At 63.3% G+C, this 52,236-nt stretch carries 71 protein-coding genes and 1 tRNA gene (1 of these 72 only partly in view); 39 read left to right on the forward strand and 33 right to left on the reverse strand.

Annotated features, from left to right (window positions below; all coding sequences use genetic code 11):
* The 9 genes from QQS14_RS04445 to QQS14_RS04485 all read left to right on the forward strand — a co-directional run.
* On the forward strand, window positions 1-277 hold a 277-nt coding region (locus QQS14_RS04445), incomplete at its 5' end, for a tail fiber assembly protein (RefSeq protein ID WP_285905703.1).
* Between the two features lie 20 nt (window positions 278-297).
* Window positions 298-525 (forward strand): hypothetical protein, encoded by a 228-nt coding sequence (locus tag QQS14_RS04450; protein ID WP_285905704.1) that lies wholly within the window; start codon window positions 298-300, stop codon window positions 523-525.
* Complete coding sequence (locus tag QQS14_RS04455) at window positions 525-740, forward strand: hypothetical protein (RefSeq protein ID WP_285905705.1); 216 nt, start codon at window positions 525-527, stop codon at window positions 738-740. The genes QQS14_RS04450 and QQS14_RS04455 overlap by 1 nt, the downstream gene beginning before the upstream one ends.
* Window positions 670-1,272: a transglycosylase SLT domain-containing protein gene (locus tag QQS14_RS04460; protein WP_285905706.1), complete on the forward strand. Its 603-nt coding sequence runs from the start codon at window positions 670-672 to the stop codon at window positions 1,270-1,272. The genes QQS14_RS04455 and QQS14_RS04460 overlap by 71 nt, the downstream gene beginning before the upstream one ends.
* An 18-nt stretch (window positions 1,273-1,290) precedes the next feature.
* Window positions 1,291-1,704, forward strand: coding sequence for a hypothetical protein (locus tag QQS14_RS04465; RefSeq protein WP_285905707.1), 414 nt, complete (start codon window positions 1,291-1,293; stop codon window positions 1,702-1,704).
* Window positions 1,688-1,912: an Rz1-like lysis system protein LysC gene (lysC, locus tag QQS14_RS04470; RefSeq protein ID WP_285905708.1), complete on the forward strand. Its 225-nt coding sequence runs from the start codon at window positions 1,688-1,690 to the stop codon at window positions 1,910-1,912. Before QQS14_RS04465 ends, lysC begins: the two co-directional genes overlap by 17 nt.
* 238 nt (window positions 1,913-2,150) lie before the next feature.
* On the forward strand, window positions 2,151-2,585 hold the full coding sequence (locus QQS14_RS04475; protein WP_285905709.1) for a hypothetical protein: 435 nt from the start codon (window positions 2,151-2,153) through the stop codon (window positions 2,583-2,585).
* A gap of 8 nt (window positions 2,586-2,593) precedes the next feature.
* On the forward strand, window positions 2,594-3,325 hold the full coding sequence (locus tag QQS14_RS04480; protein WP_285905710.1) for a hypothetical protein: 732 nt from the start codon (window positions 2,594-2,596) through the stop codon (window positions 3,323-3,325).
* Window positions 3,322-3,741, forward strand: a complete 420-nt coding sequence (locus QQS14_RS04485; RefSeq protein ID WP_285905711.1) for a hypothetical protein — start codon at window positions 3,322-3,324, stop codon at window positions 3,739-3,741. Before QQS14_RS04480 ends, QQS14_RS04485 begins: the two co-directional genes overlap by 4 nt.
* A 117-nt stretch (window positions 3,742-3,858) precedes the next feature.
* On the opposite strand, the gene QQS14_RS04490 is transcribed toward QQS14_RS04485, so the two are convergent.
* The 6 genes from QQS14_RS04490 to QQS14_RS04515 form a co-directional block, all read right to left on the reverse strand.
* The gene (locus QQS14_RS04490) at window positions 3,859-4,422 is read right to left on the reverse strand and encodes a YfbU family protein (protein ID WP_285905712.1); all 564 of its coding nucleotides are present in this window, start codon (window positions 4,420-4,422) and stop codon (window positions 3,859-3,861) included.
* A gap of 70 nt (window positions 4,423-4,492) precedes the next feature.
* Complete coding sequence (locus QQS14_RS04495) at window positions 4,493-4,909, reverse strand: hypothetical protein (protein WP_285905713.1); 417 nt, start codon at window positions 4,907-4,909, stop codon at window positions 4,493-4,495.
* 44 nt (window positions 4,910-4,953) lie between these two features.
* Window positions 4,954-5,655 (reverse strand): DUF4875 domain-containing protein, encoded by a 702-nt coding sequence (locus tag QQS14_RS04500; RefSeq protein WP_285905714.1) that lies wholly within the window; start codon window positions 5,653-5,655, stop codon window positions 4,954-4,956.
* Between the two features lie 203 nt (window positions 5,656-5,858).
* Window positions 5,859-6,266: a hypothetical protein gene (locus QQS14_RS04505; protein WP_285905715.1), complete on the reverse strand. Its 408-nt coding sequence runs from the start codon at window positions 6,264-6,266 to the stop codon at window positions 5,859-5,861.
* Window positions 6,247-7,296, reverse strand: coding sequence for a hypothetical protein (locus QQS14_RS04510; protein WP_285905717.1), 1,050 nt, complete (start codon window positions 7,294-7,296; stop codon window positions 6,247-6,249). Before QQS14_RS04510 ends, QQS14_RS04505 begins: the two co-directional genes overlap by 20 nt.
* Before the next feature lie 125 nt (window positions 7,297-7,421).
* Window positions 7,422-7,943, reverse strand: a complete 522-nt coding sequence (locus QQS14_RS04515) for a hypothetical protein (protein ID WP_285905718.1) — start codon at window positions 7,941-7,943, stop codon at window positions 7,422-7,424.
* Between the two features lie 166 nt (window positions 7,944-8,109).
* Here QQS14_RS04515 and QQS14_RS04520 point away from each other — a divergent pair, with 166 nt between their 5' ends.
* From QQS14_RS04520 to QQS14_RS04590, 15 genes are all read left to right on the forward strand, one after another.
* The gene (locus QQS14_RS04520; protein WP_285905719.1) at window positions 8,110-8,379 is read left to right on the forward strand and encodes a hypothetical protein; all 270 of its coding nucleotides are present in this window, start codon (window positions 8,110-8,112) and stop codon (window positions 8,377-8,379) included.
* Between the two features lie 79 nt (window positions 8,380-8,458).
* A complete protein-coding gene (locus QQS14_RS04525) occupies window positions 8,459-8,977 on the forward strand; it encodes a phage regulatory CII family protein (RefSeq protein WP_285905720.1) in 519 nt (172 codons plus the stop codon).
* Entirely contained in the window at window positions 8,974-9,225 is a 252-nt protein-coding gene (locus tag QQS14_RS04530) for a hypothetical protein (protein WP_285905721.1), read from the forward strand. The genes QQS14_RS04525 and QQS14_RS04530 overlap by 4 nt, the downstream gene beginning before the upstream one ends.
* A gap of 172 nt (window positions 9,226-9,397) precedes the next feature.
* Window positions 9,398-9,817: a helix-turn-helix domain-containing protein gene (locus QQS14_RS04535; RefSeq protein ID WP_285905723.1), complete on the forward strand. Its 420-nt coding sequence runs from the start codon at window positions 9,398-9,400 to the stop codon at window positions 9,815-9,817.
* 98 nt (window positions 9,818-9,915) lie between these two features.
* Window positions 9,916-10,407 carry a hypothetical protein gene (locus tag QQS14_RS04540; protein WP_285905724.1) on the forward strand — a complete coding sequence of 164 codons (492 nt, stop codon included), beginning with the start codon at window positions 9,916-9,918 and terminating at the stop codon, window positions 10,405-10,407.
* A complete protein-coding gene (locus QQS14_RS04545; protein WP_285905725.1) occupies window positions 10,404-10,610 on the forward strand; it encodes a hypothetical protein in 207 nt (68 codons plus the stop codon). The genes QQS14_RS04540 and QQS14_RS04545 overlap by 4 nt, the downstream gene beginning before the upstream one ends.
* Window positions 10,607-10,816, forward strand: a complete 210-nt coding sequence (locus QQS14_RS04550) for a hypothetical protein (protein WP_285905726.1) — start codon at window positions 10,607-10,609, stop codon at window positions 10,814-10,816. Before QQS14_RS04545 ends, QQS14_RS04550 begins: the two co-directional genes overlap by 4 nt.
* 2 nt (window positions 10,817-10,818) lie before the next feature.
* A complete protein-coding gene (locus QQS14_RS04555) occupies window positions 10,819-11,007 on the forward strand; it encodes a hypothetical protein (RefSeq protein ID WP_285905728.1) in 189 nt (62 codons plus the stop codon).
* Window positions 11,004-11,255 carry a hypothetical protein gene (locus tag QQS14_RS04560; protein WP_285905729.1) on the forward strand — a complete coding sequence of 84 codons (252 nt, stop codon included), beginning with the start codon at window positions 11,004-11,006 and terminating at the stop codon, window positions 11,253-11,255. The genes QQS14_RS04555 and QQS14_RS04560 overlap by 4 nt, the downstream gene beginning before the upstream one ends.
* Window positions 11,245-12,189 carry a phage Gp37/Gp68 family protein gene (locus QQS14_RS04565; protein ID WP_285905730.1) on the forward strand — a complete coding sequence of 315 codons (945 nt, stop codon included), beginning with the start codon at window positions 11,245-11,247 and terminating at the stop codon, window positions 12,187-12,189. Before QQS14_RS04560 ends, QQS14_RS04565 begins: the two co-directional genes overlap by 11 nt.
* Window positions 12,189-14,096, forward strand: a complete 1,908-nt coding sequence (locus QQS14_RS04570) for a DNA cytosine methyltransferase (protein ID WP_285905731.1) — start codon at window positions 12,189-12,191, stop codon at window positions 14,094-14,096. The genes QQS14_RS04565 and QQS14_RS04570 overlap by 1 nt, the downstream gene beginning before the upstream one ends.
* Window positions 14,093-14,581, forward strand: coding sequence for a hypothetical protein (locus tag QQS14_RS04575; RefSeq protein WP_285905732.1), 489 nt, complete (start codon window positions 14,093-14,095; stop codon window positions 14,579-14,581). The genes QQS14_RS04570 and QQS14_RS04575 overlap by 4 nt, the downstream gene beginning before the upstream one ends.
* On the forward strand, window positions 14,581-14,814 hold the full coding sequence (locus QQS14_RS04580; RefSeq protein WP_285905733.1) for a hypothetical protein: 234 nt from the start codon (window positions 14,581-14,583) through the stop codon (window positions 14,812-14,814). The genes QQS14_RS04575 and QQS14_RS04580 overlap by 1 nt, the downstream gene beginning before the upstream one ends.
* A complete protein-coding gene (locus tag QQS14_RS04585; RefSeq protein ID WP_285905734.1) occupies window positions 14,811-15,047 on the forward strand; it encodes a hypothetical protein in 237 nt (78 codons plus the stop codon). The genes QQS14_RS04580 and QQS14_RS04585 overlap by 4 nt, the downstream gene beginning before the upstream one ends.
* 198 nt (window positions 15,048-15,245) lie before the next feature.
* On the forward strand, window positions 15,246-16,349 hold the full coding sequence (locus tag QQS14_RS04590; protein WP_285905735.1) for a tyrosine-type recombinase/integrase: 1,104 nt from the start codon (window positions 15,246-15,248) through the stop codon (window positions 16,347-16,349).
* An 83-nt stretch (window positions 16,350-16,432) separates the two neighbouring features.
* On the opposite strand, the gene QQS14_RS04595 is transcribed toward QQS14_RS04590, so the two are convergent.
* From QQS14_RS04595 to QQS14_RS04635, 9 genes are all read right to left on the reverse strand, one after another.
* A tRNA-Val gene (locus QQS14_RS04595) sits at window positions 16,433-16,509 on the reverse strand.
* 121 nt (window positions 16,510-16,630) lie between these two features.
* Window positions 16,631-18,733 (reverse strand): FAD-dependent oxidoreductase, encoded by a 2,103-nt coding sequence (locus QQS14_RS04600; protein WP_285905736.1) that lies wholly within the window; start codon window positions 18,731-18,733, stop codon window positions 16,631-16,633.
* A 13-nt stretch (window positions 18,734-18,746) separates the two neighbouring features.
* Complete coding sequence (locus QQS14_RS04605) at window positions 18,747-19,322, reverse strand: electron transport complex protein RnfA (RefSeq protein ID WP_285905737.1); 576 nt, start codon at window positions 19,320-19,322, stop codon at window positions 18,747-18,749.
* Window positions 19,323-19,331: 9 nt separating this feature from the next.
* A complete protein-coding gene (gene rsxE, locus QQS14_RS04610) occupies window positions 19,332-20,009 on the reverse strand; it encodes an electron transport complex subunit RsxE (protein WP_285905738.1) in 678 nt (225 codons plus the stop codon).
* Window positions 20,006-20,596, reverse strand: coding sequence for an RnfABCDGE type electron transport complex subunit G (rnfG, locus tag QQS14_RS04615; RefSeq protein ID WP_285905739.1), 591 nt, complete (start codon window positions 20,594-20,596; stop codon window positions 20,006-20,008). Before rnfG ends, rsxE begins: the two co-directional genes overlap by 4 nt.
* Complete coding sequence (locus QQS14_RS04620; protein ID WP_285905740.1) at window positions 20,575-21,579, reverse strand: RnfABCDGE type electron transport complex subunit D; 1,005 nt, start codon at window positions 21,577-21,579, stop codon at window positions 20,575-20,577. Before QQS14_RS04620 ends, rnfG begins: the two co-directional genes overlap by 22 nt.
* A complete protein-coding gene (locus tag QQS14_RS04625; RefSeq protein ID WP_285905741.1) occupies window positions 21,572-22,792 on the reverse strand; it encodes an electron transporter RnfC in 1,221 nt (406 codons plus the stop codon). The genes QQS14_RS04620 and QQS14_RS04625 overlap by 8 nt, the downstream gene beginning before the upstream one ends.
* A gap of 13 nt (window positions 22,793-22,805) precedes the next feature.
* Complete coding sequence (locus tag QQS14_RS04630) at window positions 22,806-23,567, reverse strand: cytochrome c3 family protein (RefSeq protein ID WP_285905742.1); 762 nt, start codon at window positions 23,565-23,567, stop codon at window positions 22,806-22,808.
* Between the two features lie 155 nt (window positions 23,568-23,722).
* The gene (locus QQS14_RS04635) at window positions 23,723-24,019 is read right to left on the reverse strand and encodes a potassium:proton antiporter (protein ID WP_285905743.1); all 297 of its coding nucleotides are present in this window, start codon (window positions 24,017-24,019) and stop codon (window positions 23,723-23,725) included.
* 86 nt (window positions 24,020-24,105) lie between these two features.
* On the opposite strand from QQS14_RS04635, the gene QQS14_RS04640 reads away from it, so the two are divergent.
* Window positions 24,106-24,732, forward strand: a complete 627-nt coding sequence (locus QQS14_RS04640; protein ID WP_285905744.1) for a PilZ domain-containing protein — start codon at window positions 24,106-24,108, stop codon at window positions 24,730-24,732.
* Between the two features lie 25 nt (window positions 24,733-24,757).
* Here QQS14_RS04640 and QQS14_RS04645 read toward each other — a convergent pair whose 3' ends face one another.
* The 3 genes from QQS14_RS04645 to QQS14_RS04655 all read right to left on the reverse strand — a co-directional run bounded on the left by QQS14_RS04645 (window position 24,758) and on the right by QQS14_RS04655 (window position 26,902).
* Entirely contained in the window at window positions 24,758-25,669 is a 912-nt protein-coding gene (locus tag QQS14_RS04645) for an NAD(P)/FAD-dependent oxidoreductase (protein ID WP_285905745.1), read from the reverse strand.
* 139 nt (window positions 25,670-25,808) lie between these two features.
* Window positions 25,809-26,570, reverse strand: a complete 762-nt coding sequence (locus QQS14_RS04650; protein ID WP_285905746.1) for an HD domain-containing protein — start codon at window positions 26,568-26,570, stop codon at window positions 25,809-25,811.
* A 2-nt stretch (window positions 26,571-26,572) separates the two neighbouring features.
* The gene (locus QQS14_RS04655) at window positions 26,573-26,902 is read right to left on the reverse strand and encodes an SHOCT domain-containing protein (protein WP_285905747.1); all 330 of its coding nucleotides are present in this window, start codon (window positions 26,900-26,902) and stop codon (window positions 26,573-26,575) included.
* A gap of 244 nt (window positions 26,903-27,146) precedes the next feature.
* On the opposite strand from QQS14_RS04655, the gene QQS14_RS04660 reads away from it, so the two are divergent.
* From QQS14_RS04660 to lpxC, 10 genes are all read left to right on the forward strand, one after another.
* Complete coding sequence (locus QQS14_RS04660; RefSeq protein ID WP_285905748.1) at window positions 27,147-27,545, forward strand: response regulator; 399 nt, start codon at window positions 27,147-27,149, stop codon at window positions 27,543-27,545.
* Between the two features lie 97 nt (window positions 27,546-27,642).
* The gene (locus tag QQS14_RS04665; protein WP_285905749.1) at window positions 27,643-28,341 is read left to right on the forward strand and encodes a TIM44-like domain-containing protein; all 699 of its coding nucleotides are present in this window, start codon (window positions 27,643-27,645) and stop codon (window positions 28,339-28,341) included.
* 39 nt (window positions 28,342-28,380) lie between these two features.
* Window positions 28,381-29,100, forward strand: a complete 720-nt coding sequence (locus QQS14_RS04670) for a class I SAM-dependent methyltransferase (protein ID WP_285905750.1) — start codon at window positions 28,381-28,383, stop codon at window positions 29,098-29,100.
* Window positions 29,097-30,824, forward strand: a complete 1,728-nt coding sequence (locus QQS14_RS04675) for a YcaO-like family protein (RefSeq protein ID WP_285905751.1) — start codon at window positions 29,097-29,099, stop codon at window positions 30,822-30,824. Before QQS14_RS04670 ends, QQS14_RS04675 begins: the two co-directional genes overlap by 4 nt.
* Before the next feature lie 208 nt (window positions 30,825-31,032).
* Window positions 31,033-31,350: a TusE/DsrC/DsvC family sulfur relay protein gene (locus tag QQS14_RS04680; protein WP_155932789.1), complete on the forward strand. Its 318-nt coding sequence runs from the start codon at window positions 31,033-31,035 to the stop codon at window positions 31,348-31,350.
* Window positions 31,351-31,528: 178 nt separating this feature from the next.
* A complete protein-coding gene (rpmE, locus tag QQS14_RS04685) occupies window positions 31,529-31,747 on the forward strand; it encodes a 50S ribosomal protein L31 (RefSeq protein WP_285905752.1) in 219 nt (72 codons plus the stop codon).
* A gap of 168 nt (window positions 31,748-31,915) precedes the next feature.
* Complete coding sequence (locus QQS14_RS04690) at window positions 31,916-32,863, forward strand: DUF1385 domain-containing protein (RefSeq protein ID WP_285905753.1); 948 nt, start codon at window positions 31,916-31,918, stop codon at window positions 32,861-32,863.
* A gap of 2 nt (window positions 32,864-32,865) precedes the next feature.
* The gene (prfA, locus tag QQS14_RS04695; protein WP_285905754.1) at window positions 32,866-33,933 is read left to right on the forward strand and encodes a peptide chain release factor 1; all 1,068 of its coding nucleotides are present in this window, start codon (window positions 32,866-32,868) and stop codon (window positions 33,931-33,933) included.
* A gap of 23 nt (window positions 33,934-33,956) precedes the next feature.
* A complete protein-coding gene (gene prmC / locus QQS14_RS04700) occupies window positions 33,957-34,871 on the forward strand; it encodes a peptide chain release factor N(5)-glutamine methyltransferase (protein WP_345782784.1) in 915 nt (304 codons plus the stop codon).
* Between the two features lie 102 nt (window positions 34,872-34,973).
* Window positions 34,974-35,894: a UDP-3-O-acyl-N-acetylglucosamine deacetylase gene (gene lpxC / locus QQS14_RS04705; RefSeq protein ID WP_285905756.1), complete on the forward strand. Its 921-nt coding sequence runs from the start codon at window positions 34,974-34,976 to the stop codon at window positions 35,892-35,894.
* Window positions 35,895-35,977: 83 nt separating this feature from the next.
* On the opposite strand, the gene QQS14_RS04710 is transcribed toward lpxC, so the two are convergent.
* From QQS14_RS04710 to QQS14_RS04770, 13 genes are all read right to left on the reverse strand, one after another.
* The gene (locus tag QQS14_RS04710) at window positions 35,978-36,820 is read right to left on the reverse strand and encodes a hypothetical protein (protein ID WP_285905757.1); all 843 of its coding nucleotides are present in this window, start codon (window positions 36,818-36,820) and stop codon (window positions 35,978-35,980) included.
* Window positions 36,821-36,888: 68 nt separating this feature from the next.
* Window positions 36,889-37,296, reverse strand: a complete 408-nt coding sequence (locus QQS14_RS04715) for a hypothetical protein (RefSeq protein ID WP_285905758.1) — start codon at window positions 37,294-37,296, stop codon at window positions 36,889-36,891.
* A 57-nt stretch (window positions 37,297-37,353) separates the two neighbouring features.
* On the reverse strand, window positions 37,354-37,686 hold the full coding sequence (locus tag QQS14_RS04720) for a hypothetical protein (protein WP_285905759.1): 333 nt from the start codon (window positions 37,684-37,686) through the stop codon (window positions 37,354-37,356).
* 3 nt (window positions 37,687-37,689) lie between these two features.
* Window positions 37,690-38,382: a flagellar basal body-associated FliL family protein gene (locus tag QQS14_RS04725; protein ID WP_285905760.1), complete on the reverse strand. Its 693-nt coding sequence runs from the start codon at window positions 38,380-38,382 to the stop codon at window positions 37,690-37,692.
* 31 nt (window positions 38,383-38,413) lie between these two features.
* Window positions 38,414-38,794 carry a chemotaxis response regulator CheY gene (locus tag QQS14_RS04730; protein WP_285905761.1) on the reverse strand — a complete coding sequence of 127 codons (381 nt, stop codon included), beginning with the start codon at window positions 38,792-38,794 and terminating at the stop codon, window positions 38,414-38,416.
* A 22-nt stretch (window positions 38,795-38,816) separates the two neighbouring features.
* The gene (locus QQS14_RS04735) at window positions 38,817-39,602 is read right to left on the reverse strand and encodes a FliA/WhiG family RNA polymerase sigma factor (protein ID WP_285905762.1); all 786 of its coding nucleotides are present in this window, start codon (window positions 39,600-39,602) and stop codon (window positions 38,817-38,819) included.
* Window positions 39,544-40,371 (reverse strand): MinD/ParA family protein, encoded by an 828-nt coding sequence (locus QQS14_RS04740; RefSeq protein ID WP_285905763.1) that lies wholly within the window; start codon window positions 40,369-40,371, stop codon window positions 39,544-39,546. The genes QQS14_RS04735 and QQS14_RS04740 overlap by 59 nt, the downstream gene beginning before the upstream one ends.
* A 17-nt stretch (window positions 40,372-40,388) precedes the next feature.
* Window positions 40,389-41,498 (reverse strand): flagellar biosynthesis protein FlhF, encoded by a 1,110-nt coding sequence (locus tag QQS14_RS04745; protein WP_285905764.1) that lies wholly within the window; start codon window positions 41,496-41,498, stop codon window positions 40,389-40,391.
* Window positions 41,499-41,507: 9 nt separating this feature from the next.
* Window positions 41,508-43,610 carry a flagellar biosynthesis protein FlhA gene (gene flhA, locus QQS14_RS04750; RefSeq protein ID WP_285905765.1) on the reverse strand — a complete coding sequence of 701 codons (2,103 nt, stop codon included), beginning with the start codon at window positions 43,608-43,610 and terminating at the stop codon, window positions 41,508-41,510.
* A gap of 63 nt (window positions 43,611-43,673) precedes the next feature.
* The gene (flhB, locus tag QQS14_RS04755) at window positions 43,674-44,735 is read right to left on the reverse strand and encodes a flagellar biosynthesis protein FlhB (RefSeq protein ID WP_285905766.1); all 1,062 of its coding nucleotides are present in this window, start codon (window positions 44,733-44,735) and stop codon (window positions 43,674-43,676) included.
* Between the two features lie 12 nt (window positions 44,736-44,747).
* Entirely contained in the window at window positions 44,748-45,533 is a 786-nt protein-coding gene (gene fliR / locus QQS14_RS04760; RefSeq protein WP_285905767.1) for a flagellar biosynthetic protein FliR, read from the reverse strand.
* Between the two features lie 148 nt (window positions 45,534-45,681).
* Complete coding sequence (locus QQS14_RS04765; RefSeq protein WP_285905768.1) at window positions 45,682-46,587, reverse strand: M23 family metallopeptidase; 906 nt, start codon at window positions 46,585-46,587, stop codon at window positions 45,682-45,684.
* Between the two features lie 63 nt (window positions 46,588-46,650).
* On the reverse strand, window positions 46,651-47,400 hold the full coding sequence (locus QQS14_RS04770) for a tRNA lysidine(34) synthetase (protein ID WP_285905769.1): 750 nt from the start codon (window positions 47,398-47,400) through the stop codon (window positions 46,651-46,653).
* A gap of 178 nt (window positions 47,401-47,578) precedes the next feature.
* On the opposite strand from QQS14_RS04770, the gene QQS14_RS04775 reads away from it, so the two are divergent.
* The 4 genes from QQS14_RS04775 to moaC are packed head-to-tail and all read left to right on the forward strand — an operon-like array spanning window position 47,579 to window position 50,792.
* Window positions 47,579-48,919, forward strand: a complete 1,341-nt coding sequence (locus tag QQS14_RS04775) for a DUF4340 domain-containing protein (protein ID WP_285905770.1) — start codon at window positions 47,579-47,581, stop codon at window positions 48,917-48,919.
* 34 nt (window positions 48,920-48,953) lie between these two features.
* Window positions 48,954-49,190, forward strand: coding sequence for a DNA-directed RNA polymerase subunit omega (rpoZ, locus tag QQS14_RS04780; protein WP_285905771.1), 237 nt, complete (start codon window positions 48,954-48,956; stop codon window positions 49,188-49,190).
* A 2-nt stretch (window positions 49,191-49,192) separates the two neighbouring features.
* Window positions 49,193-50,311 (forward strand): molecular chaperone DnaJ, encoded by a 1,119-nt coding sequence (gene dnaJ / locus QQS14_RS04785; RefSeq protein WP_285905772.1) that lies wholly within the window; start codon window positions 49,193-49,195, stop codon window positions 50,309-50,311.
* A 1-nt stretch (window position 50,312) separates the two neighbouring features.
* A complete protein-coding gene (gene moaC, locus QQS14_RS04790) occupies window positions 50,313-50,792 on the forward strand; it encodes a cyclic pyranopterin monophosphate synthase MoaC (RefSeq protein ID WP_285905773.1) in 480 nt (159 codons plus the stop codon).
* Window positions 50,793-50,868: 76 nt separating this feature from the next.
* Here the strand turns inward: moaC and hisF are convergent, their stop codons facing one another.
* Both hisF and hisH read right to left on the reverse strand, forming a co-directional pair.
* Complete coding sequence (gene hisF / locus QQS14_RS04795) at window positions 50,869-51,648, reverse strand: imidazole glycerol phosphate synthase subunit HisF (RefSeq protein WP_285905774.1); 780 nt, start codon at window positions 51,646-51,648, stop codon at window positions 50,869-50,871.
* Window positions 51,638-52,236, reverse strand: partial view of an imidazole glycerol phosphate synthase subunit HisH gene (hisH, locus tag QQS14_RS04800; protein WP_285905775.1) — the 3' portion only. The gene runs 43 nt beyond the window's last position; the window shows 599 of its 642 coding nt (coding positions 44-642); the start codon falls outside the window, past its right edge — the gene reads right to left on this strand; it ends in the stop codon at window positions 51,638-51,640. The genes hisF and hisH overlap by 11 nt, the downstream gene beginning before the upstream one ends.

A 52,236-nucleotide genomic window follows, 5' to 3' on the forward strand; every position in this document is an offset into this window, starting at 1 on the left:
CGCGCTGGCTCGCGGCCTGTATGCCTGGGACGGCGACGCCGGAGCCTGGGTCGAGGACGTGGCAGCCATGGCCACGGCGATCCGCGCCGAGCGGGATGCGCGGCTGACCGCCAGCGACTGGACCGTGTTGCCCGACTCGTCGCTTACTGGCGCGGCCCAGGACGAGTGCATCGCCTATCGTCAGGCGTTGCGCGACGTGCCCTCCCAGCCGGGATTCCCGTGGCAGGGCGACGTGGCGGCAGCGCCGTGGCCGACAGTGCCGGGCGTGCTGGCATAACAACTAACCTCGGAGCGGCCATGGAATTCTCCCCCCTTGAGACGAGCCTGATCACGGTGGTGTTTTCCGTGGCCTGCGGGCTGGTGGTCAAGCATCGCAGCGTGAGCCGGGCCGAGTGCCAGAAACAGCATGTGCGCCAGGACGAGAAGTTCAGCATCCTGTTTCGCATGGTGCGGGCGCTGGTGGTCCACTCGTCCATACCCGAGGAGGAAAAGGTGCGCATACTCAACCAGAGAGGAGACGACTGATGACCCTGTTCGAGTCCGCGACCATCAATCTGGTGATCGAATTTGTCTACAAGCTGCTGGCCCTGCTCATCCTGTGGGTGAGCCTGCGGGCCCTGGAGCGGTACAACGGACGCCCCTGGTCCAACACCATCGCGAGGATCGAGAATGACCCGCTGGCTCTGGCTGTGTATCAGTCTGCTCTGTGGTTGGGCTGCGCTCTGGTGCTCGCCGCCTGAGGCGTGGGCCGGGCCGGTCGGGCGGTATCACGACCGCTATGACCGGGAGATGGAGCGGGCCGTGGACCGCTGGTGGCCGCCCATACCCGAGGGGCACTGGCTGTGGCTCAAGGCGCAGCTCTATCAGGAGTCGCTGCTCGACCCGGCGGCGGTCTCGCCCGTGGGCGCGCGCGGGCTCGGGCAGTTCATGCCCCGGACCTGGGGCGAGGTGGCCGGGCAGCTGGGCTTTGGCCGGGCATCGCCCCACAGCGTGCGCCACTCGATCATGGCCTCGGCCTATTACATGCGCAAGCTGCGCGAGGGGTGGTCATCTCCGCGCCCGGAGATGGACCGCTGGGACCTGGCCCGGGCCAGCTACAATGCGGGGATGGGCAATCTGCTCAAAGCCCAGCGGCTGGCTGACGGGGCCGTGGAATACGCCCGGATCATCGCGGCGCTGCCCCGGGTGACCGGCCGTCACAGCCGGGAGACCATCACCTATGTGCAGCGCATTCATCGCTGGCACACGGAAATGGTTGGCACACGAAAATGACAGGGACAGGGAAATGACATGCTGCACGCACTGATTGGCTGGGCGGCCCGGCTGGGGCTGGGCACGATGATCAAGTATGCCGGATACGCCGTGATAGCCGTGGCCCTGGCCTGGCTGTGGCGCGACTATCAGGCCCTGCGCGGCGAGGTGGCGGTCAAGACCGCCCGGCTCATCGAGCAGGCCGTGGCGCACCGGGCCGAGGCAGCGACCTGGGCGCGGCGCGAGGAGCAGCTGCAAGCCGACCTGTCCACGGCGGCCGAGGCGGCTGCCGAGCGGCTGGCCAGAAGCGAAACCATCGCCGCCCAGGTGGCGAAACTCAAAACCATCCCCCGGAGGCCCGAACATGCGCAATGCCCTGATGTTGGCCCTGCTGTTGCTGCCGCTCTTGACTGGCTGCGCCCGGCCGCAGACCACGGTGCTGACGCGCACTGAGACCGTGATCCTGGCCCCGCCGCCCGGGCTGGCCACATGCGCCGACGCCCCGCCTCTGCCGCCCGATCCGCTGACCGATCAGGCGGTGGCCGAGTATATCCTGCGCCTGCACGGCGCGCACGAAGACTGCGCGGCCACGCTCAGGCGCATGGCCCGGTGGGGCGAGGAGGCCAGGGCGCGGGCGGGGGAAGGGAAGAATACACAATGAAGCCGGACCGGCGCAAAGGTCGGTCCGGCACCGAGAAGATGGAGCAGGCGAGGTGTTGGCGCACCTCGCCTGCTTTGCGCATGGGCTGCTGGGGATGTGCTGACGCCGGTTGTACTGGTCGGTCGTGGAATCGAAATAGCGTACACCACATTATAGACAACCCTCGATAGATGGGGTAGGCGTAACCCTTCGTGAGGTATGTAATGTTCTTTTCAGAGAGGTTGTTATGAGATTGCTGATGGTACTTTTGCTGGGGGCGGCCATGCTGGTCAACGCTGGCTGCATGGGGGCCGGGAAGCACAGGGACGCGGTGCGGGACGACGGGACTGACAGGATTTCCGCAGGCGTCGTGCAGAAGGAGATCAAGGTGGGCATGTCCAGCGCCGAGGTGGTCGAGGTGCTTGGCTCGCCCAACATGGTCACCACCGATGCCCAGCGCCGGGAAGTGTGGGTCTATGACAAGGTCTCCACCGAAAAGGTCTACTCGACCTCGTCGGGCGGGGTGGGCGTGCTCGGGCTGGTCTTTGGCGGCTCCGGCGGCGGGGCCGGTGGGGGCAGCTACAGCGGCAGCAGCGGCGCGGCCAGCAGCACACAGCGCACGCTGACCATAATCATCAAATATGACGAGCAGGGCCTTGTGCGCGACTTTGCCTATCGTCAATCCAGCTTTTAGGACGTGACATGCTGAGAAGATTTTTTATTGTGGCGTGTTGCCTGCTGATGACGGGCTGTGCGGCCAAGGTGCCCAAGGATGCCTTGCTGCTGCCGCCCGAGTCCCTGGCCAACAGGCAGCTGCAGACCCGCTTTTATGACACGGGCAACGAGGGGGGCGTGCTGGTGGCGGCCAACGCCGTATTGCAGGACCTGGGCTTCAACCTCGACGAGTCCTCCAAGGAGCTTGGCGTGATCGTGGCCTCCAAGACGCGCGATGCCACGGACCAGGGCCAGGTCTTTTTGCTGGCTCTGGTGGGGGCGCTGGGCAACAACCCCAACGCGGTCAACGCTGCGGACGCCACCCAGATCGTCAAGGTGTCGCTGGTGGTGCGGCCTCTGGACCAGGAGGGCGATGCGCCGGACACGGACCTGTCCCCGGAGAAGATCAAGGAAGTGCAGGACAGGGTGTATCAGGCCATTCATGACGGCCTGCTGGAGACCTTTCCCAAGGCCATGTGCGAAAAGATCGCGCGGGTCATGGCCGAGGATACCGCCCAGACCCTGACTAACGAGCTGGATACCCTGTTCTCGATCACGGACGTGCCCGGCAAGACAGCGGTGCGTGTCACCTTTCAACGCGTGATCTTCAACAAGCTCGGGCAGATCAACTCCCAGGCGCAGATCAACGAAGAAGCCGTGTATCAGGAATTCTTTGAAAAACTCTCCAAGTCGCTCTTCCTTGAGGCCAACCAGATATGAAAAAGCTCACCTTTGTTTCCCTTGTGCTCCTGATGCTTGTGGCTGGATGCCAGACCGCGCAGAAGAATATCCTGGACAGCGACGGCGAGTCCCAGGTCAAGGCGCGCGCCATGCAGACGCGGTACTTTGATACCGACGACAAGAAGCAGACGCTGCAGACGACCATTGCCACGCTGCAGGATCTCGGATTCGTCATCGACAAGGCCTCGTTTGAGCTTGGCTCCATCTCGGCCACCAAGCTGCACGGCTACAACATCCGAATGACCGTGGTGGTGATCCCGCGCGGCGAGGACCAGATGACCGTGCGGGCCAATGCCCAGTACAACATCGAGCCGATCCGCGACCCGCTGGTCTACCAGCAGTTCTTTGACGCCCTGGCCAAGGGCATGTTCCTCACCGCGCACACGGACGAATGACCCGGCCCGCCGGGCGGGAATGCGCCTGGACGCATGAAGACGCCGTCCCCGGAGAGAGTTCTCCGGGGACGGTTTTTTTTTGTGGTGTGGGTGGGGTGGGGGGGCTGCTCTGTTTGATTAGTCCTTAAATGCGTAGCTGTGTGCATAGGCCTTCAATATTTCAGTAATTTCTTGCGGGGTGAAAGTGGCATCATGCCATTCCTTCGATTGCTTGATTGTGTCGTAGACTCGAAGCATCCGCAGGTGCGAATCAATGCTCGGGCAGTGACAATTCAAATCGCGATCTTTGAATCTCGGAAAGCGGTCGAGGTCTTCAAGGAGGAAGCGAGCTATGCCATAATGTGACTCGTTGTTGCCGTCAAAGCCTCTGAATGACGGACTGTCCCCGAAAGGTGCCGCCTGCTCTTTTATGTAAGCTTTTTCTTCATCGGTGAACTTTTCGTAAATTGCTTCAATCACATCCCACATGAACATGATGTCAACGGTTTCATCAAGCTCGGCAGGGCTGTCGAAGTCATCCTTATCGAACAGCCACTCATACTCCCACTTCAGCGCCCATTGGTATTTTGATGAAAGCGCCGATTTGACGAAATCGGGGTCGATCTGTTGTTCTGCACCAAGTTTCTTTGAAATGTCGCAAAGCAATGCGGTGATGAGCTTTTCGCCAGCGGTCAAGGGCATTGGGTCTCCTTTTGTTTGATGTTTGTAAACCGGAGCGTTGGCCCCGGCAGTGTTTGTCTTTCGGTTGTGGCTACGGCGTGATGGCGATGTAGGCCATAAGGAACCCGGCGGCACCAGTTACGAGGGAGGCCCGGCCGAACGTCCTTGTTGCACGGATCGTGAAGAGTTCTGTGTCGAACCGCGAGAGGTGTTTCTTGAGCGGGTGCGGCGGGTCTGAAGGCATGTTGGCAACCACGATGGCTTTTTCGTTCCACGCCATGAGCATGGCGAAGATCGCCATGAGGGATGCGAGGAAGAAAAATAAAAGGGGCCATGTGAACGACAGGATGTCGCGGCCATCGGTATTGGAGATGAAGCCGAACAGGCCGATGCCGCATGCGCCGTTGAGCAGGAGGATGCTCTTGAGGGCGGTGAGGGATGCCTGGGCGGCCATCTGCTCGCGGGCGATGAGCAGGGCAGTGTGGGTGTCTTCGTTGATGGTGGGCATTGGCGTTGTCCTTTGCGTTTTGCAGCCGCTGTTTTGGTTTGTCTCTATTCCTCCATGTACTTTGTCCGCTCCGTGTAGATGAGCCGGACGTCGTTTGGCGGGATGGCCAGGGTCTGGGCGATGAAGTCTCTGAGGGCTGGCTCGTCGGTCATGGTGGAGCCGGAGCCGTCCGGGGTCTGGAAGCGGTCGCGGTTGGCTTCCCAGAGGCGTTCGATGGTGATGGCCTGGGGGGTGGGGCGGGACTCGGCGGCCTCGACCTGCCAGGACCAGCCCTGGTCGCCGCTGAAGCCGCCGGAGTCCGGGGCGTGGCGGGCGATGGCCAGGGCAGCACCGAGCCCGGCGATGGCCGGGTCTGGCTCAAGGAAGGCCACGGCCACCTGGGTGCCGGACTGCTCGGCCAGGGCCAGGGCGGCCTTGATGGCGGTATGGGCGAACTGGTCGCGGGTGGTGGCCGAGGCGGCGATGATGGTCACCTGACGGCGGTCGCGGCCGGGCACGCTGAAATCCTCGCGGGCGATGACCTGATAGTCAACGGCGTGGTGCGTGTCCGGGTGGGTGTCTGAACCAAGGACCGAGAAGAGGATGACGGCGGCCAGGATGGTCATCAGCCCGATGTTGACCTTGCGGGCGAATCTGGCCGCTGCCGCGCGCTCCTGGGCGGTGACCATGTGGCCGCACCTGGGGCAGGACCCGGCGTCCATGGGCATGCGCTTCTTGCAGGCGGGGCAGGGCATGTGTTTGGCCATGGGGAACCTCCTGGCAGGTTGTTGAAAAACGGCGATCTGCGGGCGTTAAGCGACTGTAGGCGAGTCTTCAAGCCGTACAGAAAGCTTATTCAAAAAGTTCAAACCCTCGCGTACAAGGAGTACGCTTCGGCCTTGAACTTTTTTTGCGCCTAGCATCTCACCATTTTTGAACAACCTGCATGTTTTGACTCTTCAGCGATCAGTTAATTGAACTTGTTGCTCACCGGGCCCTCCATGAGGATGAAGGCCGCAAGCTCCAGGGTGTAGGTGGTCTGTCCGGCCTTAACCTGCTGGCGCGGTATGCGCACATCGGAAAAGGCGACGGTGTATTCCCTGTCCGTGCCAGGGTGGGTCCATCCCCGGATGGGCATGCCCTGGTGGCTGGCGACGAACTGCGTAAGCTCGTCCTTGGTCCGGGGCGTGGCCTGCTCCCAGGTGTAGAGGAAGAGCCTTTGGCCGCGCGTTGTCAGGGGACGGGTGGTCGTGCTCCCGTCCTCAAAGGTGTCGGTAATGGTTTCCGGCGGCATCTCTATGGGGCCGTCCACTGTGGGGCCGGGGATGGTGGCGGGGAAGAAGGCGAGGGTCTTGAGTTCATAGGGGCGTGGCGGCATGGGGTATTTCTCCGGTGATGAGGATGCGTATGAATTCGTCCTGGGTGCACCATGTGGTTTCGACGTGTTCAAGCCGGGTCTTGTCAGCGCTGGTGGTGAGGAGAAGAAAGCGCACCTGACCGGGGTCGCGGGGGATGAACGCCTTGAGTTGGAAGAGCGGGGTCTTTCGATGGAGGTGATCTATGGTGGCTGTCTTGATTCCCTTGGCCGACCATTCCGCTTGGCGGTCGGCAAGATCCGAAGGGCGCTCGTTCCATGACTCGGTTACCACATGGGCGGAGGTTGCGGGCAGGGACTGTTTGACCTGAAGGCATTGCACGAACTCCTGAAGATTGGCGCTCCACGGGGTGTCGGACAGCGGGCTGTCGTAGATCACGACCCCTTCGTCAAAACAGAAATCGCCACCCTGTGTCCAGCGCATGACAGGAGGGTCGTTGGTAAGGGCGATTCTCCCTGTGAGCGCTGTGTCGAGGCAGCGCTTGAACTGCGCTCCAACGTGGAAATGCCATCCCGTGGCCATGCCTTCAAGCGGTCCTTCCTTCCATCCGGTGAAGCCGGGGAAAAGGAAGCGGGAGCGGGGAGGAGTGGACTCCACTGTGGCGGGGGTGATCCGGGCCAGATAATCCAGGGCGGCTTGGCGCGGGTTGGCCGGAGGGACGTGGCCGCCCCGGGGATGGGGGACGCCCTCCCTGAACAACCGCGCCAGTCTGGCCTTGTCGGCAAACGCCTGCGGTCCGGCCTCAAAGTTTCGGACCAGTTGAGACAGGCTGTATTCCCGGATGAGTTCCTTGACTCGGGCGAGTTGGCGCTTGGGGAATCCGCTTTTGTGGCGTTCGGGGTCATGGATGGATTCGTCGCCCTTGATGAGTTCCAGCTTGTGCTTGCAAAGCTGCCCACGGAGCCCGGCCGGGCATCTGCACTCCACGGTCAGGACGTTGCTTGGCGGATTGGTCTCGAAGGTGACCGGATAGCCGCCACTCCCGGAACTGCTAGCGACATAAAGCCGCGCGATTTCGTCTCGTTCCGTCATGCCCAAGCCCATTCGTTCAAGTGGTATCGTGGTCCGCGATACGCCAGGGTGAACCGCACACCAACAACGTGTTTTCTATCATTGCAGCCAAAAAAAATGCCTCTCATCGCCGTCCTCCTGCCCTTCTATTTTTGCGTGGCGGTGTCCTCGGGTCGGTGATTGATGCCACAAGCGTTGCCGGTCGGGTAGTCACTCCGGGGCTCGTGCAGGTGGGGTTCGCGGGCATTGATGCTGTTGCCGTAGCCGCCGCGCTGCACATGGAGCGCTTGGTGCTGGCCCTTGAGACTCGCCAGGATAGCCTCGATCTTGGCGAGGTCATCGGCTCCGACCATGGCCCGCTCAATAGTGGCGACCTGGGCGGCGATGGGGGTGTCGGGCAAGGGCGACGGACGCACCTCGGTCGAGTGTCCACTGATCGGCCCGGGCAAGCCGAGCATCTCTCCCCGTCCGGTGAGCAGCCAGAGGGGATTGATGTCGGGAAAGTTATCGAGAATTCGCTCAAGGTGTGTGGCCTTGAACTTGTCCTGCCTCTCTTCGCTGAAATACCCGTTGAACGTGTTTTGCTTCTCGCCCAGCAGCTTGGCTAGCTTCGCCCGGCTGCCGCATTTTTTTTGGGCAAGCATATCAATGCGTTCGAAGAGTTTCATAACGAAAAAATCACTTGTGTCCGAAAATTTGATTGACTCTTGATCGAAATTTCGATTAATCCTTGCCATAACAGTTGACGCAATCCCGCAGGCGAACATTTAGCACAATGGTTTTCGTAGTATGCCCAATGAATCCCGTCAAGGCCGCATTGCCGGATGGCTGAAGATGAACGGCGCAACCGTGACCATGCTGGCCGGGCATCTGGGGCTTTCTGCCGCCCAGACCAGCCGCCATTGCAACGCGGCCGAGGTGCCCACCGCCGTGCTGGCGGGCATGACCAGCTATGCGACCCCAACCGGCAAGCACATTCCGCGCGAGTTCCTGCCGCTGGGGCGGGACAAGTCGCCCGGACCGGCCAAGGGATGGATCGAGCGGCGGCTGGAAGCGGCCCGGCAGGGCGCGGCGGCTGCGAATGCGGCCACTAACGGGGTGTAGCTGGACTGACCTGACCATGCTCCGCCCCATAGCACGGGGCGGCGCGCCTGACACGCGGTAAGATGCAAGGAGGAATACCGTGCCCAAGAACCTGAAAGACCCGAATTTTTACGACGAGCTGGGCGAGGCCCTGCACGATCTGGTCAAGTTCGCGCCGAGCGGGGCCACGGCCCGGCGCATCGCGGCCCTGACCAGCCTGCCTTACTCCACGCTGCTGAACGGATTGTCGCGCACCGAGTCCAACGCGGGGTGTCGGCTGCATCTGGATTCGCTGGAGGCGATTGTGGCTGCTGCCGGGGGCGAGGCGTTTGTGGCCGGGTATTTTGCGGTCAAGGCCGGGGGTGTGTTTGTGCGGCTGCCCGAGGCCGGGGCGTGCCCGGATGGGGCACGGGCCAGGGTCATGCAGACCATGGCCGAGCTGGGCGCGCTGTGCCGCAGCTTTGAGCACGCCACCGCGCCCGACGGGCCAGGGGGCGAGGCCGTGACCGATGGGGAGCTGCGCAAGTTCCAGGCCCGGGCCAACCGGATGATGAGCGCGGCCAAGGCCATGATCGTGGCCTGCGAGGGGGCGCTCAAGGCCAGCCAGGAGGAGGGATGACCGTGCATGACATGACCACGTCGACCACGCCGATCACGCCGACCCTTGAGGACAGGCTTGAGCGCATCGAGGCCGAGCTTGAGGCCATGGTGCAGGAGTGCAAGTACGGCCGCATCGTGGTGCCCGAGATCGGGCGCATCTGCATGGCGCAGTTTTTTGCCAAGTCCGCCCTGGGCGACATGCGGCGGCGGCGGGAGATCCCGCTGGGCGGCCGCGACAGGAGCGTGCCGAGCGGGGACCGGGCGTAATTGACCGTTGAAAAAGTCAAAACATGGAGGCTGTTCAAAAATGGTGAGATGCTAGGCGCGAAAAAAGTTCAAGACCGAAGCGTACTCCTGGTACGCGAGGGTTTGAGCTTTTTGAAGCAACGACGCAGATCGCCGATTTTCAACAGCCTCCTAACAGGACAGGAGGAAGACGATGCAGCGCGACAGGGAGACGGATGAGGCTGTGGTGGGCCGTTTTGAGGGGGCCATGGGGCGGATCAGGCAGGTGTTTGGGGTGCGCACGCAGGTGGAACTGGCCGAGCGGCTCGGGGTGCGCCAATCGTCCGTGTCTGACGCCAAGCGGCGGTGCTCGATACCGGCCGAGTGGCTGCTGACCATCTGGCGGGCCACCGGGGCCTCGCCGGACTGGATCATGGAGGGGGACGCGTGCGGGCATCGCTACGCCGTGGCCTCCACCGAGCCGGGCCAGCCGATCAACGCCGTGGCCCTGCGCCGGGAGATCGAGGCCGAAGTGCGGGCCGAGCTGGACACCCTGACCATGGACCAGCTCATTGAGCGGCTGCAGGACAAGCGGCCTGACATCGAGATCCGCATCCCGGCCAGGACGGCCTAGGGGGCTGGTATGGCGTGGGAAATGGGCATGGTCATCGGGCTGGCCGTGGTGGTGTGCCTGCTGATCCGGGCGTGCGAGAAGGGATGGAGGAAGCCGTGATGCAGGATATTCGAGCCATGCGGCGGGAGCGGGTGGCCGAGGTGATCCGGCGGTTGTTGCCGGAAAATCCCGAGAGCGTCCTGGGCCGGGACATCATGGCCGTGGTCGACCACGGGCTGCCGGTGAACGCGCAGTTCGTGTCTGCGGCGATGCTCAACCGGTATCTGGCGTGGCTTGGGCTGACGCGGGTGGAGTGCGGGCGGATGGTGGCCTGGGCCGTGGACGGCGCGATGCTGGAACTGCTCAAGGCCGGGCTCGCGCCCGGGGGCGGGCCAGCTGGGAGCGGGCCAGCTGGGAGCGGGCCAGCCGTGACCGAGGTTGCGGCGACCGGGGCTGCGGCGGTGGAAAATCCGGAGCCGGACGGGCCGGAGAGGGCCGACGTGCCTTGCGCGCCGTGCAGGCCTGCCGCGCAGGGCCATGAACGGGGATTTCTCGACGACGAGTTCGAGCCGGTGGGAGACTCCATCTTCAACCAGGGAGCGTACCTATGATCGGCATCACACCACCCACGGTGCGGGAGCGGCGGCCAGGGCCGGGCAACCACAAGCTGCCCCTGCGCTGCACGGACGAGGGGTGCCCCTCGCGCCGGGAGTGCAAGCGGCCGGGGTTTGCGGGCGAGCCGCACGATTTCAAGCACAACCGGGGCGAGGGCGCGATCTGCGCCTACTTTGTGAGCCGGGAGGGGGAGGCGTGAGCGGGCGTGACAGAAAGAGCCGCGACCTGGGGCCGGACCGGGCGCGCTGCGCGGACTACGACTGCCCGGCCTGGGAGGCCGGGTGCGCGCGGGCCGAGACCCAGCTGGGGCTGGGCCGCTACTGCTGGCTGCCCCTGACCCGGCCCAGGGGGGCCAAGGAGTGCAGGCGGCGGATTGATCCGGTGACGCTCAAGGAAGGGAGGTAGGCATGGCGAGGACGGTGCATGAGGCGGCAAAGGCGTTCATGGAGGAGGTTCTCTGGCGGGCCGAGATCGCGCCGGTGCTGCGCAGGTTGGGCGTGCGCACGGATCGCGCTGTGGAGGGGCCGAGGCGGGGCAAGGGCGGCGGTTTGACGGGTGCGGAGCGGCGTGCGCTGGACGGGAGGGACGGGCGATGAGCTTGGTACCGAGTGGCTGCGCTTTGTTTGACGCCAGGAAGTGCCCGATAGACCACACTGGGCAGGGCTTCACTGCCATCTGCGCGGCGGTGGCCTGTGCTGGCAAGGTGCTGGAGTCCGAGATTGCGACCCTCAAGGCCAAGCTGGCCGAGGCCAACGCCATCAAGGACGAGCTGGGCCGCGCGGTCAGGGTCATGCAGGAGACGATCAACGGGCGGTTTGTGAAGGGGGTGGGTGATGCCGAGTAAAATACAATGGACTGGCCGCACCTGGAACCCGATGGTCGGGTGTTCCAAAATTTCCCCGGCGTGTGACCATTGCTACGCCGAACGCATGGCCTTCCGGCTGGCGCACAATCCCAAGGCTCCCATTGCGTATCGGGTCGTCACCGACGCCGGAACGTGGAACGGCCAGACAGCCCTGGTCGAGTCGGTACTGGCGACTCCGCTGCGCTGGCGCAAGCCGTGCCGGGTGTTTGTGGGGTCCATGACGGACCTGTTCCATCCGACCGTGCCGGACGAGTGGCTGGACCGGGTGTTTGCGGTCATGGCCCTGACGCCGCACATCACCTATCAGGTGCTGACCAAGAGGCCGGAGCGGATGCGCCGCTATATGGAGGGCTGCCAGAGAGGGGCTTCCGACATTGGCGGCGAGTTCCCATGGCCCAACCTGTGGCTGGGCGTCACAGCCGAGAATCAGGCCAGGGCCGAGGAGCGTATCCCTGTGCTGCTCGATACCCCGGCGGCGGTCCGGTTCGTGAGCGTGGAGCCGATGCTTGGGGCGGTGGACCTGCGGGAATATATCAAGGGCGAGCGTTGGTTCACATCCGATTCCCCAATGTATCGGTGGCTCGATTGGGTCATCTGCGGCGGCGAATCCGGCCCAGGGGCGCGGCCCATGCACCCGGAGTGGGCGCGGGGGCTGCGCGACCAGTGCCAGGAGGCCGGGGTGCCGTTCTTTTTCAAGCAGTGGGGCGAGTGGGGCGGCCTGCCCTACCGACTCATGGCTGAAAAATGCGTGGCCGTCACACTCGATGGACAGACATATAGCCCGGATGCGGCGGCATTCAACGGCGAATCGCTGCCCGATGGGGCTGTCATTCGCTGCCGTGTCGGCAAGAAGGCGGCTGGCCGCCTGCTGGACGGGCGGGAGTGGAACGAGTTTCCGGGGGTGCGCGTCTGATGCGTAGCCTCTTCGACATCACCGGCTCCGCGTCCGGCGACGAGATCGTGGTGGACCTGTTCGCGGGCGGCGGCGGGGCCAGCGAGGGCATCCGCATGGCGCTGGGGCGCGACCCCGAAGCGGCGGTGAATCACAACCCGCTGGCCGTGGCCATGCATGCGGCCAATCACCCGGGCACCGTCCATTTCACGGACGACGTGTGGGCCGTGTCGCCCTCATGGGTGACGCAGGGCCGCAAGGTTGGTCTGCTGTGGGCCTCGCCCGACTGCACCCACTTCAGTAAGGCCAAGGGCGGCGCACCGGTGCGCAACGACCGCATCCGCTCCCTGGCCATGGTCCTGGTGGACAAGTGGATACCAGAGGTGCGCCCGAGGATCATCATCATGGAGAACGTGGAGGAGATGACCACCTGGGGGCCGCTGGACTGCCGGGGGCGGATCATCGACGCGGCCAAGGGCGACACGTTCCGGGCGTTCATCCGGCGGATTCGCCGGGCCGGGTATGCGGTGGAGTGGCGCGAGCTGCGCGCCTGCGACTATGGCGCGCCCACCATCCGCAAGCGGCTGTTCCTCATTGCCCGGTGCGACGGCCAGCCCATTGTCTGGCCCGCGCCGACCCATGGCGACCCCAAGAGCGAGGCCGTGCAGGCTGGCGAGCTGCTGCCATGGCGCACGGCTGCCGAGTGCATTGACTGGTCCATCCCCTGCCCGTCGATTTTCGACACGTCCGAGGAGATCAAGGCCAAGCATGGCATCAACGCCAAGCGGCCTCTGGCCGAGAAAACGCTCAAGAGGATCGCCGAGGGCATCCGGCGATATGTGCTGGAGGCCGAGCGGCCGTTCGTGGTCAACCTGACCCACGGTGTGCGCCTGGAGGACGTGGCCGAGCCCATGCGGACCGTGACCGGGGCGCACCGTGGCGAAAAGGCCGTGGTCACGCCCTGCATTTCAAGCCCAGCACATTCCACCTCAACTGGTCGATCAAAATACGTTTGGGGCCCTCTTGAGCCGTTGAGGACCGTGACCGGAGGGGGTGGGTTCACCTTGGTGTCGCCGATGCTGGAGGCCCACTACGGCGGCGATGGGGCCCGGGCCATGCGCTTGCCGGACATCCAGGAGCCGCTGCGGACCATGAGCACCGAGAACCGGTTTGGACTGGTTTCCCCAACCCTGATCCAGACCGGCTATGGAGAGCGCGAGGGGCAGGCCCCGCGCGTGCCCGGCCTGGACAAACCGCTCGGCACTGCCGTGGCTGGAGGGGTCAAGCATGCGGTTGTTTCGGCCTTCCTTGCCAAACACTTCACGGGCGTGGTGGGCGCGCCCGTGACGGCCCCGGCTCCCACGGTCACCACAGTGGACCACAATGCGCTGGTGGCGGCCAGTTTGAGCGCCTTCTATGGCAAGAGCGTCGGACAGGAGGCCGGAGAGCCGTCCCTGACCGTGACAAGCAAGGAGCGCCACGCCCTGGTGGCCTCCAACTTGGTCAAGCTGCGCGGCGACAACGTGGGCCAACCGAGCGACCAACCCCTGGCGACCGTTTCCGCCGGCGGGACGCACCATGCCGAGGTGCGGGCGTTCCTGATGAAGTATTACAGCGAGGGCGGGCAGGATCAGGCCGCGAGCGATCCTATGCACACGCTGACCACCAAGGCGCGCATGGGCCTCGTGACCGTGGCGGGCCAGGAGTACTACATCGCCGACATCGGGATGCGCATGCTCCAGCCGCGCGAGTTGTTCCGCGCCCAGGGCTTCCCGGACTCGTACATCATTGACCGGGGCGCGGACGGCAGGCCCATGACCAAGACCGATCAGGTGCGCATGTGCGGCAATTCGGTCTGCCCGCCCATGGCCGCCGCCCTGGTGGCCGCCAACGTGGCGCTCAGAGTGGCCGGGGAGGTGGCGGCGTGAGCGACATTTACACCGATCTCCACGCCAACCCCTGGGGGCTGTACCGGATCGACGGCACTGGCCCATACAACGGCCATTTCTGGCCCATGCGGGACGACGAGTACCGGGCATACGAGGACTTGGACGACCGGCGGATCGAGCACCTTCAGGACCGCTTGAAGCGGGTGTGGATCGTCGGGCTGCAGGATGGCCGGTGGATGTCTCAGGGGCACATCTACAAGGAGCAATTTTTCGCCACACGCGAGGCGGCGCTGCGGTCCGCCGTAGCCCGCTATCTCCGGCTTCTGCGGTACGCGAACCGCAAGTGGGAGGAATCAGGCGACGCGTACACGCGCAGGATTCCGGACGACCTGTTCGAGAAGCTGGTGGAGTGGGCCTTTTCGATCATTGGGCGGGTCGCGCCAGCTGCGCGGGCGTCTGGGCGGGTGGAGCAGCTAGTGGTGCCGACCGAGTGGAGAAACCTTCCGCTGATGAGGGGGATGTGATGAGAGACAAGGAAAGAGGCTTATACAACAAGTTCAACGTGACCCGGAAGGACGGGAGCAGCGGGGTGGGCGGCAAGCACGAGCTCTGCAAGTATTTCGTGCTCGACCTGACGCACGATTCGCACGCCATACCGGCCATCCGCGCCTATGCGGACTCGTGCCGGGCCGAGTATCCGGCCCTGGCTGGCGATTTGGACAGGATTTCCGAGTACATGGCGGAGCGGCTGGCATGACCCCAAGCGAGATCGAGCGGCAGGAGTTCCTGATGCGCGCCCGGCCCGGCATTCATTATGGGCGGCTGGTGTGCGGGCGGTGCCAGGGGCATGGTGTGGAGCCCGAGGAGGACAGGATGTGGGGCATGCCCGAGGACGAGCCGTGCAAGGCGTGCCTCGGGCACCGCGTGGTTGAGAGGCGGGTGACGGTCATTGTGGAGGACACGCCGGTGGGCGTGAGGAGGTCGGGGTGATGGAGCTGGCGCAGGTGATCGAGGCGAGGCTCGGGCGGGCGTATTCGGCCAGGGACGTGGCTGCGGCGTTGCGCAAGTCGCCGGACTGGGTCTATAGAAATGCAGCCGACCTCGGCGGGGTTCTGATCGGGGGGCGGTGGCAGTTCTATGAAAACAGCATATTGGAAGCATTAAGACCCACCAGGACCGGAGGAGCGAGTGCCCATCAAACGGAAGAATCGCAAGACGGGAAGAATGCAGTGGTTCGGCAGGATCACCCTGCCGGACGGGCGGCGCAAGGAACGGCTGATGCCCACCAAACGGGCGGCCATGGAATGGGAGGCGTTGATCAGGCAGAAGTTGAGCGAGTGCTCATCGACGCGGACCCCTGCGGTCTCCTTGCACACGCTCATGACAAAGCATCTGCTCGCGCTCGACGCCAAGGGCGTGGCCAAAGGCACCTATGACGACAAGACGCTCGCCTTTACCGAGCTGCTCGACTGGCCGGGCGTATCGCCGGTCATGCCGGTGGACGAGCTGGCCCACGACGCGGTGCGCCAGTGGCTCGACCACATTGCCGAGACGCGCAGCGGGCATCGGGCAAACACGTTTCGCAAGCACATCATGCGCTTGTGGAGTTGGGGACGGCGGGCGCGGCTCGTGGACGGGGACTGCCCCTGGGACGTGGAGCCGTACAAGCAGGACCGCTCGGAGAAGTATGTGCCGCCGGAAGAAGACTTCTGGGCCGTGTATGCCATCGCCGAGCAGGTGCCTAAGCCGTTCCATCACAGCAACAGTGAAACGATCTCGCAGCCGCATCGCAGGCGCATGATGCTGGCCTACCTGCACACCGCCGCGCGGCGAAGCGAGATATTCAACCTCAAATGGGAGGATGTCGATTTCAGGAACGGGCGCATACGCCTGTATACCCGAAAGCGCGCCTCCGGCCGGGAGGGGGACTGGATTCCCCTGACCGACCAGCTCGCCCAGGCGCTCCGGGAACAACGCCTGGAGACCGGCTGGCGCGAGCATGTGTTCATCAATCCGGCCACGGACAAGCCATACGCCTATGCCAACGACATGGTGCGCAAGATGTGCCTGCGGGCAGGGGTCCGGCTCTTCGGATTCCACTCGATCCGGCATCTGTCGGCATCGCTGCTGGACCAGGCCGGGGTGCCCCTGGCCACGATCCAGATGATCCTGCGGCACACCTCGGCCACGACCACGGCAAGGTATGTGCACAGCATCAAGGACGCCACGGAGGCCGTCAACAAAGCCTTCGGCGGCAAGGTATTGGAGATGAAAAAAGCCTCCAGCGGGTAACTGGAGGCTTTGAAAAGGTGAGTCAAAAGGTGAGCAGGCATTCGGGCTATCTCATCAATCGACTCGTAACACTTTGAAAGAACTGGTGGGCGATACGGGATTTGAACCTGTGACTTCCACCGTGTGAAGATGGCACTCTGACCAGCTGAGTTAATCGCCCACTGTGGTCGCCTGCGGGCTTGCCGCCCGAAGGGAGAATTCATATAGCCGCATGGTTTGTCCTTGGCAAGCATTTTTTCCGGGATAATGTAAAATACCCGGATTCATTGCGCAAGCCGGGGTCATGACCGGCTGACGCAGCCGTCCTCGTTGCACTCCCGCGCGGGCAGGTCGCGGTTGTAGCAGGTCAGGCCGCAGCGCAGGCAGCGGCAGGCCTCGTGCTTGGCCTCCTCGCTGCTCAGGGCGCCCTCGATCTCCTTGAAGGTGCAGACGCGCTGGTCGCAGCCGATGAGGTGCGGCACGGTGGAGCGCTTGCGATACCCCACGTCGGGCACATGGGTGAACATGGTGTAGGGGATCAGATCGCGCTGCACCTTGGCGGAGTAGTGGGGGGCGCCGTCGGTCAGGTACTGGTGGATGGAGCGGGCGGCCTTGCGCCCCTCGCCCAGGGCGGTGATGACGATGCCCGGGCCGGTGTGCATGTCGCCGCCGGTGAAGACGTGGGGCAGGGCGGTCTGGAGCGTCACCGGATGAGCGGCCAGGGTGCGCCACTTGGTCTGCTCCAGCGGGCAGTTGCCCCCCTCGTCGTAGAGGCAGGAAAGCTCGGGCTTCTGGCCGATGGCCGTGTACACGGTGTCCGTATCGATGATGGTCTCGGAGCCCTCCACGGGAATGGGGCTGCGCCGGCCGGTCTCGTCCGGCTCGCCAAGCTCCATGCGGATGTACTCCACATGGGTGACGTGGCCGGACTCGTCGCTGATGATGCGGGTGGGCGCGGCCAGGAACAGGTATTTGACGCCTTCCTCCTCGGCTCCGATGATCTCCTCTATGTTGGCGGGCATCTCGCCCTTGGTCCGGCGGTACATGAGGGTCACGTCCGCGCCCAAGCGCACGCTGGTGCGGGCCGTGTCGATGGCCGTGTTGCCGCCGCCCACGACCACCACCTTGCGCCCCACGCCGGTTTCCATGTTCAGGCCCACCTTGGTCAGGAACTCGGTGCCGGTCTCCACGCCCTTGGTATCCTCGCCCTCGATGCGCAGGGTCATGTTCATCCACGCGCCGATGCCGAGGAACACGGCCTCGAACCCGTCCTCCTTGAGGCTGTCGAGGTCGAAGTCGGTGCCAAAGGCCTTGCCGTGGACCACGTCGATGCCCAGGTCGAGGATGCCCTGGATCTCCCAGTCGAGCACGGCCTTGGGCAGCCGGTATTCGGGGATGCCGTAGCGCAGTTGGCCGCCGAGGCTGGGCATGGACTCGAAAATTGTCGGGCTGTGGCCCAGGCGGCGCAGATAGAAGGCGCAGGAGAGCCCGGCCGGGCCGCCGCCCACCACGGCCACCCTGCGGCCGGTTTCAGGCGCGCAGGTGACGGGCTGGCGCTGGCCAGAGTTCATCTCCCAATCGGCCACGTATCGCTTGACCATGTTGATGCCCACCGGGGCGTCCACATGGGTGCGGCGGCAGGCGCTTTCGCAGGGATAGGGGCAGACCCGGCCGATGGTCAGCGGCATGGGAATGCGCTCGCGGATGGTCTCCAGCGCCCCGGCGAAATCGCCGCGCGAGGTCTGCTCGATGTAGCGGGGGATGTTGATCTGCCCCGGGCAGCGCTGGCGGCAGGGGGCCAGGCAGTCGGTGATTTCATTGAGGTGGGTCAGCCGGGCGGTCATGCCCCAGATGGTGATGACCCCGCGCGGGCAGACCTGGGCGCAGGCTCCGCAGGCCGTGCACAGGGCCGGGTCCACCACGGGGTAGCCCTGGGGGCCCATGTCGATGGCTCCGAACTGGCAGGCCGTGACACAGGTGCCATGGCCGAGGCATCCCTCGGGGCACATCTTGTTGCCGCCGTAGAGCAGGTTCTGGGCGCGGCAGTCGCTGACGCCCGCGTAATCGTAGATTTCCTCGGCCCGGATGCCGCCGGTGCAGTCCACAAAGGCGATCTGCTTCTCCATGGACGAGAAGCCGAGGCCCATGATGGCCGCCACATTGGTCGCCACCTCGTCGCCGCCGATGACGCAGACCGTGGCCCCGGCCTTGCCGTCCACCACGCCCTGGGCCGCGGCCGCGCAGCCGGGGAAGCCGCAGCCGCCGCAGTTGGCCCCGGCCAGCACGCTCTCCACTTCGGCGATGCGCGGGTCTTCATAGACGTAAAGGAGCTTCGAGGCCACGGCCAGGATGGCCGCCGCCGTGAAGCCGATGCCGAGCAGGACGAGTACCGATGTCATGATCATGTCAACACAACTCCTAGGAGGCCATGCCCTTGAAGGCGAAGAAGGCCAGCGACATGAGCCCGGCCATGATCAGGGCCAGGGGCGTGCCGCGCAGGCTGGTGGGCACCCGAGCCAGATCGAGCCGCTCGCGGATGCTCGCCAGCACCACCAGGGCGAGCATGAAGCCCGCGCCCGAGGCGATGGAAAAGATGATCGTCTGAAGCAGGGTGTATTCCTCGCGCTGGCAGATGATGGCGATGCCGAGCACGGCGCAGTTGGTGGTGATCAGCGGCAAGAAGATGCCCAGCGACTTGTAGAGGGGGGGCACGGCCTTCTTCAGGAACATCTCCACGAACTGGACCAGGGAGGCGATGACCAGGATGAAGGTGATGGTCTGGAGGTAGGCGAGATCAAAGGGCACCAGCAGGAAGCGCTGCACGCACCAGGTGATGGCTGCGGCCATGGTGGCCACGAAGACCACGGCCAGCCCCATGCCGATGGCCACGCCCGATTCCTTGGACGTGCCGATGAAGGGGCAGTTGCCCAGGTATTGCGCCAGGACGATGTTGTTGACGAAGATGGCCGCGATGACAAGGGTGAAATAATCCATGCGGCCTCCCTATATCCTCGGTTTGGTGGCGCACAGGCCGCAGGTCTTGCAGTCGTGGATCGGGCCTTCGATGGCCTCAAGGCCCCTTGTCCTGCGCTGCCAGTTGGTCAGAGCGTTCATGCCCGCCAGTACCAGCCCGAGGCAGACGAAGGCACCGGGTGCCTCGATCATGAAGGCGAAGGGTTCATACCAGTCCCCGGCCAGTTCCATGCCGAACCACGTGCCATAGCCGAACATCTCGCGGACGCTGCCCAGAAAGGTCAGGGAGAGGGCGAAGCCGATGCCCATGCCCAGGCCGTCAGCCACGGCCAGATGGGTCGGGTTCTTGGAGGCGAAAGCCTCGGCCCGGCCCAGGATGATGCAGTTGACCACGATGAGCGGCACGAAGATGCCGAGCTGGAGATAGAGCGGATAGGCGTAGGCCTGCATCAAAAGCTCGACGCAGACCACCAGCGAGGCGGCCACCACGATGAAGCAGGCGATGCGCACCTTGGCCGGAATGGCCTTGCGCAGCAGCGAGACGAGCAGGTTGGAGAGGGTGAGCACGAAGATGACGGCCAGCCCCATCCCGAGGCCGTTGTAGGCCGTCTTGGTCACGGCCAGCACCGGGCACAGGCCGAGCACTATCTTGAAGGGGGGGAGGTCCTTCCACAGCCCCTTGGAGAATTCCTTCCACAGTCTGTTCATGGCGTATCCTGGTCGCTCCACCTTTTGGGGAACCTGTCCTTGATTCTCGAATACATGCGGATGGCCTCGTTGACGGCGGCCACGGTGGCGGCGGACGAGAGGGTGGCCCCGGCGATGGCCGCGATGTCGCCGCCCTGGCTTTGCAGGGCCATATCCTGGCCCGGGCGGCTGCCGAACTGCTCGCGGAATTCCGGCTCCACCACCCGCGAGCCCAGGCCGGGTGTTTCCTTGAGAGTGGTGATGCCGATGCCCGTGATGGAGCCGTCGGCCGTGGCGAACCCGACCATGACGCCGATGTCGCCGCCGTAGCCACGGCCAAAGGCTTCGATGGCCACCCCGGCGAGTTGGCCGTCAACCATGGCCGGGAAGACAGTGACCGCTTCGCCGTCGAGGTCGATGGCCACGCGGTCCAGGACCGGATTGTTGTCCGCATTGGCAAATATCTGGTTCAGTGCCGGGCCCTGCACGTAGGTCAGCACCTGCTCCTCGATGCGCGGCCCGGTGGCCTGTCGCACGGCGGCCAGGGTCAGGCCCGAGAGGCCGCAGATGAGGGAAAGGACGAGGATCATCCGCAGTGCTTCACGCATGTGGCTTGGTCCTCCTTTTCCTGGGTGAGGGTGTAGGGGCCGCCAAAGGGCCTCGGGCGGATGCGGTCGAGGAGCGGGGTGAAGAGATTGGCCAGCAGGATGGCGAAGGGGACCCCGTCGGGATAGATGCTGTAGACCCGGATGATGATGACCATGACCCCGGCCATGAGGCCATAGATGAGGCTGGGGATGCGCCCGATGGGCGATGAGGCCGGGTCAGTGGCCAGGAAGAACGCGCCGAAGACCGCGCTGCCCGTCAGCAGGTGCAGCAGCGGCGCGGCGTGTGCCGCCGGATCGAGGAGCTGGTATATCCAGGCCGTGCACAGCAGTCCGGCGATAAAGGCGACCGGGACTTCCCAGGCGATGTGGCGGCGGATGAGCAGGAACACGCCACCGGCCAGCAGGGCGGCGATATGGACCGCGCCCAGCCCGCCAAGCTGGTGGCCGGTGAACAGGGCCATGGGGTCCAGGGAGGCCACGGCGTCGGTGCCGAAGAATTTCAGCTGCTGGAGCGGGTCGGGCAGGGTCGTGCCGAGCATGGTGGTGTTGGTGTCCATGGCCTTGGGCCAGGAGATGCGGCAGACGGCCCAGCCCACCAGAGGCGGGCACAGGGGGGTGGCCCCAAGGCCGCCGAAGATGGCCTTGCCCAGTCCGATGGACGAGGCCGAGCCCACCGTGACCAGCCACCAGGGGGCCGAGGCCGGGAGCAGGCAGGCAAAGAGCAGGCCGGTGAGCAGGGCGTGCAGGTCGTCTACGGCCGGATCGCGCCCGGCGAGCCTGTTGCACAGCGCCTCGGTGGTCACGGCCACGGCGCAGGACAGGGCCATGACGCGCACCGCGTCCATGCCAAAGACCATGGCGGCCATGACCATGGCGGGCATCAGGGCGATGATGGTCTCGCCCATGTGCCCCTTGATGGTCCTGCCGCAGTGGACATGCGGGGCCATGGACACGGTCAGGATGGGGCGTTGCGGCCTAAGCATCGTTTTTCTCCGGGCGGGTGTCTGCGGGGCGGCTGCGTCCCTGGTCATTGGCCGGGGTGTCGGCCGGGACAATGGCCGAGCGCAACAGGGCCAGTTCGTACTTGGCCAGTCTGATGTACTGGAGCAGCGGCCGCCGGGCCTTGCACCAGTAGCCGCAGATGCCGCATTCGATGCAGGAGTGGATGTGAAATGTTTCGGTCCGGGCGAACTGCTTGAACTCGGCGCAGCGGCTGATCATGCCGGGCATGATCCGGGCCGGGCAGCGGCGCTCGCATTCACCGCAGCCGAGACAGGGGCCGTCCACGGGCACAAAGGCCCGGGTCTTGCTCAGGATGTGCAGACCGGTGGTGTCCTTGTCCACGCCCTGGTCGATGTTCAGGGCCGGGATGCCGCGCATCAGGCCGCCCAGGATCACATGGTCGCCGTCCTCCACGCCGCCTCCGGCCTCGGCCACGAGGAACCCGGCAGGCGTGCCGACATGGACCAGACGGTTCTGTCCGGCGATGGTCATGACGGTCTGGGTGACGGGACGGCCGGTCTCCATGACGCGGCCGATGAAGTACAGGTCGCGCACGGACAGGATCACCGCGTTGTCCGGGTGTCTGCCCGGCAGGGTTTCCCCGCCGGTCACGGCCCTGACCACCAGCGGGTCCAGCCCGTTCGGGTAGACGGGCGGCACATGCACGACCGTGCAGTCGGCAAAGGCGTTGGCCCGGTTGCCCCGGGCGGCCACCAGGAACAGTCTGGAGTGATCGATCACGCGACGGGCGGTGTCGAGGCCGAGGTCCACGGTCTTGCGGTAGTCCCGCAGCAGGGGATCGTGAATGGATATTCCGGGCTCGGGCGGCACCGCGTTGACGATGAGCACGGGGGCGCGGCGTAGAGGGCGGACATCGATGCCCATGGAGCGCAGCCAGCGGCGCAGGATGTCGCCACCCTCCGAGGGGGCGGCCTGCGGCTCGGCCCTGCCGTCGTCCGTGGTCTCGATGAGCATGGCGAAACGGTCCACCGCGCGGATGGTCCCGGCCAGGGGGGCGTGCATGTCCCCCCGGTCGTCCCCGGCCTCGGCGATCAGGGTGCCTGCGAGGACCTGGTCGCCCTCGGCAAGCACGGGCCTGTGCCCCTGAAGCGGGACGCGCAGGCGATCAGGCCGCGCGCCCTTGACCAGGGGGCCGGTTTCTCCGGTGAGCAGGCTGAAGCTGAAATCGGTCATGTTTGCGAAACCCTTATCTCATGTGGCATCTGAAGCAGGCATCGTCGCCGTAAGGGCCGCTCGTTTTCGCTTCGTGGCAGCCCATGCATTGCGTGTGAAAGGCCGTTGCCGTGGTAGGCACCAGCTGGTCCGTTGGATCGGCGTGGCAGTCAGAGCAGGGGCGCAGGGCTGGCTTGGCTTCGTCCGTCTCCCCGGTCTGCGGCGGTGCGGCGGGCTGGCGCACATGGCATGTGGCGCAGCCGGTGACGCCCGCGTCAAAGAGGTCGTCGTGGCAGGAGGCGCAGCGCGCATGGGCCGCGTCCTTGCGCGAGGGGATGTCGGTCCGTCCGCCGTGGCAGTTGGCGCAGGATTGCGGGGTCGGTTCGATGCTCGCGTCGTGGTGGCAGGCCCGACAGTTCCCGGCGGCGTAGTCCTCGGCGTGGCCGTTGTGGTCGAAGTTGTCGATGGTCGCCTCCGGGTGGTGACAGGACGCGCACTGCTTCGGGTCCATGGTCTCCTGGTGCCCGAGGATGAAGGGCTGGTCGAATTTGGGCACATGGCAGCTTGAGCAGGCGGGCGGGGCGGGGTCATCTCCCGAGGTATGGTGGCAGTCGGCGCAGGCGCGCTCCGGCATGTCGGCGTGGATCTTGTGGTCGAAGATGACCTTGCCGCCCTTGTTCTCAAGCAGGATGCGCACGGGCATCGCGTCAGTCCGGGTCGGGACGAGATAACCGGCCAGGGCCAGGATGAAGATGACCCCCGTCAGCAGGGCGATGGGCAGGAAGCGACTGTTCAATGAATCAACCTCGGATTGGTGCGTAGTTTCTTCTTATAGATGAATTACTCGGTTCAAGTCCACACCCAATGTCGATTGACCGGTTGCTCAACGCCGCAGGAGTGGCTCGCGCCGGGAGGCGGCGGACTTCGATGCAGCCGGGAACGGGACCGGGGTCACCTGCCGACAATGATCGCGCTGAGGAAGGCCAGCACGAAGAAGGCCGCCCCGGCCCACCACAGGGCCACGGAGAGCTGGGTCGTGATCAGGACATAGGCACCCTTGATGGCGAATTCGAGGGGGAGCGACCGGATCAGCGAGATGAGGTCGAACCCCAGGCGGCCGCCGATATCCATGAGGGTGAGCGACGGCCACGTGGCGGTGAAGGTCCAGGTGACGGTCTGATAGCCCAGGACCATGATGCAGGCCGTCCAGGCGATGAGCCCCAGGGCCTTGAAGAGGGTGTATGGCATTGATTGTTTCACTGAATGACAGAGTATATATCATTGCCGGGCGATTGACCATAGTGTAGGGGCAGGAGAAAATGGGGGGGCATGGCATGCCTCTGGCTGCTGGCGACAAGGTGCTCATGGAGTTTTCCACCTTTGGCGATCGTTTCCTGTGCGTGGTCACGGAGGTGGGGGAGCATGGCCGTCTTTTCGTCTACGCCCCGGTGCCGCAGCCGGTGGTGAAACGGATGGCCCGTGACCGGACCGCTCGGGTCCGCTTTGCCCACGAAGGTGTCCTGCGCGGTTTCGACACCCGGGTCCTCAACCGCGACTATCCGCCGGGTGTCATCCTTGAACTGGCCGGGCCGGGCCGGGTGTACGATGCCGAGGACCGCGTCGAGCCCCGGTGCCGCTGCCGGTTTCCGGCCCTGGTGGCCGATGGCGCGGGTCGCGCGGTGGTGCGCGGGGTGGTCGAGGACATGAGCGCCAGTTGCACCCGGGTCCGCCTGTCCGACGAGGGTTTCCTGTCCGGGTTCAACGGCACCGAGGTCCGGCTGACCTTTCATCCCTTCGATCCAGACGAGGGATTCACGGTGGTCTGCACGGTCAGGAAATCCTTTCTCAAGAACTCGATTCGCTATCTGGTCCTCGAATTCAGCCCCGGCGAGGCGGACGCTCGCCAGCGCATTGCCCGGTTCGTGGAGGCGCAGCTGCGCTGCGGTGAACCGCGATTGTGACCGGGCCGGGGCAAGGTGCGGCCAGTTAGGCCTCGATCTTGAGCTTGCGGGCGTAGGTGGCGGCCTCGATGCCCGCCACGCATCCTTCGCCCACGGCCTTGGCCATCTGCAGGGGCGGGCCGCAGATGTCGCCCGCCGCGAAGATGCCGGGGATGTTGGTGCGCTGCTTCTTGTTCGTGTCGATGTACTTCATGGATTCGTCGAGGGTCACCCCGAGGGTGGCGGTCAGCTCCAGCACACCCTTGGCGCCCTGTTCGATGAACACCCCGGTGACCTTCCTCGTGGTGCCGTCATCAAGGACCACTTCCTCCACCCCTGTTTCGCCCCGGATTTCCGTGATCTGCACACCCTGGTGGATGGTCACGCCGGTTTCGTCGAGCTGCCTGCGCAGGCCGTCGGCCACGTCCAGGGTGTCGCAGTACAGGTGGACCTCGCTGGCGAAGCGGGTCAGGGCCACGGCTCCGCTTGCAGCAGCGCTGCGGTTCCCGGCCACGGCCACGACCTGATTGCGGAAGAAGCCGGCGTCGCAGTCCACGCAATAGCTCACGCCCTTGCCGAGCAGAGCCTTTTCGCCGGGCACTCCCAGCTTGTTGCGGCTTGAGCCCGTGGCCAGGATCACGGCCTTGGCCAGAATGGAGTCGCCCGATTCAAGGGTGATGGAAAAGAGCGGCCCCTCGGGCTCGATGACCAGAACATCCTCGTCGCGGAACACGCCGCCAAAGGATTCCACCTGCTCGCGGCCGGTGGCCAGGACATCCTCGCCCGAGACCGCAAGCTGGCAGCAGAAGTTTTCGATATGTGCCCAGTACAGGCTGCTGTTGTCCATGCGGCCAAGCATCAGGGTGCTCACGTTCTTGCGCGAGGCGTGTATTCCGGCCTGCAATCCGGCCGGGCCGGAGCCGAGGATGACCACGTCGTAAGTTTGTCTGTCTGCCATGAGTGCCTCCGTGGCTGTCGTAAAAGGGACTGCCAGTGATGATAACAATTCTCTGCGGGATGTACAGCCCCGGCATAAACAATCGGTCGGCGAAGGCATGAAGGGCTAGGCGGTGGGGAAAATTTCGGCCCGGTCGGGTTCAGGCGCGGACGCGGGAGAGGACAACCTCGCGCAACCGCCGGATGCGCGTATCATCCGGGAGCTGGGCCAGGAGCCGGGCCGGGTAGTCCCGCTCCAGGGCCAGGGCCAGGGAGGAGTGATAGCGCAGGTCGTGCAGCCAGCCGGTCAGGAGCAGCTTGAAGTCGTTGGCGTAGCGCATGTGGCGGTAGTCGCCAATGCGGCCTTGGAGGATGGCCTGGTACATTTCGTCCGAGTATCGGTCGGGCGCGTCCTCAAGGCGGTGGATGACCGCCTCGCTGCGTTCGCCGTTGCCCTCGAAGTGGTCGAGGAGGATGCGGAAGATGTCGAGCTTGTCCGCGTCGCGCACCACCGTGACCGGCAGGGTCAGCCCGGGTGGCAGGGTGGGGCGGATGGCCTTGGCGTTGTGCTGGGCCACGGCAAAGCGGACCACGCGCCAGTCCCGCTCGGGCAGGCCCGGGGGCAGCTCGGTCTCCCGCAGGGCCAGCACACCGAGGCGGGCGTGGTTGGCCGAGTCGCGGTCGTTGAAGGTGTGGTATATGGCGAACTGGGGAAAACGGCCCATGTCGTGGTACAGGGCGGCCAGCCGGGTCAGGTCGGCCATATGGCCGCTCACGCCCTCGGCGGAAAGGATGCGCCCCGCATTGTCGAGCACGCGCAGGGAGTGGTCGAGCTTAAGTCGGATGAGGGCGTCGTCAGGCCCGCCCGTCAGGTGGGACTCGGCGAAGCGGCTCAGCACCGCGACATGAGGTCCGAACTGCACACTCAGTCCTTGAGCCCCTTCATGAGGATCTTGTATTCGAATTCGGTGATTTCGCCCCGGGTCAGGCGCTCTTCCAGATCGGCGCGCTCGGCAGCGGTCTGCTCTCTGGCCTCTTGGTCCAGCTCGTGGTCCCTGAAGCGGCCCTTGGGGCCGAAGAGTACGCGCAGGAAGACGATGATCACGGCGAAGATGATGATGATGAATCCCATGCGCGCTATGGCCGGAAGGATGTGTTCGCCGTAGCCCGCGTTGAAGGGCCAGGCCAGCCACATGGGATGGTCGAGGAAGTCGAAGAAACCCGACTTGGTGATCAGGAAATCTGGCATGCGCATGAAGTGGTCTCCGGGTTGGCGTCGATCCTCGGGTGGGCACGTTTGCCGGGCAGTGGTCGATGCCCGGGGAGGCGGCGTCGGCCGCCGCAGGGCTCTTAGTACCCGGCAAATGGCGTGGTTGCAAGGGATTTGGGCCGTGGTCCGCTGTTTTTCACTCGTTGCTTGTGCTTGCCGGGGTTAATGTCTATAAGGACACTCTGCATTCTTGAATCAATGCCTGTGGTCGGGCGCAGCCGGAGGAATGATGCGTGTTCTGATAGTCGAGGACGAGTTCACCAGCCGCAAACTCCTGTGGGCCCTGCTGGCCGATTTCGGGGAATGCGACATGGCCCGTGACGGCCTTGAATGTGTGGACATGTTCCGCAGCGCCCTTGATCGCGGCGAGCGGTACGACCTCGTCTGCATGGACATCATGATGCCCAACATGGACGGGCACCAGGCCCTCAAGGAGATCCGCGCCATCGAGCACGAGGCGGGAATCCTGCCCCCCGGCGAGACCAAGGTGATCATGGTCACGGCCCTCAACGACCCCAAGACCGTGGTCAGGGCCTACTACAAGGGCGGCGCGGCGGCGTATCTGCCAAAGCCCATCGAGGTGGAATCTCTCCACGCAATCCTGCGCGACCTGGGACTCATCGAGTAGACGGGCGCGCGGCCAGAATAGACCCATACCAATGACAGCAAGAAATAACGACACATCATTGACGATTTTCCGCCCGATCAGGGTTGGCGCAGCGGTCATGTCCGCCCTGGCTATCTTGCTTTGGGCCGTCCCTGCGCTGGCAGCCGAGCCTCCTCAGGGCGGCGGCGGCAGCATCCTCAACATTCTCTTTCTCGGTTTGATCGCCTATTTCCTCGTGCGCGCCTTCCGGCGGCGCGGGGGTGGCGGGTCAGGGCCGGGCCGAGGCTCCGGGGACGACGACCAGTCCACGCGCGACGATTCGCCCAGGCCTCCGGGCAAACCCATGGATCGGCATGAGGCGGCCCGGCAGATGTGGAGCATGCTTGGCTCGGGCGACGCAGCCCAGAACACCCCCGTGGCTGGCAGGCCCGGTCCGGAGCCCGGCGGCTTCGACGCCGCAGAATTCCTGGAGGGGGCCAAGCTTTTCTTCTCCCGTTTCCAGCAGGTGTCGGGCGGCCGCGATCTGGAAGAGTTGCGCGGCTTCCTCTCCGAAGATGTCTACGAGCAGACCCTGGCCGCGCTCCCGGCGGACGCGGCGTTGGCCCGCACCGAGGTCATGCTGGTGGACGCCCGGCTGGTGGAGCGCAAGAGCGAAGGCGGCCGGACCTGGGTCACGGTGTTCTACGACGCCCAGCTGCGCCGGGGCGTTTCTGGCGAGCAGCCCTACACGCTGCGCACCGCCTGGGAATTCTCCAGGGCCGAGGGAGCGGAAAACGGCCTGTGGACCCTTGAAAAGATCAACAAGATGGATCAATAGCCCGTTTCGGGTCTCGTGGTCAGCAAGGATGGTATTGCCGTGACGGAGTACGATCTCGATCAGCCCATGGACCGGCTCATCGAACTGGCGGTGCGCAAATTCGGGCCGGTGGAGTTTCGCAAGGTGGCCCTTGGGGACATCTCGCTGGATGTGCTGCAAGTCAAGAACATGCCGCAGTACCTTGAGACCCTGGCCAACAGGACCCGGTCGGGACAGTCCGTGAGCCTGCCCTTGTGGGCCAAGGTCTGGCCGTCGTGTCTGGTTCTTGGCTACATGCTTTCCCGTTATCCGCTTTCCGGGGGGGGGCGTTTTCTGGAGCTTGGGGCGGGCTGCGCCGTCAACAGCATGGCCCTGGCCAGTCGCGGCCTGCCCGTGACCATCAGCGACATTGATCCCGATGCGCTGCTTTTCAGCCGTATCAATGTGCTCAAGAACAAGCTTGAAGCGTACGCCACCGTCACCCGGCTGGACTTCACCGTTCCGAACAACGGCGAGAGGTACGACTGTATCGTGTGCTGCGAGGTGCTTTACGACGAAGCTGTCTTCGAGCCACTGCTCGCCTTTCTCGACAGCCATCTGGCCGAAGGCGCGCAGGCAGAGATATTTCTTGCCATGGACGAGAAGCGGCAGGCCCGCAGTTTCTTCACCAGGGCCGCCGAGCGCTACGCCATGGCCCGGACCGACTCCGCCTACACCGAAAAGGACACCGGCGAGAATCGGACCATCAACCTTTACAGACTCAAGAGGAAAACGGCGTGATGCGGCTTGCGGATTGCCCAAAGGCATACACCTCGGACCAGGACAAGGCCTGCACCCCAGTCGAGACCGTCAGGCGCGTGACCGCGCGGCTGGCCGAAACCTGCCAGGGCGTGCTCGACAGGACCGAGCGGGTGGACACCGGCAGGCTCGGCATACCGGTCTTTGTCGGCGTTTGCGGTCCCGAGGCGCGGCGGGTCATGCCCACCCGCAAGCAGATGGGCAAGGGAGCCTCGCCCGAGCAGGCCGAGGCGTCCGCCCTCATGGAGCTGGTGGAGCGGTATTCCTATTTTCATTTCTGGGCCGACGAGGCGAATTTCACCCGCCTGACCTGGACCGAGGCCGAAGAAAAGTGGCCGGGGCAGGTCATGGACATCTCCCTGGTGGCCGCCTCGGTGAACGAGACCATTTCCGATGCCGAAGCGAGACGGCTCATGGACCTCAACCGCTGGCGGTTTCATCCGGCCCTTGACGTGGCCAGCGGCGAGTATCGGTACGTACCCCTGGACTGGTTCAAGAAGCTCAACGAATTCAATGGATCGTCAGCCGGGAACACCTATGAGGAGTCCATCTTCCAGGGCGGCTGCGAGCTGGTGGAGCGGCATGTCTGCGCCCTGATCGACCGGGCCCGGCCGACCCTGCCGACCATTGACCCGAAATCCTCGGACGACCCGGTGCTCAAGCGGCTGGTGGAGTGCTTCGAGAACAACGGCGTCACCCTGATCCTCAAGGATTTCAGCATGGACTACCCGGTGCCCACGGTGGGAGCCGTGGCCTGGGATGCCAGAACGTTCCCCGCCTTGAGCGAGATCGTGTTCACCGCGGGCACGGCGGCCTCACCGGCCAAGGCCGCCATCCGGGCCATCACCGAGGTGGCGCAGCTGGCCGGGGATTTCGAGACCAGCCGCGTCTACGAGGCGTCCGGTCTGCCCAAATTCACCCGGATAGAGCAGGCGCAGTGGCTCGCCCAGGGAGCGATGGTCGGCCTCGACACCTTGCCCGGCGTCGAGGATGAGAACATATTTGCTGAACTGATGGCCCTGGCCAGGGGGCTGGCCGAGCGGAAGACGCCGCTCTTCAGCGTCAGCACCATGCATCCGGCCATCCAGGTGACCACCAACTACAATTTCGTCCCTGGCTTCGATTTTCGCGAGCGCACCCCCAATCGCAGCATCGGCCTCTTCGTGGGCCGCATCCTGGCCGAGGAGGCGGATTTCGACGACGCATTCGAGGGGCTGGAGGTGGTGGAGGATATCTATCCCGACGCCTATTTCATCCCGTTTTTCAAGGCGCTGCTGGCCCTGCGCATGGACGATCCCGGTTTTGCCGCCGAGCAGTTCGCCCTGGCCGGGCCGCTCCAGCCCGCCGACGAGGAGCGCGCCCTGTGCGCCTTTTATGAGGCGTACGCCCTGTCTCGCCAGGAGCGCTGGGAAGAGACCCTGGCTCCGCTGGACCGGGCGTTGGCTCTGGATGTCGAATGCCGGGAATACTTCAACCTGCGCGGCGTGGCCCATTTCAAGGGCGGCCGCTACGAGGTGGCGGCCAGGGATTTCGAGGCGGCCCTGACCATTGATAGCGGGTCGCCCCATGACCTGGCCAACCTCGGCCTGTGCCACAAATTCATGGGTAACACCGAGGAAGCGCTTGACTATCTCGGTGCTGCGCTTAAAATGGAACCTGGGCTGGAATATGCCCGGTCTCACTACGACGAGCTCTGTCAGTCCTGACCGGGCGAGAGTTTCGGCGGAGCCTGAAGAGGCAGTGAGGGAAATTCGTCGAGTGCTTGACAAGCTGTGCCCTGTGGACGTAATGTCCCGTCACGGTTTTAGTGCGGATTACCACGGTATCAAGCAGCGGATCGCTGTTTAATCGGATAAGGTTGTTCCGGGAAGTCCCGGGGCTACAGCAAGACAAACATCCCACTAGGAGGATACAATGGCTGTTGTTGAATTTCAGGGCGCTACTTTCGAGGTTGATGAGGACGGTTTCCTTCAGAAGTTCGAGGACTGGACCCCCGCCTGGGTCGATTTCGTGAAAGAGTCCGAGGGCATCAAGGAGATCACCGAGGATCACCAGAAGGTCATTGACTTCCTTCAGGACTACTACAAGAAGAACGGCATTGCCCCGATGGTCCGCATCCTCTCCAAGGTGACCGGCTTCAAGCTGAAGCAGATCTACGAGCTGTTCCCGTCCGGCCCCGGCAAGGGTGCCTGTAAGATGGCTGGTCTGCCCAAGCCCACCGGCTGCGTCTAACCACAAGCCGAGCTTGAATGACTGGGCGGGAGCGCAAGCTCCCGCCCTTTTTGTGTCGCCGCCACTTGGTGTGTCGTCTGGTATCGAGTCGCTTGGGTGTGCGTTTTTTTGCTTGCCAACCAGGATGGGCCCGAGTATAAGCCCGAGTTCCACGCACCAAATATGACAGGAGATCGTCATGAAGAAAGATATTCATCCCACAACGCACATGGCCAAGTTTCGTTGCCATTGCGGCTACGAGGCCGAGCTTATGACCACCAAGGCCCAGGAGGTCGAGGTGGAAATCTGCTCCAACTGCCATCCTTTCTACACCGGCAAGCAGCGCTTCGTTGACACCGCCGGGCGCATCGACCGCTTCCGCAAGAAGTACGCGCAGTTCGCCCCGTCCGGCAACTAGCTGCTTTTCCGGCGAAAGCCGCACCATATGCCTTCGTTGGGAATAGCTCCCGCGGAGGCATATTGTTTTGCCGAGTTCGCTTTACAAACGCCCGGGAATTCTTAATTCTATCACGGCTGGTCATCGAGGCGGGCCGTCGTCTCCACAGCGAATACGGAGGGTAGTTGATTGAAAATTCTGGGACTTTTGGCCTTGGCCGCGCCTCAGGCCGTTGGCGGGCAGGCGGTGATCGAGGGTGTGATGATGCGCGCCAGGAACACCCTTGCCATCGCTATCCGCAAATCCGACGGCACCATCACCACCGAGGTGAGGCCCTGGTTCACGCTGGTTCGCCATCCTTGGCTCAAGAAGCCCTTTTTGCGCGGGTTTCCCGTGCTCATGGAGACGATGGTCAACGGCATCAAGGCCCTCAATTATTCGGCAGTGCAGGCTGCGGACGATGACGACGAGGAGGGCGAGCTGACCACCTGGCATCTGGTGCTGACCATGGTCCTGGCCTTGGGGGCTGCCCTTGGCCTCTTCGTGGTCCTGCCCCATTTCCTGTCCGTCGGCATGGAGTACCTGGGTCTTGCGGGCGACGTGGATTCACTGAGCTTCCACCTCTGGGACGGCTTCATCAAGATGCTCATCTTTGTGGGCTACATTTTGGCCATCTCATACATTCCCGATATCCGCCGCGTCTTCCAGTACCACGGGGCCGAGCACAAGGTCATCTGGACATGGGAGCAAGGCGGCGAGCTTTCTCCTGATTCCACCCGCTTCCACAGCAGGCTGCATCCCCGGTGCGGCACGGCGTTCCTGCTCTTCGTGCTGGTGGTGTCCATCGTCCTGTATGCCGTTCTGGTGCCGTATCTTTTGCTCTTCTACTCGCCCGAGCATTTTGTCGCCAAGCATTTGTATATCGTCGTCATGAAGCTGTTTCTCATGATTCCGGTCAGTTGTGTCGCCTACGAGATGATCAAGTTTGCCGGGAAATACAGTGGCAACATCCTGTGCAAGATGATGTGCTGGCCCGGCATGATGCTGCAGTTGCTGACGACCAAGGAACCGGACGACAGTCAGATAGAAGTGGCCATCGCCGCCCTGCGGTGCGCCGTCAACGCCGAGGAGTGCTGATCATGTTCGGCAAACTTGAAGATATCGAAATCAAGTACGAAAAACTGGAGTATGAGCTGGCCCAGCCAGGCATATTCAACGACCAGGAGCGATACAGGAAGGTCTCCAAGGCCCACGCCGATCTGGCAGATGTGGTCATCCTGTACCGCGAGTACAAGCGGTGCAACAGTGATCTGGCCGACAACCGCGAGATGGCGCACGACAGCGACCCGGAAATCCGCGAGATGGCCAAATCCGAGATCGGCGAGCTTGAGGACCGCCTCGAGACCCTGGAGGAGAAGATCAAGATCCTCCTGCTGCCGAGCGATCCCATGGACGAGAAGAACATCATCCTTGAAATCCGCGCGGGCACGGGCGGCGACGAGGCGGCCCTGTTTGTGGCCGACCTGTACCGCATGTACACCCGTTTTGCCGAGGCGAACCGGTGGAAGGTGGAGGAGTTGAGTTCCCACTACACAGGTTCGGGCGGCCTCAAGGAGGTCATCGCCAGCATCTCGGGCGACAAGGTGTACAGCAAGCTCAAGTATGAATCCGGCACCCACCGCGTGCAGCGGGTTCCGGCCACGGAATCCCAGGGCCGCATCCACACCTCGGTGGTCACCGTGGCCATCATGCCCGAGGCGGAGGAGGTGGATATCGATCTGCGTCCCGAGGATGTCCGCGTGGACGTGTTCCGCTCGTCCGGTCCCGGCGGCCAGTCGGTCAACACCACGGACTCGGCCATCCGCGTCACCCATGTGCCCACGGGCATGGTGGTCATTTGCCAGGACGAGAAATCGCAGCACAAGAACAAGGCCAAGGCCTTGAAGGTTCTGCGCTCTCGCCTGCTCCAGATGGAGCAGGACAAGGCCAAGGCCGAGGAGGACGCGGCCCGGCGCAGCCAGGTGGGGTCGGGCGACAGGTCCGAACGCATCCGCACCTACAACTTTCCGCAGGGGCGCGTGTCCGACCACCGCATCAACCTGACCCTGCACAAGCTGCCGCAGATCATGGAAGGCGAGATCGACGATCTGACCGACGCCCTCATCAACCATTTTCAGGCCGAAGCCCTGAAGCGTCAGGGCGACTAGACCCGAGCGCCATGGGGCTTACCGTGCAGGCCATAGTCCGGGAGTGCGCTGCCCGGCTTGCGGGCGTGGACTCGCCGCTGCTCAGCGCCCAGCTCCTGGTGGCCGAGGCGCTCGGCCTCAGGCGCCTTGCTCTCAGTCTTGAGCGCGACAGACTCGTGGACCCGGCCCAGGCCAAACGCATCCGTGCCCTGACGGGCCGCCGCGCAGCGGGTGAGCCGGTGGCCTATCTGCTCGGCCGCCGCGAGTTCTACGGGCTCGACTTCACAGTCACGCCCGATGTCCTCATCCCCAGGCCGGAAACCGAGCATCTCATCGAGACCGCGCTTGCGACCTTTCCCGCTGACTCGCCCATCCGCTTCGCCGACCTGGGCACGGGTTCCGGCATTTTGGCCGTCACCCTGGCACACCTGTATCCGAACGCCCAGGGACTGGCCCTGGACCGGAGCGCTCCGGCCCTGGAAGTGGCCCGGGGCAACGCCCGCACCCACGGGGTGGAGGGACGCATCGCCTTTGTCGAGGGCGACTTCACCGCGACCATCCCGGGTGGAAATTACGACCTCATCATCGCCAACCCGCCCTATGTGACCGAGGGGGAATACGCCCGGGCGAGCCGCGAGGTGACCGCCTTCGAGCCGAAAGGGGCGCTGGTCAGTGGCCCGGACGGGCTTGACCACATCCGTGGTCTGCTGCCGACAGCGCTCACGGCCCTTGCGCCGGACGGGGTGCTGCTGCTTGAGATCGGCTGCGGCCAGGCCGAGGGCGTGAAGATTATAACATCGTCCGACTGTCCGGGATTCAAGGACTTCGCCGTGATCAGGGACCTGGCCGGGCATGATCGAGTGGTTTTTTTGCGCCGCGCAGAATCGCAAAAAAACAACATGGCCTCGGACCCCTGTGGTAAAAAAACAAATAGTTGCGAGAAAGACACACTTTTCTAGAAAGTGTCTCAAAGAATAATTTCATGATTTTCAATACGTTAAACATGTCTGCGGCCGTGGCATTGTTCTTGCTTCATGGGCTTTGATTTTACCGGAGGGACAATGCTTCAGACAACGATACACAAGTCGGTACGCTGCACGGGAATCGGCCTTCACAGCGGCAAGCAGGTGGAGATGGTGCTCCGCCCGGCCACGGAAGACACCGGCATCCTCTTCTCCCTGCGCAACGAATCCGGTTCCACATTTCTGACTCCCGCTCCGTCCCTGGTCGTGGAAACCGGCCTCGCCACCGTGCTTGGCGACGGCCACCAGTCCGTGGCCACTGTCGAGCATCTGCTCGCCGCCATCAGCGGCATGGGCATCGACAACATCCTTGTCGAGGTCACGGGAAAGGAACTGCCCATCATGGACGGCAGCGCCGCCTCCTTTGTCTACCTGCTCAAGCAGGCCGGGCTACGCAAGCTCGGCAAGCCCCGGACCGTCCTGGCCGTCAAGAAGGCCGTGGAGTTCGAGAAGGACGGCAAGTACATCAAGGCGCGGCCCCACAAGGGTTTCCGTGTCGATTACACCATAGAATTCGTTCATCCCCTCATTGGCTCCCAGCAGTTGGAGCTTGAAATCACCCCCAAGAATTTCGTCACCGAGGTCGCCAAGGCGCGGACCTTTGGCTTCCTCAAGGAAGTGGACTACCTCCACGCCAACGGGCTGGCCCTGGGCGGTTCGCTGGACAATGCCGTGGTGCTGGACGAGTACGGTGTGCTCAACGCCGAAGGGCTGCGCTTCAAGGACGAGTTCGTGCGTCACAAACTGCTTGATTTCATTGGCGACATGGCCGTGCTCGGCGCCCCCCTGCACGGACACTTCGAGGTGTTCGCCTCGGGCCACTCCATGAACAACGCCTTTCTGCGCCACCTGGACGAGAACCGCGACATCTATCTTGAGCCCGTGACCCTGCCCGTGCCCGAAGGTGCGCGCGAGCCCGTTCGCGGCGGCCGCCTGGAGCCTGTGGCCGCCACGGCCTAAGCCGTTGCCTCATCCTGGCCTTCGTGCCGGAGCCTGATCTTCGATCACGAAAAACCCGCCTTCTGGGCGGGTTTTTCGTGTGTTCAGCCGGAGAAGAGCAGGGCCGCGAGCAGACCACCGTGCTCATTGGCCGGGAGCTTGGTCACGCCCAGGCATTGCGCCTCTGTTCCGGCGGATGCGGGTACCGTGTCCAGGAGCAGGCGCTTGAGGGATTCGCTGCCAGCCGGGCGCTGGACCTTGACCCGGTATCCCACGCTTGCCCCCTTGTGGAGGAATTCGACCCTGACCAGTCCGAGTTCACGGGTCTCGCATTCCACGATGATCTCGGTCAGCTCGTTTGCCGATGCGGCCACTGTGCGCGCGCAGGTCAGCTGCCGCCTGGAGCGGGGGGCCAGCCATGGTTGGTAAGCAACCATGCCGCTGGTGGGACCGGCCAGCAGATTGATGCGACCGGCACAGACCAGGGCGTCGGTGTAGGCTGCGAACAGGGAGGAATCCTTGGCCAGCAGGGTGATGAACCGGGCCGGGCGGTGCAGGGGGCCTTTGGCCGCGAGGTCCGGGATGTGCGGGCGGAGTCTGTTTTCAAACAGGGTGCGCGCGGCCTCGAAGGACTTGGCCGCGGCCAGACCGTCCCCCACCGGATTGCCGGTGCCAGGAACGCCGGACAGCTCCTTGAGCACGATATCCGGCTCAAGACGGGTGATGAGGAAGAGGAGTTGTGCGCCCTCGGACGGGCGGGTCTGGAGCTGGGCCAGGAGGTGGTGGCCGTCGATGAGCACCCAGGCCATGCCCTCGGAGACCCACTTGACCAGAGTGCCGCGCACCTTCTGGCCGGGGCGTCTTCCCTGGCGGAACTGGGCTGAGCGGCGCTCGTTGTTGCCGCCGAAATCAAAGGGTCCGGAACCGTTGCCGCGTACGCGCATCATGTCTCCCGGTGGCTGGCGTCGGCCCGTGACCGTTGGTGCGGCCAGCCACGGGGCTGGTCGCCGTGGCGTCAGGCCTGATCGATGATCAGTTCCACGTCTTCAAGGCTCAGGCCGGTGGATTTGGCCAGTTGGGTGGAGGTTCTGCCTGCCCGGTGTCCTTTGAGAATGATCTCGCGCATGAACTGGGGGGATTTGCAGTAGGTGTCCGCCTGGGTGACCAGCTTTTTCAGCTCGGCCACGCGGCCCTCGAGTTCGTTGTTCAGGCTGATCAACTCGTGCTGCCGCCGCTCGAAGGTGGCCACCAGCTCGTTCTCAAGCTGGGTGTTGAACTGGAGCCGCTTGATGAACTCCTCCTGCTTGAGCTGGATGCCCGCGAGCAGGGCCTCGGATTTTCTCAGGCGCAGGAAGAACATGATGACCACGCCAAGCAGCACGACTTCGCTGATGGTGAGCAGGATGATGAGCAGGTCGGACATCGGGCTTCTCGTTGGTTCGCGTGTTTTGGTGCTTCGGGGCGGGGCAGACCGCAGCGGTCAAATCTTGACGTTGACGATGTTGCCTGTCCATGGCGAAGTGTTGGACGGCTTGGTCTCGTCCTTGTCCTCGCTCTCCTTCTCCCCGGCCTCGCGCTCGGCAAGCTGCTGCTGTCCCTGTTGCTGCTGGTGTCCGTCGCGGTCAAGGGGAGCCGTGGCCTCCTTCTTCTCCACCTGCTGGACCTTGCTCTCGTTTTTGCGGATGTATTCCTGGATGAGTGGGCCGAAGAGCTGTTTTCTGATGTCGGGTCCGGCCTTTTCCGCATGGGCGATCTTCGCGACATAAGGCAGCTGCGATATGAGGACCGGAAGGTCCAGCGGACTCGAACTCATGGCTCACCTCACAAGATATTGTTCGAAGAGAATCGTATCGAACTGTCCAAACCCCATGTATTGGTTAATGATTGCAAGAAGTTCCTGTTTCAGTTTGTCGCTATTCTTCTTATCGGACAGAAATTGCAGATCCTTATTCTTGAGGTAGTAGAAAATCGCGTTTCGGACGGTGTATGTGTCCTGTTTGAACTGCCGTGCCAGGCCGTCGTCCTGTGTGCTGACGATGACGCGGACTTCGAGGAACCGGATGACGTTGTCCTTGTCGCGTTGTTCGACGAGGAAAGGATCAAGCCGGATGAGTATCTCCGGTGTCTCGGCCGCCTCGGTGGGGGCGGTGGTGGCGGCTGGCCTCGGCGGCGGGGGAGGCAGCGCCGGAACGGCGGGTTCGCGTAGCAGCAGGTAGAGAATGACCGCCAGCAGGAGCAGGATGACACCCAGGGCGAGCAGGAAAAGACGGTTCTTGAAGAGCGCTCCGAAATCGAACTGCCGCCGGGGTTCCGACTGCTCGAAGAGTGGTCTCTCCTCGTGGGCGACGGGAGCCTCTTCCTCTTCCTCCTCGTCTTCGAGAAAGGGCGCGTCGTCAAGGTCGAGATCGACCTTCTGCGTCGCCTTGTTGGCCTCGCTGTTGTCGAGCTGCGCTTTGGGCTGCACCCCTTGGGTTATGTCTTCCGCGTCATCCGGGACAAGCAAGACCATGATGTTCGCCTATCAGGCCGAGAGCCGGAGGCTAACTGAAGATTTTGTCGATCTTCTGGCCCAGGGTTTCGGGGGTGAACGGCTTGACGATGTAATTTGACACCTTGGCCTGCACCGCCTCTATGATGTTCTCCTGCTGCGCCTCGGCCGTGACCATCAGGAAGGGCAGGTCGGAGTATTCCTCGCTGCCGCGCACCTTGCGCAGCAACTCGATGCCCGACATGATGGGCATGTTCCAGTCCGAGACGATGAAGTCGATGTTGTCCTTGTTCAGCACTTCCCAGGCGGTGGAGCCGTCGTCGGCCTCGACGATGTTGGTGAAGCCGAGCTGGCGCAGAATGTTTTTTATGATCTTGCGCATGGTGGAGAAGTCATCGACAACGAGGATGCGCATGTTGGTGTCGTAGGCCATGGGGATGCTCCTTTCGTCTGCGCTACTCGTTTTCGTAGCGGGCTCTGAATGTTTTTCTCAGTTTTGTCAGGGCCTGGGAGTGAAGCTGGGAGACCCTGCCTTCGGTTATGTCCATAACTTCGGCAGTTTCCTTCATGTTCAACTCCTCGCCGTAGTACAAAGATATGACCAATTTTTCCCTTGGCGTCAATTCCTCAATGAGATTGGCTACTTTGTCAACAATTTCCTGAAATGCCGTGGATTGGAAGGGTTCGTCCTCGGTCATGGCCTTGCGGCCGATGACGTTTTCATGAAAGCTGTCCAGGCTGAGACACATCTGGTTGTGCAGCGCCTCAAGGCCCTGGCGTACCTCTTTTTCCGACATGCCGGTGATGCGTTGCAGCTGCTCGGTGCTGGCCGTGCCTCCGGTCTCGTGCTCCACCTGACGCTGGGCGTCCTCAAGCGCCTTGACCTTCTGGCGCAATCCTCTGGAAAACCAGTCCATCCGGCGAAGCTCGTCAAGCATGGCACCCTTGATCCGGTTCTCGGAATAGGTGTCGAACTTGATGCCCCGCCCGGCGTTGTACTTGCCCAAAGCGTCCAGGAGACCCAGGCTGCCCGCGCTGATCAATTCGCAAAGCTCCACGCTCTGCGGCAGCTTCGCCTTGAGGCGCAGGGCGAGTATCCGGATTTTCGGCGCGTAGTGGCGGACGATGTCCTCGCGGTCTCTTGGCGAGAAGTCGTCCCAGCCCCTGGCCCCGTTTTCCAGCTCACGCCACGGATCGTTCCTGGAAGAGCAGTTTTTTCCAGAAGAATTTGATATTGCCATCTGTGTTCGGTTCCACATGCCAACCGTTGATTACCTGTGCGGCCTGCCGTATCGCCACGCTTGCCGGACTCTTTGGAAATTTGTGACAAAAGGGAACCTGCGCAATGACTGCGTTGCGGACATTGGGGTCATAGGGCACGACTCCGACAAGGTCGAGGGAGATGCCGTCGAGGAAATGGTCGCAGGCCTTGAGCAGCTTGATGTAGACCTCCTTGGCGGCCTTCTTGTCCTCTGCCATGTTCACGAGCACGCGGAAGCGCTCCACCCCGTGCTGGAGCTTGAGCACCTTGATCAGCGCGTAGGCGTCGGTGAGGGAGGTGGGCTCCGGGGTGATGACCAGCAGCCGTTCCTGCACCGCCAGATTGAAATAGAGCACGTTGTCGTTGATGCCCGCGCCAGTGTCCACGATGAGGAAATCCACGGCGTCCTCAAGGGCGTCCATGGCGTCGAGCAGGTCGAGTTTCTGGCCGCGGTCGAGGTTGACCATGTCGCTCACCCCTGATGAGGCGGGGAGTATCTTGAACCCGTAGGGGGTGTCGAACAGGATATTGTCGAGGGTCATGTTCTCGTGGAAGAGGTGGAACAGGTTGCGCTCCGGCGTCAGGCCCAGAATGACATCGACATTGGCCAGGCCCAGGTCGGCGTCGAGCAGCACGACGTTCTTGCCCGCCATGCTCAGGGTATGGGCCAGATTGACCGACATGTTGGTCTTGCCAACGCCGCCCTTGCCGGACGTTACCGAAAGGACCAGGGGTAAACGGGTGGTCATGGCGTCAATCTCTCTCCTTAGGGTTGAATGTCGCCGCCGGGCAGTTTGCGCATAAACACCATCCGCCAGATCATGTCGAGGGTGGCGGGAGTGATGCTGTTCTTGAGACCGGCGCCGTAGGAGAGCGCCGAAATGGGCAGCCCGCTGGCGAACGCCATGTTCACTAATGCTCCGAATGTACAGGTTTCGTCGAGTTTCGTCCAGATAACGCTTGCAAGTTGTTCACTTTTGTATTTTTCCATGAACCGCTCGAACTGGGCTGCGCTGTAATAGGGGTTGAGAACCAGGTGGATGGAGAGTTCCGCGCAGGTCGAGAGGCCATACAGGCCTGTGAAGACCTCAAGGGTGGTATTGCCCGTCAGCCCCGGCAGGTCAATGAGAATCATGTCGAACTGGTGGGTTTCCTTGCGCAGGAGCAGGAAGTCGTCGCGGGTCACGATTTCCCGGAAGGCGAGGCCGGAAAGCTCGGCGTAGTGTTTGAGCACGAGGCGTCCCTTGCCGCGTCCGCCATCGGCCGTGGCCAGGCAGATGCGCGCCTTGGGGTTGGAGCGCTTCTCGCGCAGGGCCAGCCGGATCAGGCTTGAGGTCTTGCCCGCGCCGCCAGGCCCGGCAAAGGCGTGGATGGTTCCTGGCCAGTCCCGGGCGCGAAACGGCCTGACATCCACCAGGGATTCAAGGGCGGCGATGATGGAGCGGTCGCAATCGCCGCGCAGATCGCAGAAGATGCTGGCCAGCACCTTGGCGTCCACTTCCTCGCGTTCGAGATACTCCATTGCCAGCCGCTGTTTCGGAGCCAGGGAGGCGAGGTCCATCTGCGGCTTCATCAGCGCCATGATCTGGCCCTTGATCTGGCTCCATTCGCGCTGCCAGCCGATGGAGCCGCGCAGGGCGTCCTCCACCGTGTCCTCCCTGGTCATTGTCTGTCTCGCGCCCTTTGCCGTGCTTGCGGCCACTCCCGATGCGGGCCCGGCGGGCATCGCGTCCACGGCCGCCACGACCTCGCAGCACTTGCTGCCGTTGTCGGACACGGTCTTGTTGGAGAGGATGACGGCGTCGGCCCCGAGTTCGGCCTTGACCATGGCGAAGGCCGCAGTGGCAGTGGCGGCGCGGAAGGTCTTCATTCTCATGTGCTGTTCCTACAGGTCTACGGTTGCTGCGGACTGAATCTTGATGTCAGCGGGAATCTCAGCCTGGGAAAGGATGGGCAGGGTCGGAATGAACCTGTTCAACAACTGGGCGAGATGACTGCGAATCTGCGGAGCCACCAGCAGCACGGGCTGGCCGTCTGCCACCATGGCTTCCTCGGTGGACCGGTTGATGGCCTGGATGATCTGCTGGGCCATGCCCGGCTCCAGGGCGAGATAGCCGCCCTGCTCGACGGGACGCATTGCGTTGCCGAGGATCTCGTCCACCCTGGGGCTCAAGGTGATGATGGGCAGCACGCTCGATTCGCCGAGGTACGGATTGACAATGGTGCGCCCCATCTTGGCCCGGACGAATTCGGTCAGCTGGCTCGGCTCCTGGGTGGCGATGCCGTAGTCGGCCAGGGTTTCCACGATGGTCAGCAGGTCGCGTATGGAGACGTTCTCCTGCACCAGTCTCTGGAGTACCTTCTGCACACCACCCACGCTGAGCACAGAGGGGACCAGGCTTTCCACGGCCTTGGGCGCGCGCTTGGCCAGGTTGTCGAGCAGTTCCTGAGTCTCCTGGCGGCCCAGGAATTCGTGCAGATTGCGGCGGAAGACCTCGGTCAGGTGGGTGGCGATGACCGTGGACGGATCGACCACGGTGTAGCCTGCCAGCATGGCCTCCTCCTTCTGCGCCTCGGGTATCCAGACCGCAGGCAGGTTGAAGGCGGGTTCCACGGTCTCCACGCCCTCGATGCGCTGCTTGGCGTCGCCCGGGTCCATGGCCAGGTAGTGGTCGATGAGCAGCTCGGCCTGAGCCACAGGATTGCCCTTGATGACCACCCGGTATTCGCCGGGCTTGAGCTGGAGGTTGTCCCGCAGGTGGAGCGAGGGGATGACCACGCCCATGTCCAGGGCGAACTGGCGGCGGATGGAGCGGATGCGCGAGAGCAGGTTGCCGTTTTGCTCCTCGTCCACCAGCGGGATGAGGCCGTAGCCCACCTCCAGTTCGAGCTGGTCAAGCGGCAGGAGCATCTGCACCTCTTCCGGGGTGTCCAGGGTCGAGCTTTCGCGTGTGCTCTTGGAGTCGTCCGTTACGGGATTCAGGGCCAGCTGCTGTTTGGCGGAAAGGCGGGCCACGAAGTAGATGATGCTGGCCAGGGTGAGGAAGGGGAAGGTGGGCATGCCCGGGACAATGGCGAAGATGACCAGGATGGCCGACACCAGCTTGAGGGCGCGATGGTGGTACGAGAGCTGGCCGATGAATTCCTCGCCCATCTTGGCCTCGGCGGCCGCGCGGGAGACGATGATGCCTGCGGAGGTGGAGATGATCAGGGAGGGGATGGTGGCCACCAGGCCATCGCCGATGGTCAGCAGGGTATAGGTCTGGGCGGCGTCCATCCAGGCCATGTCCTTTTGGATCACCCCGATGAGGAAGCCGCCGATGATGTTGATGGCCGTGATCATCATGCCGGCCTTGACGTCTCCGGACACGAACTTGCCCGCACCGTCCATGGCGCCGTAGAAGTCGGCCTCACGGCGCATGTAGTCGCGCCGCCTCGTGGCCTCTTCTTCGTCGATGAGCCCCGCATTGAGGTCGGCCTCCACGGCCATCTGCTTGCCGGGCATGGCGTCAAGGGTGAAACGGGCCGCCACCTCGGCGATGCGGGTGGTACCTGTGACGATGACGACCTTGTTGAGGATGAACAGGATCATGAAGACCACGATGCCGATGACATAGTTGCCGCCGACCACGAATTCGCCAAAACTTTGAATGACCGATCCGGCGGCGTCCGTGCCCTCGTCGCCGTGGAGCAGGATGGCGCGGGTGGTGGCCACGTTGAGGGCAAGGCGGAGCAGGGTGGTGACCAGCAGCAGGGAGGGAAAGATGGAAAATTCAAGGGGCGAGGTCATGAACATGGTGGTGATGAGCACCACCAGGGCCAGGGAGATGCTCACCGTCAGCATGAAGTCCAGAAACGGCGTCGGCAGCGGGATGAGCATCACGAAGAGGATGACCACAACGCCGCCAGCGAGGAGAATGTCGCCCTGTTTGGCGAATCTTTCGTAATCTATGTTGGGAACGAGGGATTTGCTGGAAGGCTGAGCCATGATTTTGACACCTCGTGGACGGTCTTGGGACGGTTGTCGGAGGTGCCCTTGTGCTCACATCTCCTAGCGCCGCTTGAACTTCTCAAGTTTGGCGAGGATCGCGGCGACGGCCTGGAACAGCTCCTCCGGGATGGTTTCCCCGATTTCCACCTGCTTATACAAAGCCCGTGCCAAGGGTGGGTTGGCCTCCAGAGGGATGTTGTTTTCCCTGGCAACCTCCTTGATTCGTTCGGCAACCCGGTTGACTCCCTTGGCCAGCACCAGGGGGGCGGGCGCCACCAGGGCGTCATACTGCAGGGCCACGGCGTAGTGGGTGGGGTTGGTGATGACCACGTCCGCCTTGGGGATGTCCTGAAACATCCGGCTGGCCATCATCTGGAGCATTTTCTGCTTCTGTTTTCGCTTGATCTGGGGGTCGCCCTCGGCCTGCTTGCGCTCATCCTTGACCTCGTCCTTGGTCATCTTGATCCTTTCCTCGTACTTCCAGCGCGAGTACCAGAGATCGGCCAGGGCGATGATCATCATCGGGACCAGGGCGTAGCAGACCATCTTGTAGCCGATGGTGAGGAGGAAGGCGATGATGCCGTGGGCGTCGGAATAAAAGAGGGGCAAAAGATTCGGAAACTCCTGCCTGATGACGATGTACGGGGCAATGCCCACGGCAAAGGCCTGAAGCAGGCTCCGGCCGAGTCGGACAAATGCCTCCGGGCTGATGAACAGCCGCTTGAGACCGGCCATGATGTTGAAAAGTTTGCCGAATTTCGGCTTCATGGGCTTGGTGGTCCACAGCGAACCCACCTGGAGACGCAGAATGAGCCAGGCCGTGAAGGCGAGGACGAAAAGGACGGGCAGGACGATGATCGCCAGCTTTTTCACGCCCCAGACGAACAGGGCGTAGGTGGTGGACGGGTCCAGCTTGGTCTTGATACCTTCGCGAAAGGTCCAGTCGAAGATTTCCATCATCTGGCCTTGGTAGTAGCCGATGAGGACCCGCAAGGTGATGACACCCATGAGCAGGACGATGACCTTGGTCAGTTCCGTGCTCTTGGGAACGTTTCCCTCGTTTCTGGTTTTCTTTCGCCGCTTTTGTGTGGCTTTTTCTGTTTTGCTGGGATCCTGGGCCATGGCTCAAGCCTTCTAAAGGGGCGACCCGGCTTTGAAAATCCCCCGAAACATGGGGCCGAGGTCTTCCAGGAACCCTTGCACATAGATGGACATGATCGTGAACAGGAAGCCCAGAAAGAAGAAGCCCACGGTGATCTTGATGGGAAAGCCCAGGACGAGCACATGCATCTGGGGCGCGGCCCGCGAGATGAGGGCCAGGGAGAGGTCCACCAGGAACAGCGCGGCCATGACCGGGGCCGCGATGCGGATGGCCAGGGTGAACATGATGGCCGAAAAATCGAAGAACTGGGTGACCAGCCCCGGCGTGAGCAGCAGGCCGCCCGGAGGAATGTATTGAAAACTCATGCCCAGGGCGTTGATCAGTTGCAGATGGCCGTTGAGGACCAGAAAGGTGAGCATGGTGCACATGTAGAGGAAATGGGCGGTCACGGCGTTGCTGGTGCCGGAGATGGGATCGACCACGTTGACCATGGCGAATCCCATCTGAAAGCCGACGATCTGCCCGCCGAAGCGGACTGCGGCGAAGAGGAAATCGACGATCAGCCCGAGAATGAGGCCCATGAGCACCTCGCCCAGGAACATGATGACGATGTCGATGCCGCTGCCGGGCATCATGCTGCCGGGAAAGGAGAGCTGCGGCCACACCGCCAGGGTCAGCACCAGAAGCAGAGCGGCCTTGATTGGGCCGGGGATGGAGCTGCCGCCGAAAAAGGGCAGCAGGAAGAGCACGACGCTGATGCGAAACAGTGTCAGGAAAAAACTCAGCATGTCGCTGGGGTTGAATCCGAAAATATCCATCAGGCTCTCTTTGCAAGACCCGAACCATCCGGACATGGTCTGTCCGGCCGCCTGGGTGCCAGGGGTCGGGGTCTCGTGTCGTATGAAGAAAAGGCCCTCCTGGAAAGTCTTGTTCCGAGAGGGCCTGTCTTGGTCATCGCGTGGATGGCTAGTTCAGGATGTAGCGCTTGGGGTCCACCGGCACGCCGTTGAGGCGCACTTCGTAGTGCAGATGCGGTCCGGTGCTGCGGCCCGTGGTGCCCACATAGCCGATCAACTCGCCCCGGGTCACCTCTTGGCCGTTCTTGACGGCGATGCGGTGCAGGTGGGCGTAGCGGGTGGAGAGGCTGGCGTTGTGCTTGAGCCGGATGGTCAGGCCGTAGGAGCCGTCGCGGCCGGTGAAGGTGACGTTGCCCCTGGCCGGTGCGTAGATCGGGGTGCCGCGCGGGGCGGAGATGTCGATGCCCTTGTGGAATTCGCGCTTGCCGGTGAAGGGAGAGGTGCGCCAGGCAAAGCCCGAGGTGACCCAGCCCGAGGTGGGCCAGATGGACGGGGTGGCCTCAAGGATGTTCTGGTTGTTGCGCAGGGTGTGCAGGATCTCCTGCTGCCTGACTTCCTCAAGCCGGGCCTCGACATTGAGTTGGCGCAGGAACTCGTGCATTTTCCGGGCGAGCAGTTCCTGGCGGTAGAGGGGCAGATAGCCCTTGGCGAAATTCTCGTTGGAGGGACCACCCTTGGGGGCCGTGGCCTGGCTGCCGTCCTGGTCGAGGTTGATCATGACCCGCAGCTTGGAGTCGAAGTCGCTGATGCGGTCGAGATTCTTCTGGAGAGCGGAAATTTTCTGGGAAAGACTGAGAAGCTGGGTCTTTTGTTCCTGGACGGTCTTTTCGGCGATGCTCAAGCCCTGTTCGACGCGGGAATGGTGGGTGTATTTGTTCCAGAGGACGAAGTTTCCGGCGGCCATGCCGACCACGAGGATGAACATGGTGGCTATGAACCAGCCCCGCAGCTGGAATTTCTTGCAGGAACCCTGTTTGTCCTTGAAGACGACGATGTGATATTTTCTGAAAAGCATTGCCTTTCCAGTCGGATGTTATGAGTTCAAGGACGCGGGTCTTTCGATTGCCATTCTATTAGTCTAGAGTTTTTGGCATGTCAAGTGGACTTGCTGACGAAGGATGGCATTGAAGATGTTGTTTTTTATGCGTTTGTCATTTTGCCATGCGAGTCGCAGCCAGTCATGCACTTCGTCGCGCTTGGTGCGGCCGTTGGATGGGCAGGTGTTTTTCCATACCGGCAGCTCCCACTGCCTGGCCGCCTTGATCACGGTGTTCTTGTCGAGCATCATGGTGGGGCGGATGACCTGGAGCCTGCCGTCGAAGAAGGGCTCGTTGGCCGAGAGCCCGTCAGCGCGCCCGTTGTGCAGGATGTTCATGAAGAAGGTGACCACGTTGTCGTCGGCGTTGTGGCCGAAGGCGAGGTGGGTCAGCCCGTAGTCGCGGCACAGCTCGAAGAGCCGCTTGCGCCGTAGCATGCTGCAATAGAAACATGGGGAATTCTTGCGGTTTTCCTCTGAATGGGCGCGGGGGCCGTAGTCGGTGATCTCGGTGTGCAGCGAGAGACCGTGGCGGGCGCACCAGTCGGTGAGGGGCGCGTGGGAGGTGGTGTCGAAGCCCGCGTTGATGTGCAGGACCATCAGCTCGACGGGAAAGGGCATGATCGCCTGCCGGATGGTCAGCACCTTGAGCATCAGAAAACTGTCCACGCCGCCGGACGCGGCGATGCCGATACGTGCGCCGTGCTGGACCATGCCGGTTCCCTGCATGAGTTTGCCCGTGGCGCTGACGCATTTTTTTTGGGCGAATGTGAGTTTGCCCCATGAAGCCATATGTTCTTCCCTCGATGTTTCTGATATTGATGCCGGACCCGGTAGGGCAGATAGACGATTCCAGCTTGACTTGCAAGTGTGGCTGGGGCATTTTAACCCGCTTGTGCGCCGGTCAAGCTATCCGGCGCGGCCATGCGCTGCAATCCATTCCGGCATCCCGTCCAGGAGGACTGGCCCATTGAAGCGATTTTTCCTTGTCCTGATCCTGGCACTGCTGGCCGCTGCGGCCCTGGGCGTCTACCACTGGCGCACGGCCGACCCACGGCAGGATGTGGACAGGACGCGCTGGCTCTCCCGGCCCTCTGACGCAGCGCGCTCCCTGCATATCCAGAGCGTCAGGGGCACCTACATGCTCACGGCTGCGGATTCCGGCTGGGAGGCCCATGTTCCCGGCGCTTCGTGGAATTTCGTGGCCCGGGTCATGCCCGACAAGGTGGCAGACTATCTGGCCCGGCTGGGCGGGCTGGCTCCGCACTGCTCGGTGGGCGGGTTCGATCAGGGCGGGCTTGAGCAGTATGGGCTGGACGAGCCGGAATTCAAGATCATCGTCTCCTCGGGCGACAAGGACGGCAATCCGCTGACTGTCAGGTTGACCTCGGGCGAATCCGGGGCGGTTTACGGCTGGAACTCCGACAGCCCCGGGCTGGTCTACGAGTTCGACGCCTCGGTGGTGGAGCAACTGAGTCTGCCTGCCACGGCCTTTTTCGACACCCGGGTCTTCAATTTCGACCAGGAGACCGTGGCCAAGGTCCAGTTGACGCAGCCCTTCGGGTCCAACTGGCTGGTGGAAAAGCGCAAGGAAGGGTACTTTTTCAGCCTGCCGGGCTATCTCAAGGACAAGCCCGCCTCGGACTCGGCGCTCAAGCTCTACCTCCACTCCCTGTCGCTGCTGCGAACCGGGACGCTGGTCCTTGAGCCTCTGGATGTGGACAAGCGCTTGCCCGCGCTGACCATCCGCGTCTGGAATGCCAGGAGCGAGACGCCTGCCACCGTGGATTTCTACGCTGTCAACGACCGGCCGGAAATTTTCATGGGCCGTTCCTCCTGGCTGACCATTCCCTTCACCCTCGATGCCCAGAGCGTGAACCAGCTGGTCAGGAGCGCCTTTGACGTGCAGGGCCGCACAGTGGTCAAGCTCGACATCGGCATAGTGGCCCGTCTTGTGGTCAACCATGGTGGCACCGAATATGTGGTGGAGCGAGGCGAGAGCGGCTGGCACCGTCTCGGCGATCAAACCGAGATCAGCGGCATTGACATGTCGCTTTGGCGATTTACTGATTTGCAGTTCGAAGCGTTGCCGCTGAACCTGCTGCCGGACAGCGCGGCGGAAGTGATGCACTGCCGACTCTTCGACGGCAAAGGCGACAAACTGACCGCCCTGACGTTCTATGCCGATCCAAGGCTGCCCCAGGGGCAGTGCTGGCTCAAGAACGGCGGCGGCATGTATTACCCGGTTTCAAGCAGGCTGCTCAAGGATCTCCAGGGGCTCTTCCCTGTCGGCTCGACGGCGGGCAACTAGGTCTCGGCCTGCAACACGATCCAAGGAGAACGACATGGCACGGATTACCGTAGAGGATTGTCTGGAGAAGGTCAGCAACCGCTTTCTGATCACCCAGATGGGCATCAAGCGCGTCAAGCAGTACCGCGAAGGGTATCCGCCCCTGGTGGAGTCCAAGAACAAGGAAATCGTCAATTCCCTGCGCGAGATCGCCGCAGGCAAGATTCTGCCCGACCAGGATATTCCCGACGTTGAAATCGACATCGACGTGTACGGGGAAACCTCCAGATAACCATGGCCAAGCGTGACTACTACGAGGTTCTGGGGGTCTCGCGCGAGGCCTCGCAGGACGAGGTCAAATCCGCCTATCGCAAGCTGGCCTTCAAGTTCCATCCCGACCGCAATCCCGACGATCCGGAGGCGGAAAACCGGTTCAAGGAAGCGGCCGAGGCCTACGAGGTGCTGGGCAACGCCGAGAAGCGACAGACCTACGACCGCTTCGGCCACGACGGGGTGAACGGCAACGGATTCTCCGGGTTTTCCAGCAGCGAGGACATCTTCGGCGCCTTCAGCGACATCTTTGGCGAGGTCTTCGGATTCACCGCCGCCGGTCGCGGCGGGGGCAACAGGCCGAGGCCGGGCGCGGACCTGCGCTACAACCTCGACATCACCTTCCGTCAGGCGGCCAAGGGTGCCGAGGTGGATATCCGCATCCCGGTGGAGCAGACCTGCGGCCAGTGCGACGGCACCGGGGCCGCTCCGGGCACGCGCCCGCAGACCTGCTCCCAGTGCGGCGGCTCGGGCACCATGCAGCAGTCCCAGGGCTTTTTCAGGATTTCCGTGACTTGCCCACAGTGTCGGGGAGCCGGGTCCATCATCACCGACCCCTGCGACGAGTGCATGGGGCGCGGTTCCGTGATCCGCGACAAGGACCTCAAGGTGCGCATCCCGGCGGGCGTGGACAACAACTCGCGCCTGCGCCTGCGCGGCGAAGGCGAGGCGGGCATGTTCGGCGGGCCGCCCGGCGATCTCTACGTGGTCCTGCGCGTGGAGCCCGATTCGGTCTTCGAGCGCCAGGGGCAGAACCTGCTCATCCGCCGTGAAATCTCGTTTGTGGAGGCGGCGCTGGGCCATCGGCTCGAAGTGCCGACCCTGGACGAGCCGGTCAACCTCGATATCCCCAAGGGTGCCCAGAGCGGCGAGGTCTTCCGGCTGCGCGGACTCGGGCTGCCTCATCCCGGCAGTTCCCATCAGGGCGACCTGATGGTGGAGGTCCGGGTCAAGACCCCGACCAACCTGAACAAGCGCCAGGAAGAGCTGCTGCGCGAGTTCTCTGAGATCGAGTCCAAAAAGCTGAGCACCAAGGCCAGGGATTTCTTCAAGAAAGCCAAAGACAAGGTCATGGGGGAGTAGCATGTCCCACGGGTTCTCGCACATGGACGGCGACGGCAACGCGCGCATGGTTGATGTCTCGGCCAAGGGCGACACCCTGCGCACGGCCATTGTCCGCTGCGTGGTCAGGCTCGCGCCCTCGACCATGGCCCTGCTGGTGCAGGATGCCCTGCCCAAGGGCGATGTGCTGACCACGGCCAAGATCGCCGGAATTCAGGCGGCCAAGCGCACGGCGGAATTGATCCCCATGTGCCACCCCCTACCCATAAGCCACGTGGACATCCGCTTTGCCGTGGACGAACCGGGAGCGACCATCGGCATCGAGGCCGAGGTGCGCACCGCCTACAAGACCGGCGTGGAGATGGAGGCCTTGGTGGCCGCCCAGATCGCCGCCGCCACCATCTACGACATGTGCAAGGCCGTACAGAAGGACATCGTCATCGACAACTGCCGCCTTGTCTACAAGAGCGGCGGAAAGAGCGGCACCTTCACTGCCGAGTGATCCCATTTGTTCATAGCGCAAATTAAGCCGCTGCCCCTTTACGGGACAGCGGCTTTTTGCGTGTGTGTCCTGATGCCTACCACACGGAGCGGGTCTGCACTCCGGCCTCGGCCATGTGTTTCTTGAGGTCCGCGATGGTGTATTCTCCATAGTGGACGATGGAGGCGATGAGGGCGGCCGTGGCCCGGCCCGTGGTCACGGCCTCCACCATGTGCTGGGGCGAGCCCGCGCCGCCCGAGGCGATGACCGGGATGGTTACGGACTTGGCCACCAGCCGGGTCAGCTCAATGTCGTAGCCGTTCTTGGTGCCGTCGGCGTCGATGGAGTTGAGGCAGATTTCGCCCGCGCCCAGGGCCTCGCCGGTCTTGGCCCATTCGATGGCGTCCATGCCCATGTACTTGCGGCCGCCGTGGATGACCACCTCGAAGCCCGAGGGAATGGCTTCTGACTTCTCGACCCGCTTCACGTCCATGCCCAGCACGATGCACTGGGAGCCGAAACGGGCCGCGCCCTCGCTGATGATGTCAGGGTTCTTGACCGCGCCGGAGTTGACCGAGACCTTCTCGGCCCCGGCCACGAGCACGTCGCGCATGTCGCTGACCGTGTTGATGCCGCCGCCCACGGAGAAGGGGATGAATATCTGGGAGGCGACCTTCTCGACCACGTCGAGGAAGATGCCGCGCGCCTCGTGGGAGGCGGTGATGTCGTAGAAGACGATCTCGTCCGCGCCGTCCTCGTAATACTTCCTGGCCGTTTCCACCGGATCGCCTATGTCCACGTTGCCCTCGAACTTGACGCCCTTGGTCAGGCGGCCGTTGCGCACATCCAGGCAGGGGATGACCCGTTTACTCAGCATGGGCGGCCTCCTGGCAGTAGGTGTGGAAGTTTTTGAGCAGCTTGAGGCCCGGGCGGCCGCTCTTTTCGGGATGGAACTGCACGGCCCAGAGTCCCTTGCGGCCGTGCACCGAGCAGAAGTCGATGCCGTAGCGGGTGGTGCCGATGACGTATTCCTCGCTGGGCGCGGGGTAGTAGCTGTGCACGAAGTAGAAGTCCGCATCCGGGTCGATGCCCGCGAAGAGTTCGCATTCTTGCTTCAGTTCCACCTGGTTCCAGCCCATGTGGGGCACCCGGATGGGCACGTTCTCGTAATCGGTCCAGGAGGGGTTGAAGAGGCGGCACTCGCCCGGGATGATCTTCAGGGCGCGGGTGTCGTTCTCCTCGCTGTAATCAAGGAGAATCTGGCAGCCGACACAGATGCCGAGCACGGGCTTGTTCTGCCAGATGAGGCTCTTGATCACTTCGTCGAGCCCGGCCGAATGCAGTTCGTCCATGGCCTGACCGGCCGCGCCCACGCCGGGGAAGATGATCCCCTGCGCGTTGTTCAGGATTTCTGGATCATTGGTGATCCGGTTGGGAATACCCAGGTGTTCGAGCGCCCGGTGGA

This window comes from Pseudodesulfovibrio pelocollis (assembly GCF_030282845.1).
Taxonomy (GTDB): domain Bacteria; phylum Desulfobacterota; class Desulfovibrionia; order Desulfovibrionales; family Desulfovibrionaceae; genus Pseudodesulfovibrio; species Pseudodesulfovibrio pelocollis.

Coding starts and splice junctions, on each gene's coding strand:
- QQS14_RS04450 (WP_285905704.1), top strand. CDS start 298: ATGGAATTCTCCCCCCTTGAGACGAGCCTGATCACGGTGGTGTTTTCC.
- QQS14_RS04455 (WP_285905705.1), top strand. CDS start 525: ATGACCCTGTTCGAGTCCGCGACCATCAATCTGGTGATCGAATTTGTC.
- QQS14_RS04460 (WP_285905706.1), top strand. CDS start 670: ATGACCCGCTGGCTCTGGCTGTGTATCAGTCTGCTCTGTGGTTGGGCT.
- QQS14_RS04465 (WP_285905707.1), top strand. CDS start 1,291: ATGCTGCACGCACTGATTGGCTGGGCGGCCCGGCTGGGGCTGGGCACG.
- QQS14_RS04475 (WP_285905709.1), top strand. CDS start 2,151: ATGGTACTTTTGCTGGGGGCGGCCATGCTGGTCAACGCTGGCTGCATG.
- QQS14_RS04480 (WP_285905710.1), top strand. CDS start 2,594: ATGCTGAGAAGATTTTTTATTGTGGCGTGTTGCCTGCTGATGACGGGC.
- QQS14_RS04485 (WP_285905711.1), top strand. CDS start 3,322: ATGAAAAAGCTCACCTTTGTTTCCCTTGTGCTCCTGATGCTTGTGGCT.
- QQS14_RS04490 (WP_285905712.1), bottom strand. CDS start 4,422: ATGCCCTTGACCGCTGGCGAAAAGCTCATCACCGCATTGCTTTGCGAC.
- QQS14_RS04495 (WP_285905713.1), bottom strand. CDS start 4,909: ATGCCCACCATCAACGAAGACACCCACACTGCCCTGCTCATCGCCCGC.
- QQS14_RS04500 (WP_285905714.1), bottom strand. CDS start 5,655: ATGGCCAAACACATGCCCTGCCCCGCCTGCAAGAAGCGCATGCCCATG.
- QQS14_RS04505 (WP_285905715.1), bottom strand. CDS start 6,266: ATGCCGCCACGCCCCTATGAACTCAAGACCCTCGCCTTCTTCCCCGCC.
- QQS14_RS04510 (WP_285905717.1), bottom strand. CDS start 7,296: ATGACGGAACGAGACGAAATCGCGCGGCTTTATGTCGCTAGCAGTTCC.
- QQS14_RS04515 (WP_285905718.1), bottom strand. CDS start 7,943: ATGAAACTCTTCGAACGCATTGATATGCTTGCCCAAAAAAAATGCGGC.
- QQS14_RS04520 (WP_285905719.1), top strand. CDS start 8,110: ATGAACGGCGCAACCGTGACCATGCTGGCCGGGCATCTGGGGCTTTCT.
- QQS14_RS04530 (WP_285905721.1), top strand. CDS start 8,974: ATGACCGTGCATGACATGACCACGTCGACCACGCCGATCACGCCGACC.
- QQS14_RS04535 (WP_285905723.1), top strand. CDS start 9,398: ATGCAGCGCGACAGGGAGACGGATGAGGCTGTGGTGGGCCGTTTTGAG.
- QQS14_RS04540 (WP_285905724.1), top strand. CDS start 9,916: ATGCAGGATATTCGAGCCATGCGGCGGGAGCGGGTGGCCGAGGTGATC.
- QQS14_RS04545 (WP_285905725.1), top strand. CDS start 10,404: ATGATCGGCATCACACCACCCACGGTGCGGGAGCGGCGGCCAGGGCCG.
- QQS14_RS04555 (WP_285905728.1), top strand. CDS start 10,819: ATGGCGAGGACGGTGCATGAGGCGGCAAAGGCGTTCATGGAGGAGGTT.
- QQS14_RS04560 (WP_285905729.1), top strand. CDS start 11,004: ATGAGCTTGGTACCGAGTGGCTGCGCTTTGTTTGACGCCAGGAAGTGC.
- QQS14_RS04565 (WP_285905730.1), top strand. CDS start 11,245: ATGCCGAGTAAAATACAATGGACTGGCCGCACCTGGAACCCGATGGTC.
- QQS14_RS04570 (WP_285905731.1), top strand. CDS start 12,189: ATGCGTAGCCTCTTCGACATCACCGGCTCCGCGTCCGGCGACGAGATC.
- QQS14_RS04580 (WP_285905733.1), top strand. CDS start 14,581: ATGAGAGACAAGGAAAGAGGCTTATACAACAAGTTCAACGTGACCCGG.
- QQS14_RS04585 (WP_285905734.1), top strand. CDS start 14,811: ATGACCCCAAGCGAGATCGAGCGGCAGGAGTTCCTGATGCGCGCCCGG.
- QQS14_RS04600 (WP_285905736.1), bottom strand. CDS start 18,733: ATGATCATGACATCGGTACTCGTCCTGCTCGGCATCGGCTTCACGGCG.
- QQS14_RS04605 (WP_285905737.1), bottom strand. CDS start 19,322: ATGGATTATTTCACCCTTGTCATCGCGGCCATCTTCGTCAACAACATC.
- rsxE (WP_285905738.1), bottom strand. CDS start 20,009: ATGAACAGACTGTGGAAGGAATTCTCCAAGGGGCTGTGGAAGGACCTC.
- rnfG (WP_285905739.1), bottom strand. CDS start 20,596: ATGCGTGAAGCACTGCGGATGATCCTCGTCCTTTCCCTCATCTGCGGC.
- QQS14_RS04620 (WP_285905740.1), bottom strand. CDS start 21,579: ATGCTTAGGCCGCAACGCCCCATCCTGACCGTGTCCATGGCCCCGCAT.
- QQS14_RS04625 (WP_285905741.1), bottom strand. CDS start 22,792: ATGACCGATTTCAGCTTCAGCCTGCTCACCGGAGAAACCGGCCCCCTG.
- QQS14_RS04635 (WP_285905743.1), bottom strand. CDS start 24,019: ATGCCATACACCCTCTTCAAGGCCCTGGGGCTCATCGCCTGGACGGCC.
- QQS14_RS04640 (WP_285905744.1), top strand. CDS start 24,106: ATGCCTCTGGCTGCTGGCGACAAGGTGCTCATGGAGTTTTCCACCTTT.
- QQS14_RS04645 (WP_285905745.1), bottom strand. CDS start 25,669: ATGGCAGACAGACAAACTTACGACGTGGTCATCCTCGGCTCCGGCCCG.
- QQS14_RS04655 (WP_285905747.1), bottom strand. CDS start 26,902: ATGCGCATGCCAGATTTCCTGATCACCAAGTCGGGTTTCTTCGACTTC.
- QQS14_RS04660 (WP_285905748.1), top strand. CDS start 27,147: ATGCGTGTTCTGATAGTCGAGGACGAGTTCACCAGCCGCAAACTCCTG.
- QQS14_RS04665 (WP_285905749.1), top strand. CDS start 27,643: ATGTCCGCCCTGGCTATCTTGCTTTGGGCCGTCCCTGCGCTGGCAGCC.
- QQS14_RS04680 (WP_155932789.1), top strand. CDS start 31,033: ATGGCTGTTGTTGAATTTCAGGGCGCTACTTTCGAGGTTGATGAGGAC.
- rpmE (WP_285905752.1), top strand. CDS start 31,529: ATGAAGAAAGATATTCATCCCACAACGCACATGGCCAAGTTTCGTTGC.
- prfA (WP_285905754.1), top strand. CDS start 32,866: ATGTTCGGCAAACTTGAAGATATCGAAATCAAGTACGAAAAACTGGAG.
- lpxC (WP_285905756.1), top strand. CDS start 34,974: ATGCTTCAGACAACGATACACAAGTCGGTACGCTGCACGGGAATCGGC.
- QQS14_RS04710 (WP_285905757.1), bottom strand. CDS start 36,820: ATGATGCGCGTACGCGGCAACGGTTCCGGACCCTTTGATTTCGGCGGC.
- QQS14_RS04715 (WP_285905758.1), bottom strand. CDS start 37,296: ATGTCCGACCTGCTCATCATCCTGCTCACCATCAGCGAAGTCGTGCTG.
- QQS14_RS04720 (WP_285905759.1), bottom strand. CDS start 37,686: ATGAGTTCGAGTCCGCTGGACCTTCCGGTCCTCATATCGCAGCTGCCT.
- QQS14_RS04725 (WP_285905760.1), bottom strand. CDS start 38,382: ATGGTCTTGCTTGTCCCGGATGACGCGGAAGACATAACCCAAGGGGTG.
- QQS14_RS04730 (WP_285905761.1), bottom strand. CDS start 38,794: ATGGCCTACGACACCAACATGCGCATCCTCGTTGTCGATGACTTCTCC.
- QQS14_RS04735 (WP_285905762.1), bottom strand. CDS start 39,602: ATGGCAATATCAAATTCTTCTGGAAAAAACTGCTCTTCCAGGAACGAT.
- QQS14_RS04740 (WP_285905763.1), bottom strand. CDS start 40,371: ATGACCACCCGTTTACCCCTGGTCCTTTCGGTAACGTCCGGCAAGGGC.
- QQS14_RS04745 (WP_285905764.1), bottom strand. CDS start 41,498: ATGAGAATGAAGACCTTCCGCGCCGCCACTGCCACTGCGGCCTTCGCC.
- flhA (WP_285905765.1), bottom strand. CDS start 43,610: ATGGCTCAGCCTTCCAGCAAATCCCTCGTTCCCAACATAGATTACGAA.
- flhB (WP_285905766.1), bottom strand. CDS start 44,735: ATGGCCCAGGATCCCAGCAAAACAGAAAAAGCCACACAAAAGCGGCGA.
- fliR (WP_285905767.1), bottom strand. CDS start 45,533: ATGGATATTTTCGGATTCAACCCCAGCGACATGCTGAGTTTTTTCCTG.
- QQS14_RS04765 (WP_285905768.1), bottom strand. CDS start 46,587: ATGCTTTTCAGAAAATATCACATCGTCGTCTTCAAGGACAAACAGGGT.
- QQS14_RS04770 (WP_285905769.1), bottom strand. CDS start 47,400: ATGGCTTCATGGGGCAAACTCACATTCGCCCAAAAAAAATGCGTCAGC.
- rpoZ (WP_285905771.1), top strand. CDS start 48,954: ATGGCACGGATTACCGTAGAGGATTGTCTGGAGAAGGTCAGCAACCGC.
- dnaJ (WP_285905772.1), top strand. CDS start 49,193: ATGGCCAAGCGTGACTACTACGAGGTTCTGGGGGTCTCGCGCGAGGCC.
- moaC (WP_285905773.1), top strand. CDS start 50,313: ATGTCCCACGGGTTCTCGCACATGGACGGCGACGGCAACGCGCGCATG.
- hisF (WP_285905774.1), bottom strand. CDS start 51,648: ATGCTGAGTAAACGGGTCATCCCCTGCCTGGATGTGCGCAACGGCCGC.